The organism is Mesorhizobium sp. CNPSo 4684, assembly GCF_057784315.1.
Genome location: NZ_JBWLUX010000003.1, coordinates 111,616 through 165,696, shown reverse-complemented (window position 1 = coordinate 165,696; position 54,081 = coordinate 111,616). Strand labels below are relative to the sequence as shown.

At 62.7% G+C, this 54,081-nt stretch carries 59 protein-coding genes, 1 tRNA gene and 1 pseudogene (2 of these 61 cut by a window edge); 32 read left to right on the top strand and 29 right to left on the bottom strand.

All coding sequences use genetic code 11. The features are described 5' to 3' along the window. On the bottom strand, nt 1–687 hold the 5' portion of the coding sequence (locus AC04SG_RS03885) for a bifunctional 2-C-methyl-D-erythritol 4-phosphate cytidylyltransferase/2-C-methyl-D-erythritol 2,4-cyclodiphosphate synthase (protein WP_203278219.1). It extends 537 nt beyond the left edge of the window; 687 of the gene's 1,224 nt are visible here — the first part of the coding sequence; the start codon lies at nt 685–687; its stop codon lies beyond the left edge, outside the window. 140 nt (nt 688–827) lie between these two features. Here AC04SG_RS03885 and dusB point away from each other — a divergent pair, with 140 nt between their 5' ends. The 8 genes from dusB (at nt 828) to hflX (ending at nt 10,979) form a co-directional block, all read left to right on the top strand. Next, entirely contained in the window at nt 828–1,856 is a 1,029-nt protein-coding gene (gene dusB / locus AC04SG_RS03880) for a tRNA dihydrouridine synthase DusB (protein ID WP_488550006.1), read from the top strand. Then, a complete protein-coding gene (locus AC04SG_RS03875; RefSeq protein WP_112561770.1) occupies nt 1,853–2,995 on the top strand; it encodes a two-component system sensor histidine kinase NtrB in 1,143 nt (380 codons plus the stop codon). The genes dusB and AC04SG_RS03875 overlap by 4 nt, the downstream gene beginning before the upstream one ends. Then, the gene (gene ntrC / locus AC04SG_RS03870; RefSeq protein ID WP_112561769.1) at nt 2,992–4,449 is read left to right on the top strand and encodes a nitrogen regulation protein NR(I); all 1,458 of its coding nucleotides are present in this window, start codon (nt 2,992–2,994) and stop codon (nt 4,447–4,449) included. The genes AC04SG_RS03875 and ntrC overlap by 4 nt, the downstream gene beginning before the upstream one ends. 142 nt (nt 4,450–4,591) lie before the next feature. Further along, complete coding sequence (locus tag AC04SG_RS03865) at nt 4,592–6,880, top strand: sensor histidine kinase NtrY-like (protein WP_488550005.1); 2,289 nt, start codon at nt 4,592–4,594, stop codon at nt 6,878–6,880. Continuing rightward, nucleotides 6,870–8,231: a nitrogen assimilation response regulator NtrX gene (ntrX, locus tag AC04SG_RS03860; protein WP_112561767.1), complete on the top strand. Its 1,362-nt coding sequence runs from the start codon at nt 6,870–6,872 to the stop codon at nt 8,229–8,231. The genes AC04SG_RS03865 and ntrX overlap by 11 nt, the downstream gene beginning before the upstream one ends. 104 nt (nt 8,232–8,335) lie before the next feature. Next, nucleotides 8,336–9,196: a D-amino-acid transaminase gene (locus tag AC04SG_RS03855; RefSeq protein WP_488550004.1), complete on the top strand. Its 861-nt coding sequence runs from the start codon at nt 8,336–8,338 to the stop codon at nt 9,194–9,196. A gap of 145 nt (nt 9,197–9,341) precedes the next feature. Next, nucleotides 9,342–9,587: an RNA chaperone Hfq gene (gene hfq, locus AC04SG_RS03850; RefSeq protein ID WP_006202172.1), complete on the top strand. Its 246-nt coding sequence runs from the start codon at nt 9,342–9,344 to the stop codon at nt 9,585–9,587. After that, nucleotides 9,588–10,979: a GTPase HflX gene (gene hflX / locus AC04SG_RS03845; protein ID WP_488550003.1), complete on the top strand. Its 1,392-nt coding sequence runs from the start codon at nt 9,588–9,590 to the stop codon at nt 10,977–10,979. Between the two features lie 6 nt (nt 10,980–10,985). Here hflX and mazG read toward each other — a convergent pair whose 3' ends face one another. Both mazG and AC04SG_RS03835 read right to left on the bottom strand, forming a co-directional pair. Then, the gene (gene mazG, locus AC04SG_RS03840) at nt 10,986–11,810 is read right to left on the bottom strand and encodes a nucleoside triphosphate pyrophosphohydrolase (protein WP_488550002.1); all 825 of its coding nucleotides are present in this window, start codon (nt 11,808–11,810) and stop codon (nt 10,986–10,988) included. Between the two features lie 93 nt (nt 11,811–11,903). Then, nucleotides 11,904–13,391 carry a winged helix-turn-helix domain-containing tetratricopeptide repeat protein gene (locus AC04SG_RS03835; RefSeq protein WP_488550001.1) on the bottom strand — a complete coding sequence of 496 codons (1,488 nt, stop codon included), beginning with the start codon at nt 13,389–13,391 and terminating at the stop codon, nt 11,904–11,906. A gap of 150 nt (nt 13,392–13,541) precedes the next feature. On the opposite strand from AC04SG_RS03835, the gene AC04SG_RS03830 reads away from it, so the two are divergent. Beyond that, the gene (locus AC04SG_RS03830) at nt 13,542–13,760 is read left to right on the top strand and encodes a hypothetical protein (RefSeq protein ID WP_488550000.1); all 219 of its coding nucleotides are present in this window, start codon (nt 13,542–13,544) and stop codon (nt 13,758–13,760) included. Nucleotides 13,761–13,796: 36 nt separating this feature from the next. On the opposite strand, the gene AC04SG_RS03825 is transcribed toward AC04SG_RS03830, so the two are convergent. After that, a complete protein-coding gene (locus AC04SG_RS03825) occupies nt 13,797–14,981 on the bottom strand; it encodes an amino acid aminotransferase (RefSeq protein WP_488549999.1) in 1,185 nt (394 codons plus the stop codon). Nucleotides 14,982–15,171: 190 nt separating this feature from the next. Between AC04SG_RS03825 and AC04SG_RS03820 the strand changes: the two genes are divergently transcribed. Continuing rightward, nucleotides 15,172–16,332 (top strand): TIGR03364 family FAD-dependent oxidoreductase, encoded by a 1,161-nt coding sequence (locus AC04SG_RS03820; RefSeq protein WP_488549998.1) that lies wholly within the window; start codon nt 15,172–15,174, stop codon nt 16,330–16,332. After that, a pseudogene (gene phnX / locus AC04SG_RS03815) lies at nt 16,332–17,143 on the top strand (phosphonoacetaldehyde hydrolase). The gene AC04SG_RS03820 and the pseudogene phnX overlap by 1 nt, the downstream one beginning before the upstream one ends. A 49-nt stretch (nt 17,144–17,192) precedes the next feature. On the opposite strand, the gene AC04SG_RS03810 reads toward phnX, so the two are convergent. Continuing rightward, on the bottom strand, nt 17,193–17,378 hold the full coding sequence (locus AC04SG_RS03810) for a hypothetical protein (RefSeq protein WP_488549997.1): 186 nt from the start codon (nt 17,376–17,378) through the stop codon (nt 17,193–17,195). A 127-nt stretch (nt 17,379–17,505) separates the two neighbouring features. Further along, on the bottom strand, nt 17,506–17,943 hold the full coding sequence (locus AC04SG_RS03805) for a DUF3592 domain-containing protein (RefSeq protein WP_488549996.1): 438 nt from the start codon (nt 17,941–17,943) through the stop codon (nt 17,506–17,508). 162 nt (nt 17,944–18,105) lie between these two features. Here AC04SG_RS03805 and AC04SG_RS03800 point away from each other — a divergent pair, with 162 nt between their 5' ends. The 6 genes from AC04SG_RS03800 (at nt 18,106) to AC04SG_RS03775 (ending at nt 22,450) form a co-directional block, all read left to right on the top strand. Continuing rightward, nucleotides 18,106–18,639 (top strand): sigma-70 family RNA polymerase sigma factor, encoded by a 534-nt coding sequence (locus AC04SG_RS03800; RefSeq protein WP_376740395.1) that lies wholly within the window; start codon nt 18,106–18,108, stop codon nt 18,637–18,639. Beyond that, nucleotides 18,636–19,412, top strand: coding sequence for an anti-sigma factor family protein (locus tag AC04SG_RS03795; protein ID WP_488549995.1), 777 nt, complete (start codon nt 18,636–18,638; stop codon nt 19,410–19,412). The genes AC04SG_RS03800 and AC04SG_RS03795 overlap by 4 nt, the downstream gene beginning before the upstream one ends. Before the next feature lie 23 nt (nt 19,413–19,435). Beyond that, nucleotides 19,436–20,152, top strand: a complete 717-nt coding sequence (locus AC04SG_RS03790) for a Bax inhibitor-1/YccA family protein (protein WP_112561756.1) — start codon at nt 19,436–19,438, stop codon at nt 20,150–20,152. Between the two features lie 175 nt (nt 20,153–20,327). Next, nucleotides 20,328–21,200, top strand: a complete 873-nt coding sequence (locus tag AC04SG_RS03785; RefSeq protein WP_488549994.1) for an aldose 1-epimerase family protein — start codon at nt 20,328–20,330, stop codon at nt 21,198–21,200. Nucleotides 21,201–21,314: 114 nt separating this feature from the next. Continuing rightward, nucleotides 21,315–22,094, top strand: coding sequence for a DUF2066 domain-containing protein (locus tag AC04SG_RS03780; protein ID WP_488550054.1), 780 nt, complete (start codon nt 21,315–21,317; stop codon nt 22,092–22,094). 92 nt (nt 22,095–22,186) lie between these two features. Then, complete coding sequence (locus AC04SG_RS03775; protein ID WP_488549993.1) at nt 22,187–22,450, top strand: hypothetical protein; 264 nt, start codon at nt 22,187–22,189, stop codon at nt 22,448–22,450. Nucleotides 22,451–22,538: 88 nt separating this feature from the next. On the opposite strand, the gene AC04SG_RS03770 is transcribed toward AC04SG_RS03775, so the two are convergent. Next, nucleotides 22,539–23,228, bottom strand: coding sequence for a TetR/AcrR family transcriptional regulator (locus AC04SG_RS03770; protein ID WP_488549992.1), 690 nt, complete (start codon nt 23,226–23,228; stop codon nt 22,539–22,541). A gap of 190 nt (nt 23,229–23,418) precedes the next feature. On the opposite strand from AC04SG_RS03770, the gene AC04SG_RS03765 reads away from it, so the two are divergent. Both AC04SG_RS03765 and AC04SG_RS03760 read left to right on the top strand, forming a co-directional pair. Further along, nucleotides 23,419–23,895: a RidA family protein gene (locus AC04SG_RS03765; RefSeq protein ID WP_488549991.1), complete on the top strand. Its 477-nt coding sequence runs from the start codon at nt 23,419–23,421 to the stop codon at nt 23,893–23,895. A 218-nt stretch (nt 23,896–24,113) separates the two neighbouring features. Then, entirely contained in the window at nt 24,114–24,506 is a 393-nt protein-coding gene (locus AC04SG_RS03760; RefSeq protein WP_488549990.1) for a hypothetical protein, read from the top strand. On the opposite strand, the gene AC04SG_RS03755 is transcribed toward AC04SG_RS03760, so the two are convergent. After that, a complete protein-coding gene (locus tag AC04SG_RS03755) occupies nt 24,484–24,678 on the bottom strand; it encodes a hypothetical protein (RefSeq protein WP_488549989.1) in 195 nt (64 codons plus the stop codon). The genes AC04SG_RS03760 and AC04SG_RS03755 overlap by 23 nt on opposite strands. Here AC04SG_RS03755 and AC04SG_RS03750 point away from each other — a divergent pair. After that, on the top strand, nt 24,677–24,877 hold the full coding sequence (locus tag AC04SG_RS03750) for a GNAT family N-acetyltransferase (protein WP_488549988.1): 201 nt from the start codon (nt 24,677–24,679) through the stop codon (nt 24,875–24,877). The genes AC04SG_RS03755 and AC04SG_RS03750 overlap by 2 nt on opposite strands. Before the next feature lie 13 nt (nt 24,878–24,890). Here the strand turns inward: AC04SG_RS03750 and AC04SG_RS03745 are convergent, their stop codons facing one another. The 8 genes from AC04SG_RS03745 to AC04SG_RS03710 form a co-directional block, all read right to left on the bottom strand. Next, complete coding sequence (locus AC04SG_RS03745) at nt 24,891–25,709, bottom strand: MBL fold metallo-hydrolase (protein WP_488549987.1); 819 nt, start codon at nt 25,707–25,709, stop codon at nt 24,891–24,893. 3 nt (nt 25,710–25,712) lie between these two features. After that, nucleotides 25,713–26,501 carry a TatD family hydrolase gene (locus tag AC04SG_RS03740; RefSeq protein ID WP_488549986.1) on the bottom strand — a complete coding sequence of 263 codons (789 nt, stop codon included), beginning with the start codon at nt 26,499–26,501 and terminating at the stop codon, nt 25,713–25,715. Then, on the bottom strand, nt 26,501–28,054 hold the full coding sequence (gene metG / locus AC04SG_RS03735; RefSeq protein WP_488549985.1) for a methionine--tRNA ligase: 1,554 nt from the start codon (nt 28,052–28,054) through the stop codon (nt 26,501–26,503). Before metG ends, AC04SG_RS03740 begins: the two co-directional genes overlap by 1 nt. A gap of 90 nt (nt 28,055–28,144) precedes the next feature. After that, a complete protein-coding gene (locus AC04SG_RS03730; protein ID WP_488549984.1) occupies nt 28,145–29,200 on the bottom strand; it encodes a DNA polymerase III subunit delta' in 1,056 nt (351 codons plus the stop codon). Next, nucleotides 29,197–29,871 (bottom strand): dTMP kinase, encoded by a 675-nt coding sequence (gene tmk / locus AC04SG_RS03725; RefSeq protein WP_162712123.1) that lies wholly within the window; start codon nt 29,869–29,871, stop codon nt 29,197–29,199. The genes AC04SG_RS03730 and tmk overlap by 4 nt, the downstream gene beginning before the upstream one ends. Before the next feature lie 76 nt (nt 29,872–29,947). Continuing rightward, the gene (locus AC04SG_RS03720) at nt 29,948–31,114 is read right to left on the bottom strand and encodes a D-alanyl-D-alanine carboxypeptidase family protein (RefSeq protein WP_488549983.1); all 1,167 of its coding nucleotides are present in this window, start codon (nt 31,112–31,114) and stop codon (nt 29,948–29,950) included. A gap of 93 nt (nt 31,115–31,207) precedes the next feature. Continuing rightward, nucleotides 31,208–32,416 carry a septal ring lytic transglycosylase RlpA family protein gene (locus tag AC04SG_RS03715; protein ID WP_488549982.1) on the bottom strand — a complete coding sequence of 403 codons (1,209 nt, stop codon included), beginning with the start codon at nt 32,414–32,416 and terminating at the stop codon, nt 31,208–31,210. Between the two features lie 199 nt (nt 32,417–32,615). Further along, the gene (locus AC04SG_RS03710) at nt 32,616–32,708 is read right to left on the bottom strand and encodes a putative RiPP precursor (RefSeq protein WP_488549981.1); all 93 of its coding nucleotides are present in this window, start codon (nt 32,706–32,708) and stop codon (nt 32,616–32,618) included. A gap of 254 nt (nt 32,709–32,962) precedes the next feature. Here AC04SG_RS03710 and AC04SG_RS03705 point away from each other — a divergent pair. The 3 genes from AC04SG_RS03705 (at nt 32,963) to AC04SG_RS03695 (ending at nt 34,129) form a co-directional block, all read left to right on the top strand. Further along, nucleotides 32,963–33,052 (top strand) — tRNA-Ser (locus tag AC04SG_RS03705). 75 nt (nt 33,053–33,127) lie between these two features. Then, nucleotides 33,128–33,574, top strand: a complete 447-nt coding sequence (locus AC04SG_RS03700; RefSeq protein WP_488549980.1) for a hypothetical protein — start codon at nt 33,128–33,130, stop codon at nt 33,572–33,574. 147 nt (nt 33,575–33,721) lie between these two features. Continuing rightward, nucleotides 33,722–34,129: a DUF930 domain-containing protein gene (locus AC04SG_RS03695; protein ID WP_181056947.1), complete on the top strand. Its 408-nt coding sequence runs from the start codon at nt 33,722–33,724 to the stop codon at nt 34,127–34,129. 42 nt (nt 34,130–34,171) lie between these two features. On the opposite strand, the gene AC04SG_RS03690 is transcribed toward AC04SG_RS03695, so the two are convergent. After that, nucleotides 34,172–34,318 carry a hypothetical protein gene (locus tag AC04SG_RS03690; RefSeq protein WP_488550056.1) on the bottom strand — a complete coding sequence of 49 codons (147 nt, stop codon included), beginning with the start codon at nt 34,316–34,318 and terminating at the stop codon, nt 34,172–34,174. Between AC04SG_RS03690 and AC04SG_RS03685 the strand changes: the two genes are divergently transcribed. Next, nucleotides 34,293–34,952: a TerC family protein gene (locus tag AC04SG_RS03685; protein ID WP_352558966.1), complete on the top strand. Its 660-nt coding sequence runs from the start codon at nt 34,293–34,295 to the stop codon at nt 34,950–34,952. The two genes, AC04SG_RS03690 and AC04SG_RS03685, sit on opposite strands and share 26 nt — an antisense overlap. A gap of 140 nt (nt 34,953–35,092) precedes the next feature. After that, entirely contained in the window at nt 35,093–36,406 is a 1,314-nt protein-coding gene (rimO, locus tag AC04SG_RS03680; RefSeq protein ID WP_488549979.1) for a 30S ribosomal protein S12 methylthiotransferase RimO, read from the top strand. A 54-nt stretch (nt 36,407–36,460) separates the two neighbouring features. On the opposite strand, the gene AC04SG_RS03675 is transcribed toward rimO, so the two are convergent. Then, entirely contained in the window at nt 36,461–36,904 is a 444-nt protein-coding gene (locus AC04SG_RS03675; protein ID WP_112561741.1) for a hypothetical protein, read from the bottom strand. Between the two features lie 237 nt (nt 36,905–37,141). Here AC04SG_RS03675 and AC04SG_RS03670 point away from each other — a divergent pair, with 237 nt between their 5' ends. Next, nucleotides 37,142–38,242 (top strand): acyltransferase family protein, encoded by a 1,101-nt coding sequence (locus tag AC04SG_RS03670; protein ID WP_488549978.1) that lies wholly within the window; start codon nt 37,142–37,144, stop codon nt 38,240–38,242. 45 nt (nt 38,243–38,287) lie between these two features. On the opposite strand, the gene AC04SG_RS03665 is transcribed toward AC04SG_RS03670, so the two are convergent. The 9 genes from AC04SG_RS03665 to AC04SG_RS03625 form a co-directional block, all read right to left on the bottom strand. Further along, nucleotides 38,288–39,355, bottom strand: a complete 1,068-nt coding sequence (locus tag AC04SG_RS03665; protein ID WP_488549977.1) for a BMP family ABC transporter substrate-binding protein — start codon at nt 39,353–39,355, stop codon at nt 38,288–38,290. 50 nt (nt 39,356–39,405) lie between these two features. After that, a complete protein-coding gene (locus tag AC04SG_RS03660; protein ID WP_142865655.1) occupies nt 39,406–40,326 on the bottom strand; it encodes an ABC transporter permease in 921 nt (306 codons plus the stop codon). Next, nucleotides 40,326–41,450, bottom strand: a complete 1,125-nt coding sequence (locus tag AC04SG_RS03655; protein ID WP_488549976.1) for an ABC transporter permease — start codon at nt 41,448–41,450, stop codon at nt 40,326–40,328. Before AC04SG_RS03655 ends, AC04SG_RS03660 begins: the two co-directional genes overlap by 1 nt. Then, a complete protein-coding gene (locus tag AC04SG_RS03650) occupies nt 41,447–43,024 on the bottom strand; it encodes an ABC transporter ATP-binding protein (RefSeq protein WP_488549975.1) in 1,578 nt (525 codons plus the stop codon). The genes AC04SG_RS03655 and AC04SG_RS03650 overlap by 4 nt, the downstream gene beginning before the upstream one ends. 181 nt (nt 43,025–43,205) lie before the next feature. Next, on the bottom strand, nt 43,206–44,081 hold the full coding sequence (locus AC04SG_RS03645; RefSeq protein ID WP_488549974.1) for an MBL fold metallo-hydrolase: 876 nt from the start codon (nt 44,079–44,081) through the stop codon (nt 43,206–43,208). A 117-nt stretch (nt 44,082–44,198) separates the two neighbouring features. After that, nucleotides 44,199–45,176: a quinone oxidoreductase family protein gene (locus AC04SG_RS03640; protein ID WP_488549973.1), complete on the bottom strand. Its 978-nt coding sequence runs from the start codon at nt 45,174–45,176 to the stop codon at nt 44,199–44,201. Nucleotides 45,177–45,210: 34 nt separating this feature from the next. Continuing rightward, nucleotides 45,211–46,041: a phosphatidylcholine synthase gene (gene pcsA / locus AC04SG_RS03635; RefSeq protein WP_488549972.1), complete on the bottom strand. Its 831-nt coding sequence runs from the start codon at nt 46,039–46,041 to the stop codon at nt 45,211–45,213. Then, nucleotides 46,038–46,652, bottom strand: a complete 615-nt coding sequence (locus AC04SG_RS03630; RefSeq protein WP_488549971.1) for a DUF1326 domain-containing protein — start codon at nt 46,650–46,652, stop codon at nt 46,038–46,040. The genes pcsA and AC04SG_RS03630 overlap by 4 nt, the downstream gene beginning before the upstream one ends. Nucleotides 46,653–46,666: 14 nt before the next feature. Continuing rightward, nucleotides 46,667–47,563, bottom strand: coding sequence for a DUF2182 domain-containing protein (locus AC04SG_RS03625; protein ID WP_488549970.1), 897 nt, complete (start codon nt 47,561–47,563; stop codon nt 46,667–46,669). Between the two features lie 102 nt (nt 47,564–47,665). Between AC04SG_RS03625 and AC04SG_RS03620 the strand changes: the two genes are divergently transcribed. Beyond that, nucleotides 47,666–48,874 carry a UbiH/UbiF family hydroxylase gene (locus AC04SG_RS03620; RefSeq protein WP_488550053.1) on the top strand — a complete coding sequence of 403 codons (1,209 nt, stop codon included), beginning with the start codon at nt 47,666–47,668 and terminating at the stop codon, nt 48,872–48,874. A gap of 263 nt (nt 48,875–49,137) precedes the next feature. Further along, nucleotides 49,138–49,461, top strand: a complete 324-nt coding sequence (gene hspQ / locus AC04SG_RS03615) for a heat shock protein HspQ (protein ID WP_023668971.1) — start codon at nt 49,138–49,140, stop codon at nt 49,459–49,461. A gap of 71 nt (nt 49,462–49,532) precedes the next feature. On the opposite strand, the gene AC04SG_RS03610 is transcribed toward hspQ, so the two are convergent. After that, nucleotides 49,533–50,162, bottom strand: a complete 630-nt coding sequence (locus AC04SG_RS03610; protein ID WP_112561729.1) for an invasion associated locus B family protein — start codon at nt 50,160–50,162, stop codon at nt 49,533–49,535. Between the two features lie 260 nt (nt 50,163–50,422). Between AC04SG_RS03610 and AC04SG_RS03605 the strand changes: the two genes are divergently transcribed. Together AC04SG_RS03605 and AC04SG_RS03600 are read left to right on the top strand one after the other, a co-directional pair. Next, on the top strand, nt 50,423–52,243 hold the full coding sequence (locus tag AC04SG_RS03605) for an extracellular solute-binding protein (RefSeq protein WP_488549969.1): 1,821 nt from the start codon (nt 50,423–50,425) through the stop codon (nt 52,241–52,243). A 97-nt stretch (nt 52,244–52,340) separates the two neighbouring features. After that, a complete protein-coding gene (locus AC04SG_RS03600) occupies nt 52,341–53,021 on the top strand; it encodes a DsbA family oxidoreductase (RefSeq protein ID WP_488549968.1) in 681 nt (226 codons plus the stop codon). An 11-nt stretch (nt 53,022–53,032) separates the two neighbouring features. On the opposite strand, the gene AC04SG_RS03595 is transcribed toward AC04SG_RS03600, so the two are convergent. Further along, nucleotides 53,033–53,455, bottom strand: a complete 423-nt coding sequence (locus AC04SG_RS03595; RefSeq protein WP_488549967.1) for a hypothetical protein — start codon at nt 53,453–53,455, stop codon at nt 53,033–53,035. Between the two features lie 28 nt (nt 53,456–53,483). On the opposite strand from AC04SG_RS03595, the gene AC04SG_RS03590 reads away from it, so the two are divergent. Both AC04SG_RS03590 and AC04SG_RS03585 read left to right on the top strand, forming a co-directional pair. Beyond that, nucleotides 53,484–53,693 (top strand): hypothetical protein, encoded by a 210-nt coding sequence (locus tag AC04SG_RS03590; protein ID WP_488549966.1) that lies wholly within the window; start codon nt 53,484–53,486, stop codon nt 53,691–53,693. 361 nt (nt 53,694–54,054) lie between these two features. After that, nucleotides 54,055–54,081 carry the start of an ABC transporter ATP-binding protein/permease gene (locus AC04SG_RS03585; protein ID WP_488549965.1) on the top strand. 1,866 nt of this gene lie beyond the right edge of the window, so the window shows 27 of its 1,893 coding nt (coding positions 1–27); the start codon lies at nt 54,055–54,057; the stop codon falls past the right edge of the window.

Sequence of the window (54,081 nt, the reverse complement as noted above, 5' to 3'; positions counted from 1 at the left end):
CCTTGCCCAGGTGAGTTTGACATTGTCCGGCGACCCCTGGACGATTTTGACCGGAATATGCGCCCATTCGGCGATCGCGGCATCGTCGGTGAAATCCGTCTTGCCGAGATGATGGGCCTTTTCGTGCGCCGCGAGCAGCGGCCAGAACGGAAAGCCTTGCGGCGTTTGTGCAGCATGAAGGCCCGCCCTCGGCACCGTCTCCTTGATCATGCCGGTGGCCGATTCGCGCTTCAGCGTATCGGCGACGGGCAGCGCCGGCAGCGCACCCTGGCGCTCGCCAATGGCCGCGATGGTACGGTCGATGAGAGCCGCATCGACAAACGGCCGCACCGCATCATGCACCAGGACACGGCCGGGCGCGTGGCCCCTCAGTTCGAGCAGTCCCAGTCGAACCGAACTTTGGCGCGACTCGCCGCCGACTACGGCGATGACCCGCTCGCCATGCGCGCCGGCTGCCTTGTCGAAAAGCGCGCGGTCATCGGCATGGATGGCGACGACGATTGGGCCAATCTCAGGGTGCGCCAGGAATGTCTCCAGCGTGCGCGCAATAACGGCGCGGCCGCCGATGCGCTGATATTGCTTCGGCCCGTCGGCTTGCCCGGCGCGCGCGCCGCGGCCGGCGGCGACGATGACCACGCCGACCTTGCCGTCGTCGCCCAGAGCCCGATTTTCACTTGTGTCTGTCATTGCGATTGGTGGTAGTCGGGGTAAAAGCCGAAGGCCAGCATTTTCCCAAATGCGCCGCAATGTGACGTCATTGCGCGTTGCACAATGCCTTTCTTATGGCTAGAGAATGTGCAGCAATCCGATATGCTTGGTTTTTGTGCATGCCTGAAGTAACAAAATTGGCTTTGCCGCTCGATGTCGGCGGCGTGACGATCCGCAACCGCGTGTTCCTTGCGCCGATGTCGGGAATAACGGACGAGCCGTTCCGGCAGCGCGCCTACGCGCATGGCGCAGGCCTGGTCGTGTCGGAAATGGTGGCGAGCGGCGAGCTTGCCAAGGGTAGGGCCGGCTGCGACCTGCGCATCCGTCATTCCGGGCTGCCTGTCCACATGGTTCAGCTTGCCGGCCGCGAGGCTGTGCACATGGCCGAGGGGGCGCGCATCGCTGCCGGCGAGGGCGCCGACATCATCGACATCAATATGGGCTGCCCGGCCAAGAAGGTGACCGGAGGCTATGCCGGTTCGGCGCTGATGCGCGATCTCGACCACGCGCTGTCGTTGATCGAAGCGGTGGTCGGCGCGGTGCAGCTGCCGGTAACGGTCAAGATGCGGCTCGGCTGGGACGAGAATGCGCTGAACGCGCCCGCTCTGGCGCGCCGTGCTGAAGAGGCCGGCGTCAAAATGGTGACGGTGCACGGCCGCACGCGCTGCCAGTTCTATCAGGGCAAGGCCGATTGGGGCGCCATCGCTCGAATCAAGGACGCCGTCTCAATTCCCGTCGTCGCCAATGGCGATGTCGGCTCGCCGGAAGAGGCTGCCCAAATCCTCGAACAGTCGGGCGCCGATGCGGTGATGATCGGCCGTGCGCATTACGGCGCGCCGTGGACGGCGGGTCGCATCGCGGCGACGGCTGCGGGCGAGGCAACCTCCGGCGTGCCGGACAGCCCGAAAGCCATGGCCGACTACATTGCCGCCCATTACGAGGATATGCTGACGCTCTACGGCGTTGAAAGCGGCCTGCGCCAGGCGCGCAAGCATCTTGGCTGGTATCTTGAACGCCACGCCGCCGACGTCACTGACGACCGCCGCAAAGCCGTCCTCACCTCGTTCGAGCCTGCCCGCGTCATTGCCCTGCTGCGTGAGGTGTTTTCCGGCGAAGGCGAAGCCGCGCCGTTGCGGAGTGCCGCATGAACGCGCCTGCTGCACCGGGCACCGAGATGGCGGATGCCGCCCATATCGTGCTCAACACCATCCGCCGTCCGGTGATCATGGTCGATCCGGACGGGTTCATCACCTACGCCAATGCCGACGCGGAGGACTTCTTCCGCTCCAGCGCGACCATGCTGGCGCGCAACACGCTGTCCAAGCTCATCCCGTTCGGCAGCCCGCTGTTGCAACTGGTCGACCAGGTCCGCGAACGCCGCGCGCCGGTCAATGAATACCGTGTCGACGTGTCGTCGCCACGTCTCGGCATCGAGAAGGTCGTCGATCTCTACGTTGCCCCGGTGCCGGAATTCCCGGGCTCGATCGTGGTGATGTTCCAGGAGCGCTCGATGGCCGACAAGATCGACCGGCAGATGACGCATCGGGGTGCTGCACGTTCGGTCACCGGCCTTGCCGCCATGCTGGCGCACGAGATCAAGAATCCGCTGTCGGGCATACGCGGTGCGGCGCAGCTGCTCGAACTGTCGGCTTCCGACGAGGATCGAGCGCTGACCCGGCTTATCACCGACGAGACCGACCGCATCGTGTCGCTGGTCGACCGCATGGAGGTGTTTTCCGATGAGCGGCCGATCGACCGCTACCCCGTCAACATCCATGTCGTTCTGGACCATGTGAAGGCGATCGCCAAGAACGGTTTTGCAAAGAGAATCAGGATATTGGAGGACTATGATCCATCATTGCCTCCGGTTTTCGCCAACCGCGACCAGCTGATCCAGGTGTTTCTCAACCTGGTCAAGAACGCTGCCGAGGCCATCGGCGGCGACCCGCAAGGCGAGATCGTGCTGTCGACCGCGTTCAGGCCGGGCATCCGCGTTTCCGTCCCGGGAACGCAGGACCGTGTGTCACTGCCGCTGGAATTCTGCGTGCGCGACAATGGGTCGGGTGTTTCGGAAGACATCCTGCCGATCCTGTTCGACCCGTTCATCACCACCAAGCCGAACGGCTCGGGGCTCGGCCTGGCGCTGGTGGCGAAAATCGTCGGCGAGCATGGCGGCATCATCGAATGCGATTCGACGCCGCGCGGCACCACCTTCCGCATCCTGATGCCGGCCTGGAAAGAAGCACCGAACGACACTGCAGATGAAGGCGAAGGAGACCGCAAATGACGGTTCGCGGCAATATTCTCGTCGCCGACGACGATGCGGCCATCCGCACCGTGCTCAACCAGGCGCTGTCGCGCGTCGGCCATGAGGTGCGCGTCACCTCCAACGCCTCGACGTTATGGCGCTGGGTGGCGGCGGGCGAGGGCGATCTGGTCATCACCGACGTGGTCATGCCGGACGAAAACGCCTTCGACATGCTGCCGCGCATCAAGAAGGCGCGACCGGAACTTCCGGTCATCGTGATGAGCGCGCAGAACACCTTCATGACCGCGATTCGAGCTTCCGAAACAGGAGCTTACGAGTACCTACCGAAGCCGTTCGACCTGACCGAGCTGCTCAGCATCGTCAACCGGGCGCTGTCCGAGCCGCGGCGGCCGAAAATCGATACGCGGCCGGACGAACAGCCTGACGCCATGCCGCTGGTCGGCCGCTCGGCCGCCATGCAGGACATCTACCGCATGCTGGCGCGTATGATGCAGACCGATTTGACGGTCATGATCTCGGGCGAGTCCGGCACCGGCAAGGAACTGGTGGCGCGTGCCCTGCATGAATACGGCCGTCGCCGCGGCGGTCCGTTCGTCGCCATCAACATGGCGGCGATCCCGCGCGATTTGATCGAATCGGAACTGTTCGGTCACGAGAAGGGCGCCTTCACCGGCGCGCAGAACCGCTCGACCGGCCGTTTCGAGCAGGCCGAGGGCGGCACGCTGTTCCTCGACGAGATCGGCGACATGCCGATGGAGGCGCAGACGCGGCTGCTGCGCGTGCTGCAGCAGGGCGAATACACCACGGTCGGCGGGCGTACGCCGATCAAGACGGACGTGCGCATCGTCGCCGCCACCAACAAGGATCTGCGCACGCTGATCAACCAGGGGCTTTTCCGCGAGGATCTGTTCTATCGCCTGAACGTCGTGCCGCTGCGGCTGCCGGGCTTGCGTGAGAGGTCGGAAGACATTCCCGATCTGGTGCGGCATTTCTTCAAGATCGGCGCCAGCGAAGGCTTGCAGACCAAGCGCATTTCGACCGGCGGCATCGAATTGATGAAGCGCTATCCCTGGCCGGGCAATGTGCGCGAACTCGAAAATCTGGTGCGCCGGCTTGCCGCGCTCTATTCGCAGGACGAAATATCCGCCGAGATCATCGAAGCCGAGCTGAAGACAGGCGAAAGGCCGGTCGTTCCCGGCGGCGGCAACCTGATCCCGGACGATCTGTCCATCGGCCAGGCGGTGGAGCACTTCCTGCAGCGCTATTTTGCCTCTTTCGCCGGCGAATTGCCGCCGGCCGGCCTCTATCAGCGCATCCTGTCCGAGGTCGAATATCCGTTGGTGCTGGCTTCCATGACGGCAACGCGCGGCAACCAGATCAAGGCGGCTGAATTGCTGGGTTTGAACCGCAACACGCTGCGCAAGAAGATTCGCGAACTCGGAGTTAACGTCTACAAATCGTCGAGATCGTGAGCGCGTACCGGTCGAAGTGACGCCTGGTCATCCCTTTTCAGGGGATCGGTGGCCGAAAGTTTCCCTCGCGGCCACACTTGTTGCATAATCGCCACAATGCGTTGCATACATCCGACGCAATCACTGGCTCTTAGACGGCGACATGGCTTCGCAGGCTCTTACATCAAACGAACCGCTTTTCAGCAGACCCGGCGGAAGGGATGGGCGCCGGTTGCTTGCGCTGCCTGGCGTTGTCGCAATCGCCGGTGCGCTGGTTACGGCGGCAATCTCATTTGCGATCCTCGTCGGCGCGACGCCGATCACGCCGGACGCAGCCACGACGCTGACGCTGATTGCGGTCAACGCCGTGTTCGTGCTTGCGCTGATCGCCCTGGTCGGCCGCGAGGTGCATCGGATCGTCATGGCGCGCCGGCACGGCAAGGCGGCATCGCGGCTGCATGTGCGCATCGTGGCGATGTTTGCGCTGGTCGCCGCCATCCCCGCCATCATGGTGGCCATCATTGCCTCGATCACGCTCGATATAGGTCTCGACCGCTGGTTCGAGATCCGCACCAAGACGATCGTCAACTCGTCGCTGTCGATCGCCGATGCCTATGTCCAGGAAAATGCTCGCAATCTTCAGGGCACGACGCTGTCGATGGCCTACGATCTCGACGCGTCACGCACGCTTTACGGCCTCGATCGAACCGGCTTTCTCGACCTGATGAACAAGGAAGCCGTGGGCAGGACCCTGGCGCACGCGGCGCTGATCAAGCCGGATGGCTCCTTCGTCATGAGCGCCAAGACCGATACGAATTTCGCCATGCCGGAGCCGCCGGAAGGGGCCGTGGCGAGTGCGGCCGACGGCAAACCCGTGCTGATCGAGCCGAAGACGCGCAACATCATGGGCGCCATCGTGAAATTGCGCGAGATCGAAGGCCTCTACCTCTACACCATTCGCCTTGTCGATCCCGAGGTGATCAAGGCGCGGCAGATCGTACAGTCCAACACCGCGGAATATCGTGGCCTGGAAGCGAACAGGCGGACCTCGCAGGTGGCGTTCGCGCTGCCCTATCTGTCGCTGACGCTGATCATCATCCTGTCGGCCATCTGGACCGGGATAGCGGTGGCTGACCGCCTGGTGCGGCCCATCCGCCAGCTCATCGGCGCCGCGGACGAGGTTGCCACCGGCAATCTCGACGTCGCCGTGCCAGTGCGGCCTTCCGACGGTGACGTCGCCTCGCTTGGCGATACGTTCAACAAGATGCTGCTGGAGCTGAAATCGCAGCGCAACGAGATCCTGTCGGCCAAGGATTTGATCGACGAGCGGCGGCGTTTCTCGGAAGCGGTGCTGGCCGGCGTCACCGCCGGCGTCATCGGCGTCGATCCCTACGGCATCGTCACCATCGTCAACAAGTCAGCCGAAACGATGCTGGCCATATCGGCGACGGCAGCGCTCGGGCAGAACCTGTCGGCCGTGCTGCCGCATGTCGGCCGCGTCTTCGAGATCGGCCGCAAATCCGGCAAGCCGGTCTATCGCGAGCAGGTCACCTTCTACCGCGCCGGCGCCGAGCGGACTTTCAACGTGCAGATTACCATCGAGGCCGGCGACAACGGCTCGGAGGAGAAATCCTATGTCGTGACGGTCGACGACATCACCGATCTGGTCCAGGCGCAGCGCTCCTCGGCCTGGGCGGACGTGGCACGGCGCATTGCGCATGAAATCAAGAACCCGCTGACGCCAATCCAGCTCTCGGCCGAGCGCATCAAACGCCGTTTCGGCAAGGTCATCACCGAGGACCGCGAGATTTTCGATCAGTGCACCGACACCATCATCCGCCAGGTCGAGGACATCGGCCGCATGGTCGACGAATTCTCCGCTTTCGCCCGCATGCCGAAGCCCGAGATGAAGGCCATCGATCTGCGCGAATCATTGCGCGAGGCGTCGTTCCTGGTCGAGGTCAGCCGTGCAGACATCGCTTTCGAACGCGTCTTCGGCAACGAGCCGCTGAAGGGCACTTTCGACAGCCGGCTGATGGCGCAAGCTTTCGGCAACGTCATCAAGAACGCCGCCGAAGCGATTGACGGACTGGAACAAAAGGACGGTTCGCACGGCATAATCCGGATTCAAGCTGCCCGGCAGAATGGCGCGATCAGAATCGACGTCATCGACAATGGCAAAGGCCTGCCGCGCGAGAATCGTCAAAGGCTGCTCGAGCCCTATATGACGACGCGCGAGAAGGGCACCGGGCTCGGCCTCGCCATCGTCAAGAAGATCGTGGAGGACCATGGCGGGCGGCTCGAACTGCACGATGCGCCTGCGGACTTCCACGGTGGACGCGGCGCGATGATCTCGATCATCCTGCCACCCGCTGCCGCAACCGCGCCGCCACGCGGTCAAGGCGAAACTGAACTCGAAAGAGAAACTGAAAAGGTCGGTAATGGCGTCTGATATTCTCATCGTCGATGACGAGGAAGACATCCGTGAACTCGTCGCGGGCATACTGAGCGACGAGGGGCATGAAACCCGCACGGCATTCGATGCCGACAGTGCGCTGGCGGCAATCGCCGACCGGGCGCCGCGGCTGATTTTCCTCGACATCTGGCTGCAGGGCTCGCGCCTGGACGGGCTGGCGCTGCTCGACGAGATCAAGACGATGCATCCGAGCCTGCCGGTGGTGATGATTTCAGGCCACGGCAATATCGAGACGGCAGTGTCGGCCATCCGCCGCGGCGCCTATGATTTCATCGAGAAGCCATTCAAGGCCGACCGGCTGATCCTGATTGCCGAGCGGGCGCTGGAAACCTCGAAATTGCGGCGCGAGGTCTCAGACCTCAAGCAGCGCAGCGGCGAAACCTTCGACCTGATCGGCATGTCGTCGGCGATGAGCCAGCTGCGCCAGACAATCGAACGCGTCGCGCCGACCAACAGCCGCGTCATGATCATCGGTCCGTCCGGCTCGGGCAAGGAGCTCGCCGCGCGCGCCATCCACACGCTGTCGGCGCGCAAGGGCGCGCCCTTCGTGACACTTAGCGCCGCCAACATCACGCCCGAGCGCATGGAGATCGAGCTGTTCGGCACCGAATCCAACGGCACCGAGCGCAAGGTCGGCGCGCTGGAGGAGGCGCACCGCGGCATCCTCTACATCGATGAAGTCGCCGACATGCCGCGCGAGACGCAAAACAAGATCCTGCGCGTGCTGGTCGAGCAGCAGTTCGAGCGGGTCGGTGGCACCAAGCGGGTCAAGGTCGATGTGCGCATCATTTCCTCGACCTCGCAGAACCTCGAAGCGATGATCGCCGACGGTCGCTTCCGCGAAGACCTCTATCACCGTCTGGCGGTGGTTCCGGTCATGGTGCCGGGTCTGGCCGAGCGACGCGAGGACATCCCCTATCTCGTCGACAATTTCATGAAGCAGATCGCGCGTCAGGCCGGCATCAAGCCGCGCCGCATCGGCGACGACGCGCTTGCCGTGCTGCAGGCGCACAACTGGCCGGGCAATGTCCGCCAGCTGCGCAACAATGTCGAACGGCTGATGATCCTGGCGCGCGGCGACGATGTCGATTCACCGATCACCGCCGACCTGTTGCCATCCGAGATCGGCGATGTCATGCCGCGTACGCCGAACCAGTCCGACCAGCACATCATGGCGCTGCCGCTGCGCGAAGCCCGCGAACAGTTCGAGAAGGACTATCTGATCGCCCAGATCAACCGGTTCGGCGGCAACATCTCGAAGACGGCGGAATTCATCGGCATGGAGCGCTCAGCGCTGCACCGCAAGCTGAAGTCGCTGGGGGTCTGATCCCCATTTGTTGTTGGGCCAGCACGCTGTGGCCTATGCAATTGCCGGTTACGGCAGCGGCGGAATCGCCTAAAAATACCGGGACTTTTCTGAGGGATCACTGAATGCCGCGCATTGCCTATGTGAACGGGCGCTATGTCGCCCATGCCGACGCTGCCGTGCATATCGAGGATCGCGGCTACCAATTCGCCGACGGCGTCTACGAGGTCTGCGAGGTGGCTCAAGGCTTTATCGTCGACATGCCGCGCCATCTAGCACGGCTGAACCGCTCGCTCAGCGAACTGTCGATCGACTGGCCGGTTACCAAGGGCGTGCTGCCGCTTCTCCTGCGCGAAGTCGTGCGGCGCAATCAGGTCGTCAACGGCCTGGTCTATGTCCAGGTGACGCGCGGCGTCGCCAGCCGCGACTTCGTTTTCCCGGCCGATACACTGTCGTCGCTGGTCATTACGGCCAGAAAGGCCGACCCGGCGGCGGCCGCAAAGCGGGCCGAGACCGGCATCAAGGTCATTACCGTGCCGGAGAACCGCTGGGACCGGGTCGACATCAAGAGCACCGGCCTGCTGCCCAATGTGCTGGCCAAGCAGAAGGCGAAGGAAGCCGGCGCACAGGAAGCCTGGTTCATCGATACAGAAGGCAACGTCAAGGAAGGCGGCTCGTCGAATGCCTGGATCGTGACCCGGGACGGTGTTCTGGTGACCCGGCCGGCCGAGCACGGCATCCTGCGCGGCATCACCCGCACCACCATGTTCGAGGTGGCGGCCAAGCTCGGTTTGAAGATCGAGGAGCGCGGGTTTTCGGTCACTGAAGCCAAGGCGGCGCGCGAGGCTTTCATCAGTTCGGCAACGACAATAGCCATGCCGGTGGTGGCAATCGACGGCGCCGCGGTCGCCAATGGCCACCCCGGCTCAATAACACTTTCATTGCGGCAGGCCTTTTTTGACATTGCGGAAAAAAGTCCAGCCTGATAACCGCACAGATGGACTGCACATCAATATATCTCGTTCTGGTTGTCGTTACTGACGGCAAGGGGGTGTTTGCAAGCTTGACATGTGCCCGCTAATTTGGCGCATTGGCCTGCAAACCGAAGGGGATCGGCGAAAGACAAGAACAATGGCGGAACGATCGCAAAACCTTCAGGACCTGTTCCTGAATTCTGTTCGCAAGAGCAAAAATCCACTCACCATCTTTCTTATCAACGGCGTCAAGCTGACCGGCGTGGTCACTTCCTTCGACAATTTCTGTGTTCTGCTGCGCCGCGACGGCCACTCCCAGCTCGTCTACAAGCATGCCATTTCCACGATCATGCCGAGCCAGCCGGTTCAGATGTTCGATGGCGAGGAAAGCCAGGGCGCCTGATTGGCACGTGAGAAAGACGCGGACCGCAGCGTCCGCGGGAAACCAGCGCATCACCCTGGGACGGAAGCCAATGGTCCGACCCGGGCGGTTGTCATTGTGCCGGTGCTTACCCGGCATCAGCGCAACGATGACGAAACAAATCGTCCGCGGCTGACGCGTTCGGCCGATGCCCGCCACGACGAAGCGGTCGGCCTTGCCCGCGCCATCAACCTCGATCTGATCCACACGGCGGTGGTGACCGTCAACGATCCCCGCCCGGCAACCTTGCTCGGCAGCGGCAAGGTCGCGGAGTTCGCCGAGATCGTCAAAGAGGGTCATGCGGAGGTGGTCATCGTCGACCATCCGCTGACGCCTGTGCAGCAGCGCAATCTCGAGAAGGAATTCAACGCCAAGGTGCTGGACCGCACCGGGTTGATCCTAGAGATTTTTGGCGAACGCGCGCGGACCAAGGAAGGCACGCTGCAGGTCGAGCTTGCCCACCTCAACTACCAGAAGGGCCGCTTGGTGCGGAGCTGGACCCACCTTGAACGCCAGCGCGGCGGCGCCGGCTTCCTCGGCGGCCCCGGCGAAACCCAGATCGAGTCGGACCGACGGCAGTTGCAGGAAAAGATCATCAAGCTCAAGCACGAGCTGGAAACGGTGCGCCGCACCCGCGACCTGCATCGCGCCAAGCGCAAGAAGGTGCCGTTCCCGGTGGTGGCGATCGTCGGCTACACCAATGCCGGCAAGTCGACGCTGTTCAACCGGCTGACCGGAGCCGACGTGCTGGCCGAAGACATGCTGTTTGCCACGCTCGACCCGACGCTGCGCCGTGTGCGGCTGCCGCACGGCACGCCGATCATCCTGTCGGATACGGTCGGCTTTATTTCGGACCTGCCGACGCATCTGGTCGCCGCCTTCCGCGCCACGCTGGAAGAGGTGGTCGAGGCCGATCTCGTCATCCATCTGCGCGATATCTCGGATCCGGACACAGCCGCGCAAGCCGAGGATGTCGAACGCATCCTGGCCGATCTCGGCGTCGACGCCGGCGATACCAAGCGCGTCGTCGAGGTGTGGAACAAGGTCGACTTGCTCGACGATGGCAACCGGGAGCGCCTGCTTGCCGATGGCGCCGATGCCAACAAGGCGCCGCCGATCGCCATCTCGGCCATCACCGGCGAAGGCATCGATGCGCTGAAGGCGCTGATCGAGACCAGGATGTCAGGCGAGTTGGAGGAACTGACGGTGACGGTCGAGCCGGCGCAGTTCGGCCTCGTCGACTGGCTCTACCGCAATGGCGACATCGTTTCGCGCATCGACAATGAGGATGGCAGCGCGACCATTGCGCTCAAGGCCACGCACACAGCCCGGCAAGAGATCGAAAGCCGATTGCACCGCAAAAACGGAGCGTAAGCCTGCTTACGTCTTGCCCTTGGCCTGCTGCCAGAGCGCTTCCATTTCGTCCAGAGTGGCTTTATCCAACGTGGTTCCCGACGCCTGCAGCGCGCGCTCGACATAGTGGAAGCGCGAGCGGAATTTTTCATTGGTGCCGCTGAGGGCAGCTTCGGAATCTAGCTTGAGGTGACGGCCCAGATTGACGACGGCAAACAGCATGTCGCCGAATTCGTCCTTGATCTCGGCCGTTTCGCCCTTGGCCAGCGCCTCGCGCAACTCGCCGATCTCTTCCTCGATCTTGTCGAGGATGGGCGCCGCCTCGCTCCAGTCGAAGCCGACCCGGGCTGCCTTCTCCTGCAGTTTCAAGGCCCGGGTTAGGGCGGGCAGGGCGACCGGCACGCTGTCCAGAAAACCCTTGCCATTGTCTTCCGGGTCGAGGCCGCGGGCGAGCCGGACGCTTCGCTTTTCAGCCTTCTCCTCAGCCTTGATCTTTTCCCACATGCCCTTGGCCATGCCGGCGCTGCGCGCCTCCTCGTCGCCGAAGACATGCGGATGGCGGCGGATCATCTTGGTGGTGATGGCCTCAACCACATCGCCGAAGGCGAAGTCGCCCGTCTCCTGCGCCATCTGCGCGTGGTAGACGACCTGCAGCAGGAGATCGCCGAGTTCATCGCGCAGATCGTCGAGGTCGCCGCGCGCAATGGCGTCGGCGACCTCGTAGGCCTCCTCGATCGTATAGGGCGCGATGGTCGAGAAATCCTGCTCGATGTCCCAGGGACAGCCGGTCTTCGGCGCCCGGAGCGCGGCCATGATCTCGATCAGTCGGGAGATGTCCTGCGAAGGTTTCATAGCCGGGATGCTACCGTGCGTACGGCTTGCCGGCCAATGCCGTCGACCGGCGAGGGGAGATTGTCCACAGGTGGCGGCACTGAGTGGTGAAGCTTATCCTTCGTTATCAACGCGCTGCAGGATGGCGCGATAACGGCTGCACACAGAGGCATCCCTGTAGTAATCCACTTCCGCATCAACGATCTCGTCAAGGTGTAGTCCAGGATAATGCGCCTTGACGTTTGCCAGGGCGTCTTGTGCTTGCCTCATTTCGCCGAGTTCAAAATGGCAGACGACCAGACGAACGAGTGACCACCGCGGTACATCGGCCATTTTTGCGTAGCAGGCAATTGCCTCGCTGTATCGTCCAGCCGCGGTCAGGATGATGCCGCGAAAGTCCTCATACCACCCCACAGCGTATGGGTCGCGGCGCTGGGCTTCGGTTATTTCAACAAGCGCCTCATCCGGCCTGTCCGTGTAGTTGAGGAAAAGCGCACGGATACTGAGAATGAACGGATCGTTCGGATTGAGGGCAATTGCACGGTCAAGACTGATTTCAGCCTGCCTGAATTGGCGCAAATACAAATGAGCAAAGCCGCTGGCGAGATGGCCGTACGCCTCGTCGGGGTCGAGCTGCAACGCGGTTTTCGCCATCTCCAGTGCGGGATGCAGATAATCCGGATTGTAGAAGACCCAGAAGAACTTGAGGGTCTCGACAACGCCGAGCATGGCGTGGGCAGCAGCAAACCGCGGGTCGAGCTTTACCGCCTGGCGCAGAAACGGTTCCGCTTCGTGCGCGGCGTCATAGACGGCCGCCAGTTGCAGTGCTCGCAAGTAGAACTCATAGGCCGACATGTTGTCCGTCGGCCGCGCCCTGGCGCGCGATGCAATCGCGATTCTGGTCTGCCGGGCCAGGCGGGCTGCAATCATCTGGGTGATTTCGTCTTGGATGGCGAAAATGTCATCGAGTTCGCGGTCGTAGTGCTCGCCCCAGATGTGAGCTGTTGAAGATGCGTCGATCAGCTGCACGGTGACCCGCACCCGGTTGCCGATCTTGCGCACGCTGCCTTCGACGACGTACTGGACGCCAAGTTTCTTCGCCACCTCGGCCAAATCATTCGCCTTGCCGCGGAACTGGAAGGAAGAGTTCCGCGCAATGACCAGAAACTCCCTGAACTTGCCAAGCTGGGTGATGATATCTTCGGTTATCCCGTCACTGAAATAGTCCTGTTCCTGGTCGCCGCTCATGTTGTCGAAGGGAAGAACGGCGATGGACGCTCTGGACGGCGCCACAGCCTCTGCCGTAACCGCGAGGGGCTTGGGGCCAGCGTATTTATAGCCGCGACCATGGACGGTTACGATCATTTCGGCGGGCAGCAGTTTTCGCAGCGCCGAGATATGGACCTGCAGCGTGTTCTCCTCCACCACCAAGCCGGGCCATGCCGCATCGAAGAGTTCGGTCTTGCCGATCACCTCGTCCGGCCTCTCCAGCAATGTCGCGAGGATGTCGAAGGATCGCGCCGAAAGCTCCACCGGTCCATTGGGGCCCAGCAGCAGCCTTTCGGTGCGCTTCAGGTGATAGTTCCCGAACTCCAAGTCCATTTGCCAGAACCCGTCCCTTGGGGGCGAGGATACCCCAAGACGGTTCTGAAGGCGAACTTCAGGGCTGTTCAGGACTGGTCAGGACTATTCAGGTCCGAGCCAAGGACCTGAGTGGGGAGCGGTGTCATTCTCACGGTCAAGGAGGACACCATGACCGACATCTCCACCACCGCCGCGACCACAATCCGCAGCCTTAGCCGGCTACGGCCAAGCTTGCCGAGGCTCGAAATCGGCGCATCGCTTGCCGCCATATCCAGCGTGGTGGGAGATGCACTCAAAATGGCATACGTTGGCCCCTACGCCAGTCGCCGTCGCCAGCCGGAGGTCGCCCCGGACGATGATCTCGAGGGTCGGGATCCCACCTGGTGAGAGGCGGAACCCGTTTCACACTTTCCTGGAATTGCTCTAGTCGAGCACCGAGACAACCGCCTTGGCGAGATCGTCCATACCGTCCTCGGGCAGGCCGGCAACGTTGATGCGGCTGTCGCCGACCATGTAGACGCCGTATTCCGACCGCAGCCGCTCGACCTGCCCTTCGGTGAGGCCAAGCCTTGAAAACATGCCGCGATGGCTGGCGATGAAATCGAAGCGGTCGGAATTGGATTGCCGGCGCAGTGCGTCGGCGAACTGGACGCGCAGTCTCAGCATGCGCAGCCGCATCTCCTCAAGCTCCGCCTCCCAGTCGGCGCGAAGGCCATCGTCTTCCAGCACCATGCGCACGGCCGCCGCGCCATGGTCCGGCGGCATCGAATACATGGCGCGCGCTGCCGCCAGCATCTGGCTCATCGCCACATCGGCTTGCACGCTATCCTTGGCCAGGATCATCGCCGCGCCGACGCGGTCGCGGTAGACGGCAAAGTTCTTCGAGCAGCTCGAGGCAACGACCATTTCCGGAACCTTCGAGGCCAGCAGGCGCAGACCGGCAGCATCGGCGTCTAGGCCCTCGCCAAAGCCCTGATAGGCAATGTCGACAAAGGGCAACAGCCCGCGCTCGACGACTAGGTCGGTGACCTTGGCCCATTGCGCGGCGTCGAGATTGGCGCCGGTCGGGTTGTGACAGCAGCCGTGCAGCAGCACGATGTCGCCGGCCTCGGCCGTACCCAGCGCCGCCAGCATGTCGTCGAAACGCACCGCGCCGGAAGCCGCATCGAAATAGGGATAGTCGCGCACCTTGAGGCCGGCGCCGCGCATCACCGGCGGATGGTTCGGCCAGGTCGGATCCGACAGCCAGACGGTCGCGTCGGAGCGGGTCCGCTTCAAAAGCTCGGCCACCAGCCGTAGCGCGCCGGAGCCGCCCGGCGCCTGCGCCGCGCGAATGCGCGTCATGTCGGCTGCGGGGCCGAAGGCCAGCTTGACCATCGCCGTGTTGAAGCCGGTGTCGCCGGGAAGACCGAGATAGGTCTTGGTGTCCTGGCCCTGCAACAGCCGCTTCTCGGCCTCGCGCAAAGCGCGCATGACCGGCGTCTTGCCGTCGCGGTCCTTGTAGACGCCGACGCCGAGGTCGATCTTGCCGGGGCGCGGATCAGCGCGGTAGAGGCCGATCAGGGCGATGATCTTATCGGCGGGAGCAGGCTGCAGTGTTTCGAACATGGAGAGCGTTTCCGGTGGCGGCGGAGTGATACGCAAATCGGGCGAGCTTCGCCAGCGCTTTCATGTGCACCAGACGGAAGTCCGGGCGAGGACCATCGTCGCCGCCTGAATCGCGCCTACACGTTCCTGTCACATGGTCGTAGTTTGAATAGCTTGGCCGGGACGGACAAAGCATTGCGGCGAAAGGACAATGATGAGCCAGCAAGACAAATTCGATCTCGCCATTGTCGGCGCCGGCATTGTCGGTCTTGCGCATGCGCTCGCTGCCGTCCGTCGCGGCCTTTCCGTCGTCGCCATCGACCGTGATGCGCAGGCCAACGGCGCCTCGGTGCGCAACTTCGGCTTCGTCACGGTGAGCGGCCAGGAACGGGGCCATGTGTGGCGGCGCGCCATGCGCTCGCGCGACATCTGGCAGGAAGTGGCCGGGCCGGCCGGCATCGACATCATCCAGCGCGGCACGATCGTCGTCGCGCGTCGTCCCGAGGCGCGCAGCGTCGTCGAAGCGTTCCTGCAGACCGAGATGGGCGAGGGATGTTCGCTGCTCGAACCCGACGATTTGCGCCGCCAATACCCACAGTTTGCCGGGCAGGACGTTGCCGGCGCCCTGTGGAGCCCGCATGAGGTGCGCGTCGAATCGCGCCAGGCGATCCCCCAGCTTGCTGCCTTCCTTACCGAATGGCACGGTGTCCAATTTCGCCGCGAGACGGCAGTGCGCTCCATCGAGCCGCCAGCCATCGAGACAAGCCGCGGCATAGTTCGCGCGGACAAGGTGATTGTCTGCCCCGGCGACGATCTGGCAACGCTCTATCCCGAGCGTATTGCGCTCTACAGCGTCCGGCGCTGCAAATTGCAGATGATGCGCCTTGCCGATCCCGGCTTCCGGCTTCCATCTCCGGTGATGTCGGATCTCGGGCTTGCGCGCTATTCCGGCTTCGGGGCCCTGCCTGAAGCCACAGCCTTGCAGCGCCGGCTCGAGAGCGATCAGCGCCACGCGCTGGACAATGGCGTGCATCTGATCGTCGTGCAGAGCGCCGACGGCACTTTGGTGGTCGGCGATTCGCACCATTACGCGGCGACGCCCGACCCGTTCGCCTCGGAGCGGGTCGACGAAATCATCCTGGAAGAGTTCAGCGCTGTCTTTGGCGGTACGCCGCCGCGGGTGCTGGAACGCTGGACCGGCATCTATGCCTCGGCCGCCGACCACACGATGTTTGCCGATGCCCCGCAGGAGAATGTGCGCATGGTGATGATCACCAGCGGCACCGGCGCCTCGACGTCGTTCGCCATCGCCGAAGAGGTGATCGACGAACTCTTCGGTTCAACCACTGCAGACGCCAGAAAGATCGCCTGATGCCCCCCCAGCACCTGCTTCGCGCCGTCGTTTTCGACTGGGCCGGCACCGTTGTCGATCATGGCTCGCTGGCGCCGATGGGCGTTTTCGTCGAAGCGTTCCAGGAATTCGGCGTTGCCATCAGCAACGAGGAGGCGCGCGGACCGATGGGCATGGCCAAGCGCCCGCACATTGCCGCGCTGATGGCGCTGCCGAGGATTTCGGCCGCCTGGGCCAAACAACATGGGCATGCGCCGACCGAGGCCGACATCGACGCCGTCTACGACGTCTTCGTGCCGAAGAACCGGGCGGTCGCGGCTCGCTTTTCCGATGTCATTCCGGGCGTCGCCGACGTGGTCGCCACGCTGCGTGCGCACGGCCTCAAGATCGGCTCGACCACCGGCTACACACGCGACATCATGGCCGAGATCCTGCCGGGAGCGGCCGCGCACGGTTTTGCGCCGGATTGCCTGGTTTGCACCGGCGATACGCCGGACGGCAGGCCGACACCGTTCATGCTGTGGAAGGCGCTGACCGAACTCGGCGTCTATCCCCCATGGCTCAGCGTCAAGGTCGACGACACCGAGGTCGGAATTGCCGAAGGCATCAACGCCGGCGCCTGGACAGTCGGCGTGTCGGTCACCGGCAACGTCTTCGGCCACACACTGGCGAAACGCAGGCAATGGCGCCGGAAGTTTTCCGCACCAAGCGCGCCGAAGCCTCGGCCAGGCTCAGTGCCGCAGGCGCACACTATGTCGTAAACGGGGTTGCCGATCTGCTGCCGGTGATTGCGGTAATCGAGGGCAGGCTTCGGCGCGGCGAACGGCCCTGAAGGAGCAGCCGCTAAGCAGTCAATCCGTCGCCAGCGGGCGGTCCGTCGGTTAGCGGCCGGACAGGTCGACCGCCAGCATGCCGGCGACGCGGGCCTTGGCGGCGCCGGATTGATCAGAGCCGTTGATCGCAGTCCTGGCGCGGGCGCCAGCCCTGCTGACGGCCAGAAGGATAGCAATGATCGCGGCAAGGGTTCCGGCGGCGAGCAGCAAGGCCGCGCGTTTCATCCTGTTCATCACGGGTCTCCGTTCGACGAAACGCGCAAGCGAACGGTGACAAATTAGTCCCGCGATGGCGGGCGCGCATCTGCCGTGCGGGGGATGTTGTGCGACAGGCGCGGTAGGCCAACCGGTAGCGAAACGGCTAGGGCTTCGAATTCGTGATGATCCGCCGCGTGAGGACCCGTCCGAGAACGATGAGCACGATGCTGATCAGCAGGAAGAAACCGCCGAGCATGCCGGCCAGCCCGGCAAGGAACCAGCGTCCGGCGAAGCTGTCGACGGAGGCATTTTGCGGATTGGTTGGGTCGTAGGCGACAGGGACGCTGTCGCCATCGCCCCAGGACGAGCTGTGGACGGCATTGTTGAAGCGGATCACGGTGCCGTCGGCTGTCGAGAACTCGATGAGGGGATTGTATTCGGCGGCGACGATGCTGCCCGTCGCCGAAGCGGTGCGGGGGCCATACATCTCGACGATGGCCAGAACGCCGGAAACGATCAGTCCGACAATGCCAAGGACTATGAACATCCTGCCGACGATCGAAAGCGCCGCGGCACCCGTTACCCGATCCCCACCGACCATCTTTTGCTCCTTGGAAAGACGGGAAGGCTAAGCCATCAGCATGGAGCAAACATCTGCCGTACGGGAGACGGGCGTTGCGAGGCCGGATTTTGGCATCCATGCGACCAACCAAAAGTTTTTGCGGCAATGGATTAAAGTTCGCGCCTGTTCCGTAAACAGGGCATGAAACGATCGATGCCACGCTTCGATATAGTTGGACAACTGGGTTCGCTGCGGCGCTATGCACGTTCGCTGACACGCGACAGCAGTGACGCCGAGGATTTGGTGCATGACGCGCTGGTGCGCGCCTATGAGCGGCGCGGCACATTCCGTTCTGGCGGCAATTTGCGCGCATGGCTGCTGTCGATCGTCCACAACGCATTCATCGACAAGATGCGCTCGCACCGTTCGGAAGCGGCGCGCGTCGAGCAGGCCGGCTATCTCACCGATGCCAGCACGCCGGCGCCGCAGGAACATTCCGTGCGCCTGGCGCAGGTGCGCGAGGCCTTTTTCAGCCTGCCGGAAGAGCAGCGTTCGGCGCTGCATCTGGTCGCCATCGAGGGCCTTTCCTACCAGGAGGCTGCCGACGCCAGCGGGGTGCCGCTGGGCACGCTGATGTCGCGCATCGGCAGGGCGCGCGCGGCGCTGCGCTCGATGGAGAGCGCTCTCCCTTCGCCGGCCAAGAACCATCTGAGGATCGTGGGAGACCCGTCATGACCGAACTGTTGCGGGACCCGGTGACCGATACCGACCTCGACGCCTATGTCGACGACCAGCTGGATGTCGCGCGCCGAATCGAGGTCGAAGCGTTTCTGTCGGCTCGTCCGGAGGCAGCGGCGCGGGTGATGTCCGATTTGAGGACGCGCGACGAGTTGCGCCTGGCGCTGGCCGCTTCCACAGGGATGGCGCGGCCGGCGACGACTGAAGTCGCGCGCCGGCTGGGCAGGGGGCTGGCCAGTCGCCGCGTCTTCGCCGTGCTGCAACGAGCGGCCGCGGTCGCCGTCTTTGTCGGCGCCGGCTGGCTGGCGAACGGCCTGTTCGGTCCGCTGCTGGTGACCAAGGTGGTGGCTTCGCCGACGCCGCCCGCCTATGTCGAAGAAGCGACCCGGGCGCACAGGACGACGCTCATGCGCGAGGCGATGCCCTCGCAGCTCGAGGCGCCTAACTACGATGCCGATGAAATTCGCGCTGCGACCGCGATCGTCATGCCGTCGCTGCCGAAAGACTGGAAGATCCGCGACGTGCAGATCTATCCGTCGCGGTTCGGGCCGAGCGTCGAGGTGGCGCTGGAGACGAAGGATATGGGGCTGGTCTCGCTGTTTGCGATCCGGCCCGGAACCTTCGACGTGGTCAAGCCGGCAATAGCGCCCTCGGGCGACATTTCCTCGGCCTATTTCCAGATCGGCGAGGTCGCCTACGCGGTCGTTGCGCGCAGCGATGTCCATGACCTCGACCGTGCCGCCGAAACGCTCGCCAAAACGCTTTACTGAGACCTCACATAAGGAGAACCCGCATGAATACCCCTGATCTCGGCTATCGCATGGGCGCTGGCGCCCGCGCCGGCGCCGTCTATGACGAAGGCCTGCGCAGCCACATGCTGCGCGTCTACAACTATATGGGTATCGGCCTCGTCGTCACCGGCCTCGTCGCCTTCATGGTCGCCTCGACGCCGGCTCTCTACGTGCCGATCTTTTCCAGCCCGTTGAAATGGGTGGTGATGCTGGCGCCGCTCGCCTTCGTGCTGCTGTTCTCGTTCAAGATGCAGACGATGTCGGCGGCCAGCGCCCAGGCGATGTTCTGGGCCTTCTGCGCGGTGATGGGCCTGTCGCTGGCTTCGGTGTTCCTGGTTTTCACCGGCACCAGCATCGCGCGCACCTTCTTCATCACCGCCACCATGTTCGGCGCCACCAGCCTCTACGGCTACACGACCAAGCGTGACCTGACCCAGTTCTCGTCTTTCCTGATCATGGGTCTGATCGGCGTGGTGATCGCCAGCGTCGTCAACATCTTCCTCGGCTCGACTGCGCTGCAGTTCGCCATCTCGGTGATCGGTATCGCCGTGTTCGTCGGCCTGACCGCCTGGGACACGCAGACGATCAAGGAACAGTATGCGGAGAATTTCGACGCCGAATCGCAGCAGAAGCTCGCCGTCTTCGGCGCGCTGTCGCTCTACCTGAACTTCGTCAACATCTTCCAGCTGTTGCTGAATTTCACCGGCGAACGCGAGTAGGCGGGACCGTAGCAGGCAACATTATCAAACTGTGGCCGGAGGGAAACCTCCGGCCATTTTTGTCTCTGGCGGTGTATGGGTTAGCCATCGCGGCACAAGAGCTGCCTGGCTGCTCTTGAGTTCACAGGCGGCCCTTTGCTAGCCTGCTGCCAGATCAGCCAGCCGCGAGAAATTTATGGAACAAGTAGCGCTTCACGGCGACGGCATCTCGGCAACCATCGTCGGGCAGGGGGCTGAACTGGTCTCCTTGCGCAACGCCGAGGGCCTGGAGCTTTTGTGGCAGGCCGGACCGGAATGGCGGCGGCATTCGCCGGTGCTGTTTCCGATCGTCGGCCGGCTGAAGGGCGACCAACTGCGCCATCGCGGCCAGCTCTATCCGCTGACCCAGCACGGCTTCGCTCGAGACAAGCCGTTTGCTTGGGCCGAGACGGGTCCCCGGTCCTGCACCCTGGTGCTGACCGACGATGCCGACACCCGTGCGCGCTATCCCTTCGCGTTTCGCTTGGCGGTCACCTACACGCTGGAACGCCGGCGGCTCGATATTTCCTTCGACATTACCAACACCGGCGACGAGACGCTGCCGGCCTCGGTCGGGGCGCACCCTGCCTTCAACTGGCCACTGCAGGCGGACCTCGCCAAGACCGACTACCACCTGACCTTCGCCCAGGACGAGCCGGCGCCGATCCGCCGGCTGAAGGATGGCTTGATGCTGGCAGCACCCCTGCCGACGCCCATCGAAGGCAAGACGCTGGCGCTCTCCGAACGGCTGTTCGATGCAGACGCCGTGATCCTCGACCGGCCGGCCAGCGCGAGCGTGCATTATGCCGCCGCGCACGGTCCGGCGATCGAGGTGGCGTGGCAAGGCTTTAAGGAACTGGGGATCTGGTCCAAGCCCGGCGGCGCGCCGTTCCTGTGCATCGAACCCTGGCACGGCCTTGCCAGCCCCGTCGATTTTGACGGCGAGTTCGCCGACAAGCCGGGCGTGATGCTGATCGCGCCTGGAGAGAAGCGTGTGCTGAGCTATCAGGTAAAGCTGACATCCACCTAACTGGCGCTAGCCTCCAGGCGCCTTGAAATTCCCTGAATGATCAGGAGTTATGGCTCCGACGGATGTTCCGGACCGTCTGGGAGGGGTCGGCGGATGCCTGGATGCTTGAAGTTGGTGGCAGCGACGCTGGCCGTGCTGTTTGTCTTTCCTGTTGCAGCAGCCGATATCGGCCGCGCCAGCCTCTACCGCGCGCAATCGGTGACCAGCGGCACTGGCGAGGAGAACCGGGCCTGGGGCCTTGCGCCGTGCCTTGAAGAGGTGCTGGTCAAGGTTTCCGGCGACCCGCGGCTGATAGGTGATCCGCGTGTGACGGAGATCAGCCGGCACGCAGCCGACTATGTCACTGATATCGACTACCGGGACCTTCTCAACAACCGTCCGCCACATGACGAGCAGGGCACCCATGACCGGCCAAAATACATCACCGCCGATTTCGCTCCGGACAAGATCGATGCCTTGCTGGCGTCGCTCGGGCGCAAACCGTGGCCGTTGCCGCGGCCCGCAATTGTCGCAATGCTCGACGTAAAGCCGATGAAAGGCGACGGCTTCACGCTGGTGCGCGATGGCGGGGGCGAGCTCGCAGCGGATATGCGTGTCGCATTGGCGGCCGCCGCATACCGGACCGGCTTGCCGCTGGAGCTACCCAAACCGCAGGACGTCGTGCTTGCCGACGTGACGCAAACCCTGGGTGGCGATGCTGTGCTTGCCGGCACGTTGGCGTGGCGCCCGGAAGCGCTGGGTTGGGTCGGCGACTGGCGGCTTGCCTCCAAGGGCAAGGAATACCGCTGGCAGGTGCGCGGCGTCAGCTTCGACGATGCGTTCCGCAACGCTGTGCGCGGGACGCTGCAGATCCTGTCGGGCAACGGAGAGCCGGAGGCCGTCACGCCGCACTGATCTACGCGCTTTCCTCGGTGCGAAGGGCGGTCCATTGCGGACATGAGTTAGCCAGCGCACATTTGGTTCTTGCATTGCCTTCTGGAGGAACAATGCTGCCGAAACTCTCCTCGCAGGCAGGGTTCCTTGTCGGCCTCGGCATCACGCCCATCGCCTTCTTCCTGGCACTCTATTCGGCCGGCGCAGGGCATGGAGACTATGTTTTGGCGCGGCTTCTCTACCCGGTTCCCATGCTGGCAACGCTGTTGACCGACACAACCATCACCGGCCTTTCGATCGGATTGGCGGCGCTGCAGTTTCCTGCCTACGGGGCATTTGTTGCGGGCGCCAGCAGCCTCCAGATGGCTGGCCCTTGATGTCTTTCATCTTGTTGCAATCGCAGCGGCCTTCAGCGGGGCTCTAGCGAGTTTTTCGGGATGAAATCGCCAACTTCGCGATGACCGATTACTTCGGAGAGAGCCCGTCGAGCAGGAAGCCGAGGCCCTTGCGGAAGGCGCCATCCCAATCGTCGTCCAGCAGCAGGCGGGAGCCCCCGATCGTCGGGTAGGGGCCGCTAAGATGCTCAAGCCGCTGCTGCGCGGCGGCCCTGTCTTCGTCAGAGACATCGAAGCTGGCCCGGGTGATGGTGGCGCCCATCACATAGTTCCAGAGCGACCATATTGCCGCGTTCAGATCCGCGTCCGCGACGCCGGCCCTGGACAAGGTCTTGCTCATGCGTTCCAGGCGACTGAGGATGTTTTGGCCTAGCGCTCGGCGCGGCAACAGCGATGTCGACCAGGGATGGCGGAGCATGCTGGCACGCCAGTCCTCGAGCATATGAACGATTTCCGTGCGCCAGTCTTGAGGATCGTCCGACTGCGGCGGCCCGCGATAGTCGAGCACCGCATCGAGGGCCAGGTCCAGGACATCCTCTTTGTTGTCGACGTGCCAATACAGGCTCATCACGCCGGCGCCGAGGCGATCTGCCAGCCGGCGCATCGTCAATCCGTCCAGCCCATGAGCGTCCAGCAATTCTACTGCGGTCGCGACGATACGGTCCCGGGAGAGAGGCGGTTCGCTGGCCTGCTCCTGCACGGGCTGAAGGCTTGTCCTGTCAGAGCGCTTGCTTCGGGCGCCGCCGCGTTTGGCTGGCATTCGTCTTCCTCGCTGACTGAGCGTCGATTTTGGCAGGCACCGTCAGGAATGTCGACGCCGCCCGCTTGACTAGTACGTTGTACCATAGCATGACTCGTACATCGTATGAGTCATGCTATGGCTGATATGGCCAAAGTTCAATCATGCCGGTTGCGAGGGTCGCTCGCAGTCCGCGGAGCCAAAAGAAATCATGTCACGCGCAATCAAGCATCTGCTTATCGGAGGCCTAATCATCATGAACATTCCCACAGCGACGACGGCCACCGAGAACAAGCTGACCATCGTCAATCCGCAGACCCTCTATGACCCGTCGCCGAACGGCTACAGCACGGCCGTGATCACGCCGCCCGGAGCCCGGGTGGCATATATTTCCGGGCAGGGCGGCCAGGACAGCAAGGGAGGCTTGTCGCCCGACTTCGCCGTCCAGGTGAGGCAGGCCTATGCGAACCTGCGCGCAGCGCTCGAGGGTATTGGTGCGAAACCCGATCAGGTCGCCAAGCTCACCGTCTTCGTGGTCGACCACGACATGTCCAAGCTCAAGGTGCTGACCAGCAACGTCAAGGAGATGTTCGGCGACGCGCTGCCGGCGCAGACCTTGGTTCCCGTTCCCAAGCTTGCAATCGACCCCATGTTGTTCGAGGTGGAGGCCGTGGTGGTGCTCGACTAGCTGGCTCGCTGGCAGGACGGGCGGCACGTGAGGCAGCACCTTGGGGCCGGTTCCCAGGTCGCCAGTAGAACCACGCAGTAGCCACACATAAAAGTCGCATAAGATAGATTATGGAACTAAGGCGCTACGCTGTTGCCGGGAATTGCTGCTGATTTTCATAGGCTTGGCACGATCGATCCGTGTTGCCTTGAGCTGATGGCCAACGCTACGCTGCATGGATGACGACAGCAAAGCGTGACATCGAAGCGGCGATCGAAGTGTTCGTGCATGGCTTCAGCACCGACAAAAGCGGCACCTTTCCGTACGAGGCCAGCCGCGTCGGACCGTTGTGGCTGATGCGCGATGCCGAGCGCAAGAATCCTCGCGACTATCGCGGCGAAGAATGGGTCGTCCATGATGTCGCGGCCGAGGAAGCCGATGCGATCGCGCGGCAGCACGCGCGCTCAAGCTTTGCTGTTTCGGTCGTGATCGCCAGTGACGAACCGGATCAGCCGGTGCGAACCGCCTACAAGGCTCTCGGCTACCGGCTGCTGCGGACGGAAGGTTTCTTCGTCCAGTCATTGCGTCAGGTCCCGGATCCGCCAGCCGCTATCTCGATCGAGCGTGTGTAGACAGTCGAACGGGGCGGCGCAGCTGGCAAAGATCGTGCGCAGGCGGCCGATCGCGGCCGATCTGCTCGGTGACAGCGCGCCGTTCCGCCAGTATGTGGCGCTCGATGGCGACGCTATCGTCGGGCGTGTGCGCCGCATAGACGCCGTCGGCGCCACCTGGTGGCTCGGCCATGTTTGTCGAGCCTTCGCACCGGCGCCGCGGCATCGGCCAAGCGCTAATGGCCAAAATGCTGCAGGACGACCGGGCGCGTGGGGCGCGATGCTCGATGCTGTTGGCGACGCATGCCGGAGCGCTGCCTTATCCCCGCATGGGCTATGAGCGGATTGGAACGCTGCTGATATTCGGACCAAAGAGCCGAACATCCTCATAAACAGCCGTTCACATCACGCTGATTCATAAGGGATTTCGATCACCATGCCATCATAGGCCGGCACCACGGTGTCCGGCGTCTCGGCCATCATCGTGGCATAGTCGAGCGGCACATGCATATGCGTCAGCACGGCCTGTTTCGGCGCCAGTTTTTCGATCCAGCCGAGCGCCTGGCCGAGCGACAAATGGCTGGGATGGGTGTTGTACTGCAATGCATCGATGACCAGCATCTCCAGGCCGTGCAGCCGCTCGGCGGTAGTGTCGGGGAAGTCGCTGATATCAGGGCAATAGGCGAGCCCGCCGATGCGGAAGCCGAGCGAAATAATGTCGCCATGGAACTGCGGCAGCGGCTCAAGGGTGAGGGCACCGCCCTCGCCCTCAATGGTCACCGGCCTGGCGTGATCGATGATGTGCGGCCTGACGATCGGCGGATAAGAGCTGCCCAGCGGCGTCTCGAAGCAGTAGCCGAAGGCTTCGCGCAGCCTAAGCATCGTCGGCTGGTCGGCGTGGATGTCGATGAGGTGGCGCTGTTCGAGCACGTAGCCGCGCAGATCGTCGATGCCGTGGATGTGGTCGGCGTGCGGATGCGTGTAGACGACGGCGTCGATGCGCTTGACCGCCGCCATCAGCATCTGCTCGCGAAAATCAGGCCCGGTATCGATGACGACGGTGGTTTTGGATCCATTTGCCGCAATTCGCTCGACCAGTGCCGCCGAGCGTGTGCGCCGGTTCTTCGGATTGGCCGGGTCGCAATTGCCCCAGTCGCCGGTGATGCGCGGCGTGCCGGGCGACGAGCCGCATCCGAGAATGGTGAGGCGCAGCCGGCTGCTCACGCGTCAGAGCCCGGAGGGCCGCGGCATCTTGCCGAACAGCCGGAAGAAATTCGCCGTCGTCAGCGTCGCGATCTCGGCCTCGTCAACGCCTATCGTCTCGGCCAGCACCTTGGCCGTGTGCGCGACGTAGGCCGGCTCGTTGCGCTTGCCGCGAAACGGCACCGGCGCCAGATAGGGCGCGTCGGTCTCGACCAGCAGCCGGTCATGCGGCACATCGGCAGCGATGGCGCGCAATTCGGCCGAGTTCTTGAAGGTCAGGATGCCCGAGAAGGATACATAACCGCCAAGCGCCACGCCCACTTCGGCCAGCCGGCGTCCGGAGGAAAAACAATGCAGGATGAAGGGGAAGGCGCCCTTCCCTGTTTCGTCTTCGAGTATGGCTGCCATATCGTCATCGGCATCGCGCGAATGGATGACCAGCGGCAGGCCGGTCTCGCGCGCGGCTGCTATGTGGGTGCGAAAGCCCTGCGCCTGCGCATCGCGCGGCGCCTTGTCGTAGAAATAGTCGAGCCCAGCCTCACCGATCGCCATCACCTTTGGATGCGCGGACAGGCGCACAAGCTCCTCGGCCGTCACATCCAGCTCTTCGCCGGCATTATGCGGATGGGTGCCGACCGAGCAGTAGACCTCTTCGAAACTCTCCGCGATCTCAAGCACTTGCTGAAACCGCTTCACACGTGTCGAGATGGTCACCATGCGGCCAATTCCGGCGGCCTTGGCGCGGGCGACGATGGCCGCCCGCTCCTCGGCGAAGTCCGGAAAGTCGAGATGGCAATGGCTGTCGACGAGCATCAGGCGCTCGCCTCCGGCTTTTCGACATAGCGCGGAAAGACGCCCTCCGGCACGGGCAATGGCGTACCCGGCACCAACGCATAGTCGGCATGGACATGCGCGAACTGGCGCGTGTCCGCCGGCACCGCCAGCAGGTCGAGCAGCTTTGCCGCCGAACCCGGAATGTAGGGCTGGCTCAGAAGTGCCACGCGACGCACGATCTCGGCGGTCGTCCACAGCACTGTTTCCATCCGCGCCGGATCGGTCTTCTTCAGCGCCCAGGGTGCCTGCGCGGCGAAGTAACGATCGGCTTCAGCCACCACGCCGAAGATCGCCGCGAGCGCCAGATGGATGCCCTGCTCCGCCATCGCCTTGCGCGCCGTCCCAAGCGCTTCCACCGCCTGGTCGAGGATCGCGCTGTCGGCTTCGGTAAGCTCGCCCCGTTGCGGCACCACGCCGCCGCAGTTCTTGGCAATCATCGACAGCGAGCGCTGCGCCAGATTGCCGAGGCCATTTGCGAGATCGGCATTGGTGCGGTTGACGATCGCTTCATGGCTGTAGCTGCCGTCCTGGCCGAACGGCACCTCGCGCAGGAAGAAATAGCGCACCTGGTCGACGCCGTAATGTTCGACCATTGTGAACGGGTCGACGACATTGCCGACCGACTTCGACATTTTCTCGCCGCGGTTGAACAGGAAGCCGTGGCCGAAAACGCGCTTCGGCAGCGGGATGCCAGCCGACATCAGGAAGGCCGGCCAGTAGACGGCGTGGAAGCGTACAATGTCCTTGCCGATAATGTGGGCATCAGCCGGCCAAAACTTCCATTTCTCATCCTTTTCATCGGGATAGCCGACGCCGGTGATGTAATTTGTCAAGGCGTCGACCCAGACATACATCACATGCTTTTCGTCGCCCGGCACCGGCACGCCCCAGTCGAACGTGGTGCGCGAGATCGACAAATCCTTCAAGCCGGATTTGACGAAGCTCATCACCTCATTGCGCCGCTCGGCCGGTCCGATGAAATCGGGCTGGCTTTCGTAGAGTGCGATAAGCTTGTCCTGATAGGCCGAGAGGCGGAAGAAATAGCTCTCCTCCTCGACCCATTCGACCGGCGTTCCCTGCGGCCCGTAGCGGATGTCGTCGGCGCGGACTTCGGTCTCCTCCTCGCCGTAATAGGCTTCGTCGCGCACCGAGTACCAGCCGGCATAGCCGCCCTTGTAGATGTCGCCATTGGCGTCCATCGCCTTCCAGATCGCCTGCGAGGACGCGTAATGCCGCTCTTCGGTGGTGCGGATGAAATCGTCATTGGAGGCGTTCAGCGCCGTCGCCATCTTCCTGAATTCGGCCGCGTTGCGGTCGGCGAGCTCACGCGCGGAAATGCCTTCGCGCCTGGCCGTCTGCAGCATCTTGATGCCGTGCTCATCGGTGCCGGTGAGGAAGAAAACTTCTCTGCCGTCGAGCCGCTGGAAGCGGGCGAGCGCGTCGGTGGCGATCACCTCGTAGGCATGGCCGATATGCGGCTTGCCGTTCGGATAGGAAATCGCGGTCGTGATGTAGAATGTGTCGCGTGACATGAATGAACCGTCATGAATGTCCGAATTGAATGTGAGGGTGGATATCGCATCGAGACGGCGATTGCCATCCCGACCCGAGGCCGGATCCGGTCACATTCGCATTGCGGAATTCAGGCGGTCGATCATGGTCAAGGCGTGCTGCTTCTTGTCGAGATTGTAGGTGTCGGTCTCAGATATAGCGTTCAGCGCCTCGTGCCAAGTGTCGGACAGGGTTTTCGCCCGCTTGAGGTCGCCGGCGAGCGCTGCTTCGCTGGCGCCCGCCGAGAGCAGATCCAGCGCGCGGCGGTTGAAGATGTCGAACTGGATCGCCTGGTCGCGGCCGGCGACCGCCTCGGCAAGGCGATAGGCGCCGGCGACGTCGGTCTTGCCTGCGGCCACCAAAGCGTCCAGCGTGCTTGCAATCTCAAGCCCGCCATATTGTGTCAACAGGATCGCATTGCGGGCGCTGCCCCCTGCCCGTTCGGCCAGTGCCGCGCGCGCCGCCGGATCGGCTGGCGGCGGCTGCTCGACGGTTTCCAGAACGCTCATCAGGCTGCCGGCATCGAGTGGCGCCAACCGCACCATCTGGCAGCGCGAGCGGATCGTCGGCAACAGGCTGCCCGGTGCATGGACGATGAGGATGAACAGCGTACGGGCCGGCGGCTCCTCGAGGTTCTTCAGCAAGGCATTGGCGGCGTTGGTGTTCATGTCGTCGGCCGGATCGACGATCACCACCCGGTAGCTGCCGTCATGCGAGGTCAGCGACAGGAAGCGGTTGACCTTACGGATTTCATCGACGGTGACGACCGTCTTGAAGCTCTTGGTCTTGTCGTTCAGCGGCCGCGTCAGATGCAGCACGCCGGGATGCGCCCCGGTGGCGATCTGGCGAAACAGCGGTGAGGCCGGATCGGGAACGGCAAATATTTCCGGCGCCGTTTCGAAGGCCGGATGCTTCAGCAGATGATGCGCAAGGTGAAAGGCGAGCGTCGCCTTGCCGATGCCGACCGGCCCGGCAAAGATCAGAGCATGCGGCAGTTTTCCCGAGCGATAGGCGGCAGCGAGCATCGCGGCCGCCTGCTCATGGCCGACCAGGCGCAGCGTTTCGGACGGCTCCGGTACGCCGTCCAGTGTGTCGTGCTGCTCGGGGGCGATGCGTTCGAAGATCATGCGGGCGCCGCCTGTCTGTTGCGCGCGGGCGCCCTCGCCTCGAGTGCGGCGAACACGGCCGCGGTGATGACATCCTCCACCGTATCGGGAGGCGCCGACGCGTCGATGACGATGCAGCGGTCCGGCTCGGCGGCGGCAATCGCCAGGAAGGCGTCGCGGCGGCGCTGGTGGATGTCCAGCGTCTCCTTTTCGAAGCGGTCCGGACCGTCGCCGGCGCCACGCCGCGCGGTGGCGCGCCGCAAGCCTTCGGCTGGATCGATGTCGAGGATCAGCGTCATGTCAGGCATCATGCCGTTGATGGCGACCTCTTCCAGCGCTTCCATGAAGGCCGGATCGAGGCCCCCGGTGACGCCCTGGTAGACGCGCGACGAATCCAGGAAACGGTCGCACAGCACGATGGAGCCGCGCTCGACCGCCGGCCGGATGACCTGCTCGACATGGTCGGAACGCGCGGCGGCGAACAGCAGCGCCTCCATCTTCGGCCCGAATGGCTCGGCGGCGCCGGAAAGCAGGACATGTCTTACCGCCTCGGCGCCGGGTGACCCCCCGGGTTCGCGGGTGACGAGAACATCATATTTCTTGGCGCGCATCTTCCTGGCCAGCCGCTCGATCTGCGTCGACTTGCCTGCGCCCTCGCCGCCTTCGAAGGTGATGAAAAATCCGCGCGCCAACCGAAAGGCCTTTGTCCTGTTTTGCGCTGACGTCATAGTCCGGACCTTATCAAAGGTCCACGATTCTGACGCTGCTTTAACGCAACCAGCCGACGGCCAGTTCCTTGGCGGCATCGAACGCGCGTTGCGGCAGCGTGCCGACGCCGACCGATTCGGCGGCGAACAGCGGTGTCTCCTGGCTCAGCGTGTCGCCGATCCAGACGCGCAGCACACCGACTGGCTGGCCTTCCTCCACTGGCGCTGACACTGGCCCCTGATAGACGATCTTTGCGGTCAGCTTGTCGCGGTTGGCGATCGGCAGCAGCACGTTGATCGGCGCCTTTGCTTTCAGCGCCACGCCGGATTTGGCGCCGCCGAACACCTGGGCCTCGCCGACCACTTCGTTGCTGGCGAATATCTCGGTCTTCTCGAAGGACCGGACGCCCCATTCGAGCAGCTTTCGCGCTTCCTCGGCGCGCTCGCGATCGTTCGCCAGTCCGCTCATCGCCGCGATCACCCGTGTCCCGTCATGGCTGACCGAGCCGACAATGCCGAAACCGCCCGCCTCGCTTGCACCGACCGCCAGTCCGTCGGCGCCGATGCCCATGGCCAGCAAGGGGTTGCGGTTCCTTTGCGAGATCTTGTTCCAGGTGAAATCGGCCCGGCCATAGTAGAGGTAGAGCTCGGGGTATTCGCGCCACAGGTGCAGGCCGAGCTGCGCCAGTTCGCGCACCGTCGTCTGCTGTCCGTCGGCCGGCAGGCCGGTCGAATTGACGAATGTCGATTTCGCCAGCCCGATCTGGCGGGCGCGATCGTTCATCTGCGCGGCGAAATTCTCTTCGGAGCCCGCCATGCCCTCGGCCAGCACCATGCAGCCGTCATTGGCGGCCTGTATGGTGACGCCCTGGATCAGGTCCTCGACCCGGACCGCTGATTTGAGCTTGGCGAACATGGTCGACGTTCCCGACGGGGCGCCGCCCTTGCGCCAGGCGTTCTCCGAGACCACGAAGGTATCGTCGAGGGTCATGCGCTTCGACTTGATGGCGTTGAAGACCATCTCCATGGTCATCAGCTTGGCCATCGAAGCCGGCGGGATCGGTTGGTCGGCATCCTTGGAAAACAGCACCGTGCCGGTCTCGGCATCGATCATGAAAGCCTGCGTGGCCTTGGTCTCAAAAAGCTGTGCGTTTGCCGGAACCAGCGCGGCCAGCAAAAGGCCAAGACCCAAAAGCCCGGCAAAAGGGTGGACAAGGCGAAATCGCATGAGAGGCTCGACCCATTGGCCTGCAGGAAACGTGCCGCAAGGCTATCAGGCTTCTTCCCGGCGGATCAACCGCGCAATGGCAAAGCTTGTTGATCAGTCGCGCACAGCCAGCGCATCCGGCGCGCCATGCGACCATGCCGCGCGCAAGAGGTCGTCGACATTGCCGTGGCCATCCGGATAGAGGTTGACCGCGTACCAGTCATTGCCGTCGAGTTCGGTGCTCTGGATTTCGGTCCTGCCGAAGGGTTTGAGGGCTTCAGCCACCCGCCTCGCCTCGGCGGCGTCGTCGAAGGAGCCGGCGGCGACATAATCGGACGTTGCCGGTGCGGCCTGCGGATTGGATTTTTTCCACGATTGCAGAATGTCGGCCGGCGACATGCCCTGGTCGTCCAGTGCTGCAAAGACGTCGGCGCGCTGCACGCGTTCATCCGCATAGGACAGCGAGGCCACGGCAAAAGGCGACTCGGGCCGCTGCGGCACGATCGGTCCGAATTCGGGCAGCGTGATGTCGCCGAAAGCCGGCGCCTGCACCGACATTACGGGCTGCGCCTCGGTGCCGGAATTGGTCAGCTGGCCAGGGAACGGCACGGCGGCGGCGCCGACCGGCAGGCTTGGCGAAGGTCCGTTCATGGCAACCATGACGCCGGTCGGCAAACCATCCGACGGGTCCGGTATGCGGTTGCCAGGATGGTAGGAAGCCATCAGATACTGGTCATCGTCGCCGTCGAGCGGCGCGCGGCCGACATATTCGACCTTGACCTTGGCGGTGCCGACCTTGGCGTAGTCGAGCATCTGCGCGGCACGCTCCGAGACGTCGATGATGCGGCCTTCATGGTACGGGCCGCGGTCGTTTACCCGCACGATAACCGAACTGCCCGTTTCGAGGTTGGTGACACGGGCATAGCTCGGCAACGGCATGGTCGGATGCGCCGCCGTCAGATGCGTCATGTCATAGACTTCGCCATTGGCTGTGAGACGGCCGTGGAAGGCGTCGCCGTACCAGGAGGCCAGCCCGACCTTGGCGTAGCGCTTGTCTTCCTTGGGGTAATACCACTTGCCGCGCACCTGATAGGGCTTGCCCAGCTGGTCACGGCCGCCGCCGCGCCGCATATATTGGACGCGCGGGCTGGCCTTCACGCCATACTCGGTCTCGGCAAAATATTCCTTCGAGCGAGGCTTCTTGTAGACCATCGCTTTCGAGTCGGACTGCGGCGATGCGCAGGCGGCCAGCAACGCAGCCGAAAGGGCGCACAAGACCAAAGCAGGAGCGCGACGAAGACGCCGATGCGTCGTGGTCTGCATGTTTTCAGATGTCCCCTACCGTATCGACACAGGCACCGTTTTTAGAATCTCGGCGGAGCCAGAACAGCAATGCCTGCGACGCGCCAATCCCCATCCCCTTGTGCGCAGGAATTGTTTATCAGCGTATTAATCGATTGTGTCCGGAACCGGGCAGGATTGTGGCGGCGGCTGCACCGCTGCCGACGTCAGGCCGTATCCGTCATTGCGGCTCGATAGAGGGGAGTTCCTGCGCTGTCACATGCGACAGCCTCTGGCGCTTTACCAGGATCGGCTTCTCGTAGGTCTTTTTCATGGTTTCCCCACTTGCTCCTGTATTTGGCAAGCACAGATTGGCCGGTGTTTCGCCGCATTGTCAATGTTCGGGACAGAACAAGCGGCTCACTGTCATGTTTCGGCAGATATTCGATGCCGACGATCTTGCGCTGTTGACAGGCCTTTGCAGCGCGCACTAGAGCAATGAAACGCGCATGATCTCCTTTCGCTGCTGCTTCCGGCAGCCAGGAACGGCGATCAGGACGAGCGCGCAAGTGATTGAAAAATCACGACGGAGGGATGGCCGAGCGGTTTAAGGCACCGGTCTTGAAAACCGGCGTGGGTGCAAGCCCACCGTGGGTTCGAATCCCACTCCCTCCGCCACCGACCCTGCCGGCGAGAGCTACGAGCGGCGTTTGTAGAGAAAGTTCACGCCGACAACTTCCATGGAGGCAAACCATGTGGATGCCACTCCGGATTACAGAGGCTGTCGAAATTGCCAGAAACCGGCGCGCTATCAGGCGCATCGACCGCGCTTACGATGTCGAATTGGCAAAGGCCAAAACGGCCAACGACCGCGAGAATGCTGAAAACGGTCGTCACTGGGAAACTTCGCTACACGTTGACGCGATCGAGGCGATCAAAACGCGGAGGCTCCTGCGCAAAGCGAATAGCCTTGACGTTCCTTATGAATACCCGAGCGAGGCCAGCTCCATTTGGGAACGGTCGCGCCAGCTGCATACCTGGCACCTGACGACGATCGGTTATTCCGAAGTTCGAAAAGCGATCCGGTTGGAGCGCAGAGACCGACGTGAATCCGCCATTACGTGGGCTGGCGTGATCATCGGGATCATCGGCTCGCTCACCGGACTGCTGTCTGTCTGGCTGTCTGCGCGAGGGCCGTAACGCGATGCCGTTTTGTCTTGGTTCTCGCAGCTCCAGCCGGAAGATTACGCCTTCAACGTCGCACCGTTGCGCGCCGTTTCTGGTTTCAATCGCCAGTCCGGCTGGACGCGGCGGGGTCGGTACTCCGGTTGATTTTTGAACCGAAATATGCTGGTTCTCCCGCCCATGAAAAAACTATTCCTTGCGGCCCTGGCGTCGGTGACGCTGGCCTGGCCGGCCCACGCGATGGACGCCGCCTTGCGCGCCGGCCTGCTGAAACTCGATCCGCAGACCCGGCTGGAACAGCGATGCGACGCCGAGGTGCTCGACCGCATCAGCCATGACGACCACAAGTACAAGGCCGACCGCGTCGTCGCCTACGCCTTCGCCACGCCGGAAATGAAAGCCGATGCCATCCGCAGCCCGGGCGCGGCCTTCCGCAGCAAGGGGCAATGGTACCGGCTGAAGTTCAAATGCGAGACAGCGCCGGACCATATGGAAGTCCTGCAGTTTCGTTACCGCATCGGTGACGAGATCCCGGAAGCCGACTGGGCGAAGTACAATCTCTACGATTGAATTTTCCAAAACCAGAATTCTCTCTGGCAGAACGAGCTTTCGCTATTCCTGTGGTTTTTTGGCCTTGCCCGTAGCGTTCTCTTGACGCGCGGGAAGCATACACGTTAGGGCGTCGACATATCCGACGACGAACACGCGGCGAACAAAAAGGGGCCTCCGGTCGATGGACATTTTCAGCGCCGCAAGCATGACCGCCCTCCTCCAGGTCATCGCCATCGATCTGGTGCTTGCCGGCGACAACGCCATCGTTATCGGCCTTGCCGCAGCCGGCCTGCCGGTCGAGCAGCGCAAGAAGGCCATCCTTATCGGCGTGTTGGCGGCAACGGTGCTGCGCATCCTGTTTGCCGCCGTCACCGTCAAGCTGTTGGCAATCGTCGGCCTGCTGCTGGCCGGCGGCATCCTTTTGTTGTGGGTGTGCTGGAAGATGTGGCGCGAGCTGCGGACGTCCCATGCCGACGAGCAGGAGGCGACCGAGGCGCTGGCCAATGCCGATCTCGACGGCGACCAGACGGTTGCGACCGGCAAGGCGCGCAAGACGCTCGGCCAGGCAGCGCTGCAGATCGTCGTCGCCGATGTCTCGATGTCGCTCGACAATGTGCTGGCGGTCGCCGGTGCGGCGCGCGATCATTTCCCGGTTCTGGTCATCGGCCTCGTGCTGTCGATTGCGCTGATGGGCCTTGCCGCGAGCTTCATTGCCAGGCTGCTGCACCGCTACCGCTGGATCGCCTATATCGGCCTGCTGATCATCCTCTATGTCGCGCTCGACATGGTCTATCGTGGCGTTGTCGAGGTCTGGCCGCATGTCAGTCCTGCGGTGAGCTGACGCTGCCGGTCGTATAGCTTCTGTTACTGCCGAGTTGTCAGCTGGAGGCCGCCGTCGCGTTCGCCGCAGCCGCTGCCCATACCAATGCCGCAATAAGTGTGGTACTGGCCGCCGATCCCGAAAAACCCGGAAGTTGTTTCATGTCTGCCCCTCGCGTCAGTTTCGTCAGCCTTGGATGCCCGAAGGCCCTTGTGGATTCCGAGCGCATCATCACGCGTCTGCGCGCCGAAGGCTATGAGATCGCGCGCAAACATGACGGCGCCGACCTTGTCGTCGTCAACACCTGCGGCTTCCTCGATTCGGCCCGCGACGAGTCGCTCAATGCCATCGGTTCGGCACTCTCGGAGAATGGCAGGGTCATCGTCACCGGCTGCCTTGGCGCCGAGCCGGATGTCATCCGCGAAAAGCACCCCAACGTGCTCGCCATCACCGGACCGCAGGCCTACGAAAGCGTGATGGCGGCGGTGCATGAGGCGGCACCGCCAAGCCACGATCCCTATATCGACCTGTTGCCGCCGCAAGGCGTGAAGCTGACGCCGCGCCACTACGCCTATCTGAAGATTTCCGAAGGCTGCAACAACCGCTGCACCTTCTGCATCATTCCCGCACTGCGCGGCGACCTCGTCTCGCGGCCGGCGGCCGATGTGCTGCGCGAGGCCGAGAAACTGGCCAAGGCCGGCGTCAAGGAATTGTTGGTCATTTCGCAGGACACCAGCGCCTACGGCATCGACATCAAGTACCAGACATCGATGTTCGGCGACCGAGAAGTGCGGGCGAAATTCCTCGACCTGTCGGAGGAACTGGGCAAGCTCGGCATCTGGGTGCGCATGCACTATGTCTATCCCTACCCGCATGTCGCCGATGTCATTCCGCTGATGGCCGAGGGAAAAATTCTTCCTTACCTCGACATCCCGTTCCAGCACGCCTCGCCGCAGGTCTTGAAGAACATGCGCCGGCCCGCCCACGGCGAAAAGACGCTGGAGCGCATTCGCGGCTGGCGCGACGTGTGCCCGGACCTCGCGATACGCTCGACCTTCATCGTCGGCTTTCCCGGCGAGACGGAAGACGATTTCCAGATGCTGCTCGACTGGCTGGACGAGGCCAAGATCGACCGCGCCGGCTGTTTCAAATACGAACCGGTCCGGGGCGCCCGCTCCAACGATCTCGGCCTGGAACAGGTGCCGCAGGAGATCAAGGAAGCGCGCTGGCATCGCTTCATGCAGCGCCAGCAGAAGATCTCGGCGACGCAGCTGGCCAAGAAGGTCGGCAAGCGCCTGCCGGTGCTGATCGACGAGGCGCATGGCACCTCGGCCAAGGGCCGCACCAAATACGACGCGCCCGAGATCGACGGTTCGGTGCACATCCAGTCGCGCCGCCCGCTGCGCCAAGGCGACATCGTCACCGTCAAGATCGACCGCGCCGACGCTTACGATCTTTACGGTTCAGCGGTCTAGAAAACCGCCGAAAGGGCGCCTCCCCGGCGCCCTCGGATTTTGGCGCACCCTTGGTCAGAGCTTCACCGATTCCATTGCAGCCAGCGACCGATCGATCGCCTGATTGAGGGTCTTGTCCAGCCGCGTGCCCGCCGAGCCGGCCGCGACCACGGACAGCCGTGCAGCAAATCCCAGATGATAGTCTACGAACCATTCGGGATGCGGCTCGGGTTCCGGAATCGGCGGCCACCACGGAGGAAGCTTCGGTATCTTCGGTCGCGTCGGGCACCAATCGTCGAGGTCGCTCATCAACGCCTTGCTATCGAGCCCGCCTCGCTCGGCGGACCAGGCGGAGCGGACGAATTCGTCCGCGATCGCGGCGCCCAGTTCGTGAGGCGGGAGCGGCTGAGGATTGAGTGCGATTTGCGCGAGCCGCCCCTGTGGTCCGCGCGGGATGACGTCATAAATGGCTGGAATGCGTTTACCGATAATGGCTAAGAGTTTTTTGCTCAATTGCATAAGACATTCTCCTGCTCAAATTAGTAACGTCGGCCGATTTCGTCAGGCCGCAAGATGAGCATGCAAGTAAAAAGCAACTTCGTCTGTGAAGGGGGTCACGGAACCGTGTCACAGACAATTGTGCCCGGTCGGATGCTTCCGCCGCCATTTACCAAATTTCGCGATATTTGCCGCTATTTACCCTGTTTCGTCGAGATCTGCGTTATGGTTTCCGGGCCGTAAACGCCGAGACTTCGCATGGATGCCAGACCTGCCCGACAGGATCATATCGCGACGCTAGACCTGTTGAGGCTGGCGGCGGCGTTGGTTGTGGTGTTCTTCCATTACTTCTTTCGCGGCGCGGCTGCCGAGGGCGCGCTGGCCGAGGGCTATCCGAGCGTGGCGCCGTTCGCCCTCTACGGCTATCTCGGCGTCAACCTGTTCTTCCTGATCAGCGGCTTCGTCATAGCCTGGTCGGCGGAAGGCCGCTTCTGGCAAGAGTTTGCGACCGCGCGTTTCGTACGCCTGTACCCCGGCTACCTCCTGTGCATGACGATCACCTTCGTCATCGTCATGGCTTTCGGTGCACCGCTGTTTTCAACCTCGCTCGGTCAATATGCAGCCAACCTGTCGATGTTTGCGCCGGCCTTGGGCCAGCCATTCATGGACGGCGTCTACTGGTCGATCCTGCTTGAGCTGGTCTTCTACGGCTGGGTGACGCTCGCTCTGCTCGGTGGCGTTTTCCAGAAATGGAAGCTTGGGCTGATCTTCGTCTGGCTGGCGATCTCGGCGTCGAACGAGTTCTTCATCGAAAGCCGTGCGGCAAGGCTGCTGTTCATCACCGAATTCGGTCCGTTCTTTGCCGCCGGCGTACTCGTCCACCACATCCATGCGCATGGCCGCTCCCTAGCAGCCCTGCTGCTGCTTGGTGCGGCCTTCCTTCTGTCCTGCAGCACATTGTCGGTGACGCAGCAGTGGATGCTCAGAGAATACGGCATTGCCGTTTCGCAGCCGCATCTGGTGATTGCCAACATCGTCATGCATTCCCTGCTGATCGGCGCGATCCTGCTGCGCAGCCATGTCGTGCCGTCCGCGCTGACGCTGGCGCTGGGCGGGCTGACCTACCCGCTTTATCTCCTGCACCAGAAAATCGGCTATATCGCCATCAATACCGCCGCACCCTTGGTCGGCAAATGGGCTGCAGCGCTAGGCTGTGTCGCGCTCATGGTTCTGCTTTCCTGGGTGATCTGGCAGTATTTCGAACGGCCGGCCCAGCGCAGGGTGAAGGCCTGGATCGGCGGCGCGCTCGATACCGCGCTGGCTCGGTTTCGCGGCAGGAGCGCACAGCCGGCGAAATGAGAAAGGGCGCCAGAGGGCGCCCTTTTTGCTTTGCGTTTCCTGGGCTTACTGCGGCAGTTTGTCGTCGACGCCCTTCACATAGAAGTTCATGCCGAGCAGCGTGCCGTCGTCGGCGACTTCGCCGTCCTTGAGCCACGGCGTGCCGTCTTGCTTGGCGATCGGTCCGGTAAAGGGGTTCCAGCCGTCGGCGATCTTCTTGGTGGTTGCCTCGGCCATCGCCTTCACGTCGTCCGGCATGTTGGTGAAGGGCGCGAGCTTGACGGCGCCATCCTTGATGCCCAGCCAGACATTGTCCGGCTTCCAGGTGCCGTCCAACGCCGCCTGCACGCGGCTGATATAGTACGGGCCCCATTCGTCGGTGAGCGAGGTCAGCTGCGCGTTCGGCGCGAACTTGATCATGTCGGAGGACTGGCCGAAGCCGTGCAGCTTGCGCTCCTCGGCCACCTGCAAGGCAGCGGTGGAATCGGTGTGCTGGACGATGATGTCGGCGCCCTGGTCAAACAGCGCCTTGGCGGCGTCGGCTTCCTTGCCCGGATCGAACCAGGAGTTCACCCAGACGATCTTGGCCTTGAAGTTCGGGTTGATCGACTGCGCGCCGAGCATGAAGGAGTTGATGCCCATCACCACTTCGGGGATCGGAAAGGACACAATGTAGCCGGCGACACCAGCCTTCGATTCCTTGGCAGCGATCTGGCCGAGCACATAGCGGCCTTCGTAGAAGCGCGCATTGTAGATGCCGAGATTGTCACCGGTCTTGTAGCCGGTGGCGTGCTCGAACATCACCTTCGGGAATTTCTTGGCGACCTTCACTTCCGGGTCCATGAAGCCGAAGGAGGTGCCGAAGATGATCTTGCAGCCCTCGCGCGCCAGACGCTCGAAAGCGCGGTCGGCATCCGGGCCTTCCGAGACGTTTTCAAGATAGGCGGTTTCGACCTTGTCGGCGAGCGCCTTCTCCACCTCGAGGCGGCCCTGGTCGTGCTGGTAGGAATAGCCGAAGTCGCCGATCGGGCCGGTATAGACCCAGCACGCCTTCAACTTGTCGGCGGCTTGCGCGGACGCCGCCAGCGACATGGCGGCGGTCGTGGTCATCAACGCAATAAGCAGTTTTTTCATTGTGTTACCTCTCTGAGTTTAGCCTTGGAGCTTCCCGTTTGTTTTTGTTGTCAACGATCCGGAACGAATGGCTGCCCCAAGGAAGCCGGCGTGTTCATCATCGTCAGACGCTTGTTGCGCGAGATTAGAACGAGAACCACGACGGTTGCCAGATAGGGCAGAGAAGAAAGCAGCTGCGAAGGCACCGGAATGCCAAAAGCCTGTGCATGAAGCTGGCCGATCCACACCGCGCCGAAGATGTAGGCGCCGGCCAGCACCCGCCACGGCCGCCAGGAGGCGAACACGACCAGCGCCAGCGCGATCCAGCCGCGCCCGGCGGTCATGTTCTCCACCCATTGCGGCGTATAGACCAGCGACAGGTGGCCGCCGGCAAGACCGGCGCAGGCGCCGCCGAAGATGACGGCGAGATAACGGTAGCGGATAACCTTGATGCCAAGCGCGTGCGCCGATGTGTGGCTGTCGCCGATCGAGCGCAGCGTCAGCCCGGTGCGGGTCTTGAACAGGAACCACATGACAGCGGCGGTGAGCGCGATCGAGATGTAGAAGATCGGGTCCTGGCCGAACAGCAGCCTGCCGACCACAGGAATGTCGGTCAGCACCGGGATGTAGAGATTTGGCAGCCGCTCGCCGGGCTGGCCGACAAAGCTGGTCCCCATCATGCCGGACAGGCCGAGGCCGAGCAGCGTCAGCGACAGGCCCGTCGCCACCTGGTTGGTGGCGAGCGACAGGGTCATGACCGCAAACAGCAGCGAGAATACCGCGCCCATGGCGATCGCCGCGAGCAGGCCGATCCAGGGCGATCCGGTGAGATAGCCGGCGCCGAAGCCGCCGACGGCGCCCATGATCATCATGCCTTCGACGCCGAGGTTGAGCACACCGGAGCGCTCGACCACCAGTTCGCCGATGGCCGCGATCAGCAACGGCGTCGCCGCCGTGGCGATGGTCAAAAGGATGTTGACGGTGATGTCCATCAGCGGGCTTCCTTCAACTTCGGCGCAGCATCGAGTTTTGCAGCGCCCTTCGCCAGCGCCATGCCGACGAGACGAATGCGGTAGTGGATGAGGGTGTCGCAACCGAGGACGAAGAACAAAAGCATGCCCTGGAACACACGCGCCACCTTGTCGGAGATGCCGAGCGCGCTTTGCACCGCCTCGCCGCCGAGATAGGTCAGCGCCAGCACCAGGCCGGCGGCAACAATGCCGAGTGGGTTCAGCCGGCCAAGGAAGGCGACGATGATGGCGGTGAAGCCGTAGCCGGGCGAAATCACCGGCTGCAGCTGGCCGATGGCGCCGGAGACTTCCGAGATGCCGGCAAGCCCCGCCAACGCCCCCGACAGCAGGAAGGCGAAGAAGACCATGCGGTTGAGGCCGAAGCCGGCGAAGCGCCCTGCCCGCGGGCTGGAGCCGAGCACGCGGACCTCAAAACCCTTGAGCAGGCGGCTCATCAGCACCCAGATCAGCACGGCGGCGACAAGCGCGAAGACAAAACCCCAATTGGCGCGGCCGGCATCCGGCATCAGCTCCGGCAAAACGGCCGAGTCGTTGAACTGGATCGTCTGCGGGAAACCGTGGCCCTGCGGATCGCGCCAGGGACCGCGCACCAGCCAGTCGAGGAAGAGCTGGGCGACATAGACCAGCATCAGGCTGGTCAGGATCTCGTTGGTGCCGAAGCGCGTCTTTAAGAGAGCCGGGATCGCTGCGTAGGCAGCGCCACCGACCATGCCGGACAACAGCATCAGCGGCAGCACGAGCGGGCCTTCGAAACCAGGGAACAACACCGGGATGGCCGAGCCGAAAATGCCGCCGAGGATGAACTGGCCTTCGGCGCCGATGTTCCAGATGTTGGCCTTGTAGCAGACCGACAGGCCGACCGCGATCAGGATCAAGGGTGCGGCCTTGATCGCCAGCTCATGCAGCTGCCAGACCTGGCTGACCGGCTCGATGAAATAGATCCGGAATGCCGTCAACGGGTTGACGCCGAGCAACGCGAACAGAATCGCACCGGCAATCATCGTCAGGCCGAAGGCGATGAAGGGCGACAGCGCCGAAAACAGCATCGAGCGCTGCGGACGTTTGACGAGTTCGAGGCGCATCATGCCGTCTCCAGCGTGTGTTCGGCGTGGCCGGGCTCGGCGCCGCCCATCAGCAGACCGATCTTTTCGAACGTGGCCTCGGCGATCGGCAGCGGTTTCGACAGCTCGCCATTGTGCATGACTGCGATCGCATCCGAAATCTCGAACAGCTCGTCGAGGTCCTGGCTGATGACCAGAACCGCCGAGCCGCTGCGCGCCAGTTCGATAAGCGCCTGGCGGATATGGGCGGCAGCACCGGCGTCGACGCCCCATGTCGGCTGGTTGACCACCATGACAGCCGGGCTGCGGTCGAGCTCGCGGCCGACGATGAATTTCTGCAGATTGCCGCCGGAAAGGGCTGCGGCTTCCGGATCGGGCGCGCTCTTGCGCACGTCCATCGCCACGATGATGCGTTGGGCGGCGGCATAGACCGCACCGCTTTTGACTGCGCCGCCGGCGCCGACAAAAACCTTGCCGTCGGTGGCGTGGCGCGACAAAAGCAGGTTTTCCGAAAGCTTCATGCGCGGCGCCGCACCATGGCCGAGACGCTCTTCCGGCACGAAGGCGGCACCCATCAGCCGGCGGCCGGTAATCGATAGGCCGCCGGCGTCCTTGCCGCGAATGCGCACCGAAGCAGCATCGTGCTGCAGCACCTCGCCGGAGACGGATTCGAAGAACTCGCCCTGGCCGTTGCCGGCGACGCCGGCAATGCCGATCACCTCGCCGGCACGCACGGTGAGGTTGATGTTCTTCAGCGGGATCGAGAACGGCGTCGCCGGCTTGCGGCTGAGCGCGCGGATCTCGAGCAGCGGCGCGGCAGTCTCGATGCCTTCCGCCGATGCCCGCACCACGGCTTTCACCTCGTTGCCGACCATCATGCGGGCCAGCGACGAAGCGGTCTCCTCGCGCGGATTGCAGTGGCCGACGACCTTGCCGTGACGCAGCACGGTTGCGCGGTCGCAGATGCGTTTGACCTCTTCCAGCCGGTGCGAAATGTAGAGGATGGATTTGCCCTCCGAGCGCAGGCGTTCCAGCGTCTCGAACAGTTTGTCGGCTTCCTGCGGCGTCAGCACCGAGGTCGGCTCGTCGAGGATGATGAGCTGCGGCGTCTGCAAGAGGCAGCGGATGATCTCGATGCGCTGGCGTTCGCCGACCGAGAGATCGCCGACCAGCGAGTCCGGATCGAGCGGCAGGCCGTAGCTGAAGGAAAGCGCCCTCGCCTTGGCGGCGATCGAGCTGATCGGCGAACCGTCATCCAGCGACAGCGCGATGTTCTCGGCCGCGGTCAGCGCCTCGAACAGCGAAAAATGCTGGAACACCATGCCGATGCCGAGCTTCTTCGCCATGCCAGGACTGGTGATGCGAACCGCCTCGCCGTTCCAGAAGATCTCGCCGGAATTGGGCTCCAGCGAACCGAACAGCATCTTGACCAGCGTCGACTTGCCGGCGCCGTTTTCGCCGAGCAGTGCGTGGATCTCGCCTTTGGCGATGTTGAGGTCGATATGATCGCACGCAGTCAACGTGCCGAATATCTTGGTCAGGCCACGAACCTCAAGCAGGTTCGCTCCATCATGATCTGCACTCACAGTGCCTCCCATCCGGTTTCCGGATATGTTCTGTGTTCCCGAAAGCATGGTATGCGCTGGCTGCTCTCGTGCGAAAGCAGCACCCACCTTGAAAGAGCTTCAAGAATTTCAGCGGAAACTCAAGGGGTAAAAAAAGTATCCCGCAAAGTCGGTTGAGACGGCGGCCGCGTTGGCGTGGTCGGGTCCCCGGCGATTACCACGGCTGATAATCATCGAACCAGAATGACGAGTGGCGTCGCGAGATAGTTCCCACCGACGGCAAGGGAAAATGCGATGTCATGACGATGCGGCCATTGTCCGAGCAAGCCTCCAGGAATGCCCACCGCGTCCGACGTGCCTGGTCAGGGTCCGTGTCGTACCGAAAGCTCCAGTCGGGGTATATGCATTGCATCGGCCAATGCATGAGATCGCCGGAAAACACTGCCCCTACGCCTCGAGATCTCAGGCCGATGGCTACGTGCCCCGGGGTGTGGCCCGGCATCGGTTCCAACCACACTTCGCCATCGAGTTCATAATCCATATCAACAAGCACAGCCCGACCAGCCTCGACGATTGGCAGCACATTGTCCTCATAGGTCCGATCGTCGGCATCGCCGGAGGCCGCCTGTGCGGCCTCGAACTCGCGTCGCGCCATGATGTAGCGGGCGTTCGGGAATGTCGGCATCCAACGCCCGTCCACCAGTCGTGTGTTCCAGCCGCAATGGTCGACATGAAGATGGGTGCAAAGCACATAGTCAATCTGCTCGGGAGCAACACCTGCATTTGCCAGGCGCTCCAAAAAGGTGCCGTCATTGCGGCGATGCCAATGCGGGAAGTATGCGAACGTCTTGTCGTTGCCGACGCAACTGTCGACCAGAATGGTGTGGTGTCCGGTACGAACCAGAAAACTCTGGATGGGAAGAATAAGCCGGCCAGTTGCCGGCGATATCAATCGGGGCGTGAGCCAATGAAGATGCGGTTCGAGTGCTTCATCGGTGCAGTCGGGGAACCATTCCGACGGCGTCCCCAGAGGGTCGCACATCTCCAGAATTCTGGTTACCGAAATATCCCCGATTCTCCAGTCATCCATCGGTTTGATCCTTCTTCAATCAAGGGACGGATCGATGATACAACATTTGCGCCTATCTGGCGTCAGACATCGCGCCGCCTGCCACGGCCTTGGAGCACTGAAAACCATGGCATTCTGTCAGGGAACGAGAATGGTGGTGCCTGTCGTCTTGCGCGCTTCGAGGTCGGCCTGCGCCTTGCCGGCATCCTTCAGCGCATAGCGCTGGTTGATCTTGATCTCGACCGCGCCGCTCAGCACCACGTCGAACAAGGCCGCGGCGGAGACTTCGAGGTCCTCGCGCTTTGCATTGTAGACGAACAGCGTCGGCCTGGTGACGAACAGCGAGCCCTTCTGCGCCAGGAGCGACATCGAAAACGGCGGGATCGGCCCCGAGGACTGGCCGAAGGAAACGAACATGCCGAGCGGCCGCAGGCAGTCGAGCGAGGCGGGGAATGTGTCGTTGCCGACCGAATCGTAGACGACGTCGCATTTTTTGCCGCCGGTGATTGTGGCGACGCCGGCGACGAAATCCTGCTCCTTGTAGTTGATGACGTGGTCGAAGCCATGCGCCTTGGCGAGTTCGATCTTGTCGGTCGAGCTTGCCGTGCCGATGACGGTCGCGCCGAGATGTTTTGCCCATTGTCCCAGGATCAGGCCGACGCCGCCGGCGGCGGCGTGAAACAGGATGGTGTCGCCCGCTTTCACCTTGAAGGTACGACGCAGCAGATACTCCGCCGTCATGCCTTTCAGCATCATGCCGGCGGCCTGTTCGTCGCTGATGCCGTCCGGCACCTTGACCACTCGGTCGGCGGCGATGACGCGCTCTTCGGCATAGGCGCCGACATTGACGGCATAGGCGATGCGATCGCCGGGCTTCAGCCAGTCGACGCCAGTGCCAACCGCCAGCACGACGCCGGCCGCTTCGCCGCCCGGGACCAGCGGGAAGCCGCCGGGCGGCGGATAAAGGCCGGTGCGATGATAGACATCGATGAAATTGAGGCCGATCGCCGTGTGCCTGACCAGGATCTGCCCGGCGCCGGGCTGGCCTGGATCGGCATCCTCATAGGTCAGGACTTCCGGACCGCCATGGGCGTGGATACGGATCGCTTTGGACATTTTAGGGCTTCCTGCGGGTCAGGTTTTCTTGCTGTCAGTCGCTTTTGTTGGGAGGCTTGGCGCCGAGCTTTGGGAAGAACTGCATGATAGCGCCGATGCAGGCGAGGTAAAGCCCGGTGACGGTAATGCCGACCTTGGTGAACACGCTGACCTGCTCGCCCAGAACGCCGATCTGGTCGTAGAAGGCGGCAAGGGCTGCCTGCGCCAGCGCCAGCGCGCCGAAAGCGCACCACAGCAGCGTCATGCCGAGATTGATTGGCCGTAGCCGCACCACCCGCACCGGATGGATGAAATTGATCGGCACGAAGGTCAGGATGCCGGCCGCCAGGACGACGCCAAAGGACACCCATTGCCCTGGCTCGATGACGAACAGCGTGAACACCACCATGTTCCAGACCACCGGAAAGCCTTTGAAGAAGTTCTCCTTCGTCTTCATGCCGGTGTCGGCATAATAGATGGCGCTCGACACGACGATGATGGCCGCCGACAGGAACGACAGCCGCTCCCCCATGAAGCCGCGCTGGTAGAGTGCGAAGGCCGGGATCAGCACATAGGTGACATAGTCGATGATGTTGTCGAGGAGTTCGCCCGACCAGGTCGGCAGGATCTCCTTGACCTCGAGCTTTCGGGCGATCGGGCCGTCGATACCATCGACGAACAGCGCCAGACCCAGCCACCAGAACATCGCCGTCCAGCGTTCCTCACTCGCCGCCACCAGCGAAAGGAAGGCCAGGAACGAGCCCGACGCGGTGAGCAGATGCACCGAGAACGCACGCGCCTGCGGCCAGGTGACCTTCTTCTTCGGCCTCGGAATCCGGTCGGTGATCTTTTTGGCGGCGTTCCTGGCGGTTGTGTTCTTGCTCACGGGCCCCGCCAATCCAGCTTGCAGATTTCGGCCGAGCGGCCGGCGAAATTCCAGTTGCGGCCGAAAGCACGCATCTTGCTCTTGTCGGATCTGGCCACGATGATCTCCGGCGCGATCCAGTATTCCGAATTGCTGATCACGGTGTCCTTCTTGCGATCCTTGCCGGGAATCGGTGTCACCGCCCCGTCGATGATCTTCGGTATCTGGAAAATGCGGGTCTTGTCACGCGTCTCGTAGGTGATCGGCACCTGCTCGACGCCGAGGAACTTGCCGACAAGGATAGACAGCAGCGACGTGGTTCCGCCGGCCTTGCCAGTGAAGATTTTGGTCAACGCCTTCACCGCGTAGACCGACGCACGCTTGTCGATGAACAGGCCCGCCGTCCAGTTGCCGCGGCTCATATAGCCGGGGATTTCCATGACCAGTCCGAGATTGAGACCGGACAGGTCGACCTCGCCGAAATGGCCGGCGTCGATGCGAAACCCCGCCCATGTCTGGCAATAGCCCTCTGTCGGCGGATGGCTGCCAAGCGACAGCACACATGGGCAAAAAACCATGCAATTACAGGAGAGTACGAGCTCTCCTTTCATTGCCCAGCCTTGCTCTGCCATTGAATTGTCCCCCGTCATGCCGAGACTACTAGCAGGGCGACTGCCCAGACAAGCAGTATCGCACCGGCCACCCGGGTAGGAACCCTGCCGGTGGTCTGTTTTTCGATCAAAGTGAACAGGCCGATCAGCGCCATCCAGAACACGTTCATGGTGCCGACGGCAAACATCACCAGCATCAGCGCCCAGCAACAGCCGAGGCACCACAGGCCCTGCTCCAGCCCGAGCCGGAAAATGCGGCTGGGCTTCGCGCTCCAGTTGGAAAACAGGATCGAGAACGGGTTCCGGCATTTTGTCAGGCAGGCCTGCTTGAGGCTGCTGAACTGGTAGAGGCCGGCCACCAGCAAAGCGGCAGCCGCGGCAATGCCGCTCACCGGATCGAGCAATCGCCCCGACGACGCAAATGCGTGGACGATCAACGTCAGCGCCGCAAAGCCGGCCGAGGCGACAAGCCATGTACAGAGGTAGCCGGCAACCAGGGCGAGCGGGTGGGCCACCGGTTCGCCCTTGATGCGGGCGGTGTCGGCGATTTCGCAATAGGTGCGGATCATAGGCGCTGCCGACGGCAGCATCGCCGCCACGGCCATCAGGAACCACATGGCGATCAGTGCCAGAAATTGTGCGCCGCTGCCGGCATCGAGCGGTGCGGGCGTCAGGCACAAGCCGAAGAAGCGGTCGAGAAAATCCGGCAGCGGCAGCTGCGGCAGATAGCGCAACACCACATCACCCGGTGCGCCGGCGCCGGGAAGCCGGCCTTCGGCGCCGCGGATCGCCATGGCGCCGAGAATGAACCATGCGAGCAGAATGCCGCCGCCGATGGCGATGTTGACCGTCAGCCGGGGATGGCGGGCAAGGCCTGCCGTGGCGCGGCCGGCGCGGTCGAGATGGCTGAAATCGTCCTGCTGGCCGGTCATGGCAATCGAATGAGCCTAATCGCCGCGTTGATCAAGCCGCATGGTCTGACCTATATCCATGGACAGACAGGATCGACCTGCATCGCAATCTGGAAGTCCAATTTGGATCATCGCGAGACAGCACGGATACTGGTTGCCGGCAGCGGCCCCGCAGGGCTGATCGCGGCGCTCGGTTTTGCCGAGGCGGGATTTCCCGTGACTCTCATCGGACCCGAGGCGGGCGGCCCCGATGGCCGGACGACGGCGCTGATGAACCCTGCCCTCAAGATTCTCGATCGGCTAGGCGTGCTGGCCGACATCAGGCCAAAAGCCGCGCCGCTGAAGGTGATGCGCATCGTCGATGCTACAAGCCGGCTGATCCGCAGCCCGGTGGTCACCTTTCGTGCCACGGAGATCGGCGAGGAGCAGTTCGGGCTCAACCTGCCCAACAGCGCGCTCAACCCGGCGCTGGCCAGGGCCGTCATCGCGCATCCCGGTATCGAATGGCTGAAGGTGATGGTTGAGAGCTGGCGCCTGGACGCCGGCGGGGCACATGCCGTTCTGGCGGATGGCCACGAAATTTCCGCATCGCTGGCGGTCGCTGCCGATGGGCGCTTGTCACCGGCGCGCGAGGCGGCGGGCATAGCGGCGTCGGTGCGATCCTATCCGCAGGCGGCGCTGGTGCTGAATTTCGGCCACCGCAGCGAACACGGCTTCACCTCGACAGAATTCCACACCGAAACCGGTCCGTTCACCCAGGTGCCCCTGCCCGGCAACCGCTCCAGCCTTGTCTGGGTGGTGAAACCGGAAACGGCAAAAGACCTTGCCGCACTCGATGACGTGACACTTTCCGAGCGTGTCGAACAGCAGATGCAGTCGATGCTGGGCCGGGTGTCGGTCGAGCCCGGCCGGCAGATCTACCCGCTTTCAGCGGCATCACCGGGGCGCTTCGCACAAAACCGGGTGGCGCTGGTCGGCGAGGCGGCACATGTGTTTCCGCCTATCGGTGCCCAAGGCCTCAACCTCGGTATCAGGGACATCGACGATCTGATTGGAATTGCTGGCGAAAACCGCAGCGATCCTGGCGCCCCAAAGGCCCTCGCAGCCTATGATTCCCGGCGCCGTCCCGACATTCTGGCGCGCAGCGGGGCAGTCAACCTGCTCAACATGTCGCTGCTGTCGGACATGCTGCCGGCGCAGATGGCGCGCAGCGCCGGCCTTACTGTGCTCGGCAGTTTCGCGCCGCTGCGCGCCTTCTTCATGCGCGAGGGCTTGAGGCCGGGCAGCGGCTTTGCAGCACTTACTGGCCTAGGGAAACAGGTCCGGCGGTAATATTCCGTGCCGGATCATGTAGAGCAGCCGGTCAGACATTTTTGCCCTGGCCCGAAAACCTTGGACCGGGCTAGCCCGTAGCTTCACAAGGCGTCAAGCGCTTCGGCATTGAATTGGACCACCGTCTGCGCCAGATAGGGTCGGATACCAGCCCTAAAGTCGGGCTCGATTTTTGGTGACGGCGTGTGTAAATTCAAAGCCTTAGAGCGCGTGCCGTGCATTCCAGGGGACGCCGGGCGCTTCAAGGCCTAGTGGTGAGTATGATGAAAACAGCCAAATTCTCGATCGGACAGGTGGTTCGCCACAGGCTGTTTCCATTTCGTGGCATCATTTTCGATGTCGATCCGCAATTCGCCAACACCGACGAATGGTACGAGGCGATCCCGGCCGACGTGCGGCCGCGCAAGGACCAGCCGTTCTATCATCTGCTCGCCGAGAATTCGGAAACCGAATACATCGCCTATGTGTCCGAACAGAACCTGCTTGAGGACCAGTCGGGCGAGCCGGTACGGCACCCGCAGATCGGCGAGATGTTCGACAAGCGGCCGGACGGACGCTACGAGCCGAAACGCCAGTCGAGACATTGACCGCATACTGAACGGGGCAACAAAAAAGCGGGGCAATGCCCCGCTTTTTGTATTTTGGAATTTTCCCGAGATCAGTTGGCGGCCTTGGCCTTGTCCTGCTCGTCCTTGAGCTTCTTGGCAAAATCCTGGTTGTTCTTGGCAACGAAGTCCTGAAGCTTCTTCTGCCGGTCTTCGATATCGGACTGCTGCAGCGGCGGGCCGTCATAGGCCCCGCTGAAGCCGGTCAAGGCAACCTTGATCGGGTTCGGCTGGTTCTGGAAGTTGACCGAAGTGAGCGTGATCGCCTGGCCCTTCTTGAAGGAAGCGACGAGCGTGTCGGTCAGCGGCACTTCGGCCACGCAACGATCAGGGAAGCAGATGACATAATCGAGCTTCTGCGCCTTGCCGGTGTCGATCTGCAAGCCGATGCCGGGAGGCACCAGACGTCCGGTCGGAACCGTCACCTGGAACACCTTGCGGTTCACCTTGCCCTTCAGCTCAATCAGGCTGACGCCGGTGACCAGCTGGCCGTTGCCGGCGGTGACGATGTTCTGGACATTGCAGATGTCGACGTCTTCCTGCTTGGTGCAGGCCTTGAACCAGCCCTGCGGAATCTGCTGCTGCTGTTGTGCCGAAGCAGAGAGAAGTCCGGCGCCCAGAAAGCCGACCACGCCCGCGGCAATGACCGAAAGGCGGTATGCGTTGCTGTTCAGGCTCGTCATGTCGTGTACTTCCTCTCAAATGATCCCGGAACCGGCTTCTTCGCGCCGCGCGGTCCAGCTACCTGTTGCCGAATTGAGGCAACAGGATGACTTCGGAGCGCGTGTTACACCGCATGCGCAGCCGAATCCAGCCCGGCGCCTGCGATTCTTGGCTCTGCCATTTGGGTCGTGCGATTTGGGCTGACGTATCTGGCCGGAGCTCGGCGGCGCCATGCTAGGGTGCACTCCGAATCATCAAGCCGCCCAGTAAGGAGACGGTCATGGGCCGCGTTCTTGTTTGGCTGATCGCCGCGATCTCGTTTCTCGCCCTTTCACTTCAGCCCGCAATGTCGGAGCCGAAACATGCCATCGCCATGCAGGGCGAGCCGGCGCTGCCGGCAGACTACACCCATTTCGACTACGCCAATCCCGATGCGCCGAAGGGCGGCAACATCACCTATTGCGTCGTCGGCAGCTTCGACAATCTCAACCCGTTCATTCTGAAGAGCTTGCGCACCACGGCGCGCGGCATGATGGATCTGAACTACGGCAACCTGGTTTTCGAACCGTTGATGACGCGCAATTATGACGAGGCCTTCAGCCTCTATGGCCTGCTCGCCGACAGCGCCGACATGGATCCCGAGCGAAAGTCGATCGAATTCCACCTCAACCCGAATGCAAAGTGGTCTGATGGAGAGCCGGTGACGCCGGAAGACGTGCTGTTCACCTACGATGTCTTCACCGACAAGGGCCGCCCGCCCTACAGCGATCGCATGAGCCTGATCGCCAAGCTCGAAAAGACCGGCGATCACAGCGTGCGCTTTACATTCAATGACAAGGCCAACCGCGAGACGCCCTTGATCATCGCGCTGACGCCGATCATCCCCAAGCACGCCTTCGACAAGGACACTTTCGACAAGACGACGCTGAAACCGCTGATCGGCAGCGGGCCCTACATCGTCGACAAGGTGCAGCCGGGGCAGCGCATCGTCTTCAAGCGCAACCCGAATTACTGGGGCAAGAACCTCCCCTCCAAGCGCGGCTTCGACAATTACGACCAGATCACCATCGAGTACTTCCTCAACGCCAATGCCAAGACGGAAGCGTTCAAGAAAGGCATCTGCGCCATCTATGATGAGGGCGATCCGATCAAGCGCGAGCGCGACATCGATTTTCCCGCGTTTCACCGAGGCGAGGTGATTGCCGAGACCTTCGACACTGGCATACCGCCAGTGGTGACCGGGTTCCTGTTCAACACCAGGCTGGAGAAGTTTTCCAATCCGGTGGTGCGGCGCGCGCTCGGCATGCTCTACGACTTCGAATGGGCCAACAAGAACCTGTTCGGCGGCAAATACACACGCACGATGAGCTATTGGCAGAATTCCGAACTGTCCGCGCTCGACCATCCCGCCTCCGACAGGGAGAAGGCGCTGCTGGCGCCCTACCCCGGACGCGTGCCGGCCGATGTCATGGACGGCACCTGGCGACCGCCGGTGAATGACGGCACGGGCCAGGACCGGAAGGTGCTGAAGGTGGCTTTCGACCTGCTGAAGAGCCAGGGCTATGCCGTGAAGGATGGGGTACTGCAGGACCCCAAGGGAAACCCTTTCGGTTTCGAAATCCTGACCGCCTCGCAGGATGAGGAACGCTTTGCCGCCATCTATCAGCGCACGCTGGAGAAGATCGGCATCACGGTGACCATCCGCAGCCTCGAAGCCGACCAGATCCAGTCGCGCAAGCAGCGTTTCGATTTCGAGGTGCTGATCGGGTCGAGCGGTTTCAGCAACTCGCTGTCGCCCGGCATCGAGCAGAGTTTTCGCTGGGGTTCTTCAGAAGCCAAGAGGGAAGGTTCGTTCAACCTGGCCGGCGTCGCCGATCCGGCGGTGGATGCTGCGATCGATGCGATGCTGAGAGCGCGGACCAAGGAGGATTACGTCGCCGCGGTGCGCGTCCTCGACCGATTGCTCATCTCCGGCAACTATATGGTGCCAATGCAGTACAACGCGCAGCAATGGCTCGCTTACTGGAATTATCTGGACCATCCGAAAAAGACACCCATATTCGGTTATCAATGGCCGACCTGGTGGCGCAAAGCGAACTGAGCATGATCCCGAAAAGTGGTTACCGGTTTTCGCGGACAAACGGAAAACCGTTTTGTCCAGAGATCGCTCAAAGATGTGTTCGCGGCAGGAGATCGAGATGAGCAAAGACAATTCCATTACCGTCGACGTGGTTTCCGATGCCGTTTGCCCCTGGTGCTTCATCGGCCAGAAGCGGCTCGACAAGGCGATCGCCGCTGCCGGCGACATTGAGGTGCATGTGCGCTGGCGGCCGTTCCAGCTCGACCCGACCATTCCGCCAGACGGCAAGGATCGGCGTGAATACATGCTGGCCAAGTTCGGCAGCGAGGAGCGTATCCGCCAGATGCATGCGCGCATCGAGCCGCTCGGCGAAGCCGAGGGGATCAACTTCGCCTTCGACGCCATCAAGGTCGCAGCCAACACGCTGGACGCGCATCGCGTCATCCGCTGGGCCGGGGCAGCCGGTGAAGCCGTGCAGAACCGCTTGGTGCGCCGGCTGTTCCAATTGTATTTCGAGGAAGGCGCCAATATCGGCGATCACGCGGTGCTGATCGAAGCCGCCCGCGAGGCCGGCATGGACGCTGCCGTGGTCGAAACGCTGTTGCCGACCGACGCCGACGTCGAGGCGGTGCGTACAGAAATCGCCACGGCATCGCGCATGGGCATCACCGGCGTGCCGTGCTTCCTGCTCGAAGGCAAATATGCCGTCATGGGCGCGCAGGACGCCGACACGCTGGCCGACGCCATCCGCCAGGTCGCCGCCGCAAAGGCCAAGGGCGAGCTCGAAAAAGCCAGCTGACTATTTCACCGTCACCTTGGCCTTGTAACGAAGAAGCCGTGTCCGCTGCTGCCCGTGCAGGTCAGTCCCTTGGTTGACGACTGGCAGGTAAACGGCCCTTTGCTCCAGCTGTTGCCATAGGCCAGCTTGGCGACATCGCTGCAGCAGCCCTGCTCCCCCGGATTCTTGATCAATGTCGCCGGCCCGTTCGGCCCGAGGATCACCGTGACGTAGCTGGGCTCGACGCGCGAACAGCTCAGTTCCGGACCGCCATCCTGCGGCTGGTAGGTGCTGGTGCCACCCTTCGGTGTGTAGATGCAGCCGATGTTGCCGGACGGCGTGTTGAACTCGATTTGCCCCTCGGCGCTCGCCGGAATGGTCTGGTTCCCGGCATGCGCCAGAGGCAGAAAGGCAAAGAGCGACAGGATTGCTGAGGCGGCTGCACGTGCAAGCATTGGGAGCTTCCTTGTTGGAGAACCGGATATGCAATGGGTGCCGACAGTGCTCCGCAAGGTTCAACCGGCGGCATATGGATTGTCAAATCCTGTTGAGCGGCAGCTAAAAAGTGCGCCCGGCGATGTGGTGATCGACAGCGCCGCCAAGACCATTTCCGGGTACTTCTCGGTCTCGGGAACGGACGATTCGGGTGAACCCAAAGCGATCACGACCGGAAATTTTTTGGCTGGGCGGTAAAGAAAACCGGCCGATCGACAAGGCCTGGTGGTTCACAAAGCCGTGAATCTTGCTTCCCTAGGGGAAGCTTTTCGCACATCTCGACGTTCTCACAAAACATTGAAACCAAAAGGGATATTTGCCCTGGAGACCGCTGTCTCCACGCACCACCTGTTGCCTCATAGCAACGGCACGTGGGCTGCCTCACATTCGCCGCGATAAAATTAATAGAAAATGATCAATTGGTGTTACTATCCGTAACAAAACTAAAAAAGGTTTGGGCGGGATTGTGATTCAGGTCGACAGACCGCGACGTTCAATATCGGCACTTTGGAACCGCGACGCCGCCGCCGGCCCGTCGCCCCTGACGCCGGTATCGTCGATGCGGACCTTCTGGGGACTGATGCGG

Excerpts from the sequence above, each read along its gene's own strand:
- dusB (WP_488550006.1), top strand. The coding sequence starts at position 828 with ATGCCTGAAGTAACAAAATTGGCTTTGCCGCTCGATGTCGGCGGCGTG.
- AC04SG_RS03875 (WP_112561770.1), top strand. The coding sequence starts at position 1,853 with ATGAACGCGCCTGCTGCACCGGGCACCGAGATGGCGGATGCCGCCCAT.
- ntrC (WP_112561769.1), top strand. The coding sequence starts at position 2,992 with ATGACGGTTCGCGGCAATATTCTCGTCGCCGACGACGATGCGGCCATC.
- AC04SG_RS03865 (WP_488550005.1), top strand. The coding sequence starts at position 4,592 with ATGGCTTCGCAGGCTCTTACATCAAACGAACCGCTTTTCAGCAGACCC.
- ntrX (WP_112561767.1), top strand. The coding sequence starts at position 6,870 with ATGGCGTCTGATATTCTCATCGTCGATGACGAGGAAGACATCCGTGAA.
- AC04SG_RS03855 (WP_488550004.1), top strand. The coding sequence starts at position 8,336 with ATGCCGCGCATTGCCTATGTGAACGGGCGCTATGTCGCCCATGCCGAC.
- hfq (WP_006202172.1), top strand. The coding sequence starts at position 9,342 with ATGGCGGAACGATCGCAAAACCTTCAGGACCTGTTCCTGAATTCTGTT.
- mazG (WP_488550002.1), bottom strand. The coding sequence starts at position 11,810 with ATGAAACCTTCGCAGGACATCTCCCGACTGATCGAGATCATGGCCGCG.
- AC04SG_RS03835 (WP_488550001.1), bottom strand. The coding sequence starts at position 13,391 with ATGGACTTGGAGTTCGGGAACTATCACCTGAAGCGCACCGAAAGGCTG.
- AC04SG_RS03830 (WP_488550000.1), top strand. The coding sequence starts at position 13,542 with ATGACCGACATCTCCACCACCGCCGCGACCACAATCCGCAGCCTTAGC.
- AC04SG_RS03825 (WP_488549999.1), bottom strand. The coding sequence starts at position 14,981 with ATGTTCGAAACACTGCAGCCTGCTCCCGCCGATAAGATCATCGCCCTG.
- AC04SG_RS03820 (WP_488549998.1), top strand. The coding sequence starts at position 15,172 with ATGATGAGCCAGCAAGACAAATTCGATCTCGCCATTGTCGGCGCCGGC.
- AC04SG_RS03810 (WP_488549997.1), bottom strand. The coding sequence starts at position 17,378 with ATGAACAGGATGAAACGCGCGGCCTTGCTGCTCGCCGCCGGAACCCTT.
- AC04SG_RS03805 (WP_488549996.1), bottom strand. The coding sequence starts at position 17,943 with ATGGTCGGTGGGGATCGGGTAACGGGTGCCGCGGCGCTTTCGATCGTC.
- AC04SG_RS03800 (WP_376740395.1), top strand. The coding sequence starts at position 18,106 with ATGAAACGATCGATGCCACGCTTCGATATAGTTGGACAACTGGGTTCG.
- AC04SG_RS03795 (WP_488549995.1), top strand. The coding sequence starts at position 18,636 with ATGACCGAACTGTTGCGGGACCCGGTGACCGATACCGACCTCGACGCC.
- AC04SG_RS03790 (WP_112561756.1), top strand. The coding sequence starts at position 19,436 with ATGAATACCCCTGATCTCGGCTATCGCATGGGCGCTGGCGCCCGCGCC.
- AC04SG_RS03785 (WP_488549994.1), top strand. The coding sequence starts at position 20,328 with ATGGAACAAGTAGCGCTTCACGGCGACGGCATCTCGGCAACCATCGTC.
- AC04SG_RS03775 (WP_488549993.1), top strand. The coding sequence starts at position 22,187 with ATGCTGCCGAAACTCTCCTCGCAGGCAGGGTTCCTTGTCGGCCTCGGC.
- AC04SG_RS03770 (WP_488549992.1), bottom strand. The coding sequence starts at position 23,228 with ATGCCAGCCAAACGCGGCGGCGCCCGAAGCAAGCGCTCTGACAGGACA.
- AC04SG_RS03765 (WP_488549991.1), top strand. The coding sequence starts at position 23,419 with ATGTCACGCGCAATCAAGCATCTGCTTATCGGAGGCCTAATCATCATG.
- AC04SG_RS03760 (WP_488549990.1), top strand. The coding sequence starts at position 24,114 with ATGACGACAGCAAAGCGTGACATCGAAGCGGCGATCGAAGTGTTCGTG.
- AC04SG_RS03750 (WP_488549988.1), top strand. The coding sequence starts at position 24,677 with ATGTTTGTCGAGCCTTCGCACCGGCGCCGCGGCATCGGCCAAGCGCTA.
- AC04SG_RS03755 (WP_488549989.1), bottom strand. The coding sequence starts at position 24,678 with ATGGCCGAGCCACCAGGTGGCGCCGACGGCGTCTATGCGGCGCACACG.
- AC04SG_RS03740 (WP_488549986.1), bottom strand. The coding sequence starts at position 26,501 with ATGCTCGTCGACAGCCATTGCCATCTCGACTTTCCGGACTTCGCCGAG.
- metG (WP_488549985.1), bottom strand. The coding sequence starts at position 28,054 with ATGTCACGCGACACATTCTACATCACGACCGCGATTTCCTATCCGAAC.
- AC04SG_RS03730 (WP_488549984.1), bottom strand. The coding sequence starts at position 29,200 with ATGATCTTCGAACGCATCGCCCCCGAGCAGCACGACACACTGGACGGC.
- AC04SG_RS03720 (WP_488549983.1), bottom strand. The coding sequence starts at position 31,114 with ATGCGATTTCGCCTTGTCCACCCTTTTGCCGGGCTTTTGGGTCTTGGC.
- AC04SG_RS03715 (WP_488549982.1), bottom strand. The coding sequence starts at position 32,416 with ATGCAGACCACGACGCATCGGCGTCTTCGTCGCGCTCCTGCTTTGGTC.
- AC04SG_RS03710 (WP_488549981.1), bottom strand. The coding sequence starts at position 32,708 with ATGAAAAAGACCTACGAGAAGCCGATCCTGGTAAAGCGCCAGAGGCTG.
- AC04SG_RS03700 (WP_488549980.1), top strand. The coding sequence starts at position 33,128 with ATGTGGATGCCACTCCGGATTACAGAGGCTGTCGAAATTGCCAGAAAC.
- AC04SG_RS03695 (WP_181056947.1), top strand. The coding sequence starts at position 33,722 with ATGCTGGTTCTCCCGCCCATGAAAAAACTATTCCTTGCGGCCCTGGCG.
- AC04SG_RS03685 (WP_352558966.1), top strand. The coding sequence starts at position 34,293 with ATGGACATTTTCAGCGCCGCAAGCATGACCGCCCTCCTCCAGGTCATC.
- AC04SG_RS03690 (WP_488550056.1), bottom strand. The coding sequence starts at position 34,318 with ATGCTTGCGGCGCTGAAAATGTCCATCGACCGGAGGCCCCTTTTTGTT.
- rimO (WP_488549979.1), top strand. The coding sequence starts at position 35,093 with ATGTCTGCCCCTCGCGTCAGTTTCGTCAGCCTTGGATGCCCGAAGGCC.
- AC04SG_RS03675 (WP_112561741.1), bottom strand. The coding sequence starts at position 36,904 with ATGCAATTGAGCAAAAAACTCTTAGCCATTATCGGTAAACGCATTCCA.
- AC04SG_RS03670 (WP_488549978.1), top strand. The coding sequence starts at position 37,142 with ATGGATGCCAGACCTGCCCGACAGGATCATATCGCGACGCTAGACCTG.
- AC04SG_RS03665 (WP_488549977.1), bottom strand. The coding sequence starts at position 39,355 with ATGAAAAAACTGCTTATTGCGTTGATGACCACGACCGCCGCCATGTCG.
- AC04SG_RS03660 (WP_142865655.1), bottom strand. The coding sequence starts at position 40,326 with ATGGACATCACCGTCAACATCCTTTTGACCATCGCCACGGCGGCGACG.
- AC04SG_RS03655 (WP_488549976.1), bottom strand. The coding sequence starts at position 41,450 with ATGATGCGCCTCGAACTCGTCAAACGTCCGCAGCGCTCGATGCTGTTT.
- AC04SG_RS03650 (WP_488549975.1), bottom strand. The coding sequence starts at position 43,024 with ATGGGAGGCACTGTGAGTGCAGATCATGATGGAGCGAACCTGCTTGAG.
- AC04SG_RS03645 (WP_488549974.1), bottom strand. The coding sequence starts at position 44,081 with ATGGATGACTGGAGAATCGGGGATATTTCGGTAACCAGAATTCTGGAG.
- AC04SG_RS03640 (WP_488549973.1), bottom strand. The coding sequence starts at position 45,176 with ATGTCCAAAGCGATCCGTATCCACGCCCATGGCGGTCCGGAAGTCCTG.
- AC04SG_RS03630 (WP_488549971.1), bottom strand. The coding sequence starts at position 46,652 with ATGGCAGAGCAAGGCTGGGCAATGAAAGGAGAGCTCGTACTCTCCTGT.
- AC04SG_RS03625 (WP_488549970.1), bottom strand. The coding sequence starts at position 47,563 with ATGACCGGCCAGCAGGACGATTTCAGCCATCTCGACCGCGCCGGCCGC.
- hspQ (WP_023668971.1), top strand. The coding sequence starts at position 49,138 with ATGAAAACAGCCAAATTCTCGATCGGACAGGTGGTTCGCCACAGGCTG.
- AC04SG_RS03610 (WP_112561729.1), bottom strand. The coding sequence starts at position 50,162 with ATGACGAGCCTGAACAGCAACGCATACCGCCTTTCGGTCATTGCCGCG.
- AC04SG_RS03605 (WP_488549969.1), top strand. The coding sequence starts at position 50,423 with ATGGGCCGCGTTCTTGTTTGGCTGATCGCCGCGATCTCGTTTCTCGCC.
- AC04SG_RS03600 (WP_488549968.1), top strand. The coding sequence starts at position 52,341 with ATGAGCAAAGACAATTCCATTACCGTCGACGTGGTTTCCGATGCCGTT.
- AC04SG_RS03595 (WP_488549967.1), bottom strand. The coding sequence starts at position 53,455 with ATGCTTGCACGTGCAGCCGCCTCAGCAATCCTGTCGCTCTTTGCCTTT.
- AC04SG_RS03590 (WP_488549966.1), top strand. The coding sequence starts at position 53,484 with ATGCAATGGGTGCCGACAGTGCTCCGCAAGGTTCAACCGGCGGCATAT.